Annotated in this window: 70 protein-coding genes and 1 tRNA gene (1 of these 71 cut by a window edge); 44 read left to right on the top strand and 27 right to left on the bottom strand. The window is 67.3% G+C overall.

Going from position 1 to position 53,254, the window contains the following annotated elements:
* From CSC64_RS06955 to CSC64_RS06930, 6 genes are all read right to left on the bottom strand, one after another.
* Positions 1-3,327, bottom strand: the 5' portion of a protein-coding gene (locus CSC64_RS06955) for an ABC transporter permease/M1 family aminopeptidase (RefSeq protein WP_162434604.1). The gene continues 279 nt to the left of window position 1, outside the view; 3,327 of the gene's 3,606 nt are visible here — the first part of the coding sequence; its start codon is at positions 3,325-3,327; its stop codon lies beyond the left edge, outside the window.
* Between the two features lie 3 nt (positions 3,328-3,330).
* Positions 3,331-4,227 carry an ABC transporter ATP-binding protein gene (locus CSC64_RS06950; RefSeq protein WP_162434603.1) on the bottom strand — a complete coding sequence of 299 codons (897 nt, stop codon included), beginning with the start codon at positions 4,225-4,227 and terminating at the stop codon, positions 3,331-3,333.
* 108 nt (positions 4,228-4,335) lie between these two features.
* A complete protein-coding gene (locus tag CSC64_RS06945; protein ID WP_162434602.1) occupies positions 4,336-5,397 on the bottom strand; it encodes a serine hydrolase domain-containing protein in 1,062 nt (353 codons plus the stop codon).
* A 55-nt stretch (positions 5,398-5,452) separates the two neighbouring features.
* Positions 5,453-7,330: a DUF885 domain-containing protein gene (locus tag CSC64_RS06940; RefSeq protein WP_162434601.1), complete on the bottom strand. Its 1,878-nt coding sequence runs from the start codon at positions 7,328-7,330 to the stop codon at positions 5,453-5,455.
* Between the two features lie 79 nt (positions 7,331-7,409).
* Positions 7,410-8,225, bottom strand: coding sequence for a queuosine precursor transporter (locus CSC64_RS06935; protein ID WP_162434600.1), 816 nt, complete (start codon positions 8,223-8,225; stop codon positions 7,410-7,412).
* A 24-nt stretch (positions 8,226-8,249) separates the two neighbouring features.
* On the bottom strand, positions 8,250-8,924 hold the full coding sequence (locus CSC64_RS06930; RefSeq protein WP_162434599.1) for a DUF502 domain-containing protein: 675 nt from the start codon (positions 8,922-8,924) through the stop codon (positions 8,250-8,252).
* Between the two features lie 68 nt (positions 8,925-8,992).
* Between CSC64_RS06930 and CSC64_RS06925 the strand changes: the two genes are divergently transcribed.
* Positions 8,993-10,369, top strand: coding sequence for a hypothetical protein (locus CSC64_RS06925; RefSeq protein ID WP_162434598.1), 1,377 nt, complete (start codon positions 8,993-8,995; stop codon positions 10,367-10,369).
* Here CSC64_RS06925 and CSC64_RS06920 read toward each other — a convergent pair.
* On the bottom strand, positions 10,345-10,824 hold the full coding sequence (locus tag CSC64_RS06920) for a DUF4442 domain-containing protein (RefSeq protein ID WP_162434597.1): 480 nt from the start codon (positions 10,822-10,824) through the stop codon (positions 10,345-10,347). The two genes, CSC64_RS06925 and CSC64_RS06920, sit on opposite strands and share 25 nt — an antisense overlap.
* 150 nt (positions 10,825-10,974) lie before the next feature.
* On the opposite strand from CSC64_RS06920, the gene accD reads away from it, so the two are divergent.
* The 6 genes from accD (at position 10,975) to CSC64_RS06890 (ending at position 15,706) form a co-directional block, all read left to right on the top strand.
* Positions 10,975-11,868 (top strand): acetyl-CoA carboxylase, carboxyltransferase subunit beta, encoded by an 894-nt coding sequence (gene accD, locus CSC64_RS06915; RefSeq protein WP_162434596.1) that lies wholly within the window; start codon positions 10,975-10,977, stop codon positions 11,866-11,868.
* Complete coding sequence (glmM, locus tag CSC64_RS06910; protein ID WP_162434595.1) at positions 11,865-13,220, top strand: phosphoglucosamine mutase; 1,356 nt, start codon at positions 11,865-11,867, stop codon at positions 13,218-13,220. Before accD ends, glmM begins: the two co-directional genes overlap by 4 nt.
* A gap of 82 nt (positions 13,221-13,302) precedes the next feature.
* Positions 13,303-14,256 (top strand): isopenicillin N synthase family dioxygenase, encoded by a 954-nt coding sequence (locus CSC64_RS06905; RefSeq protein WP_162434594.1) that lies wholly within the window; start codon positions 13,303-13,305, stop codon positions 14,254-14,256.
* A 48-nt stretch (positions 14,257-14,304) separates the two neighbouring features.
* The gene (gene tpiA, locus CSC64_RS06900; protein ID WP_162434593.1) at positions 14,305-15,063 is read left to right on the top strand and encodes a triose-phosphate isomerase; all 759 of its coding nucleotides are present in this window, start codon (positions 14,305-14,307) and stop codon (positions 15,061-15,063) included.
* Positions 15,064-15,094: 31 nt separating this feature from the next.
* Positions 15,095-15,577: a preprotein translocase subunit SecG gene (secG, locus tag CSC64_RS06895; RefSeq protein WP_238389795.1), complete on the top strand. Its 483-nt coding sequence runs from the start codon at positions 15,095-15,097 to the stop codon at positions 15,575-15,577.
* Positions 15,578-15,621: 44 nt separating this feature from the next.
* A tRNA-Leu gene (locus CSC64_RS06890) sits at positions 15,622-15,706 on the top strand.
* A 24-nt stretch (positions 15,707-15,730) separates the two neighbouring features.
* Here the strand turns inward: CSC64_RS06890 and CSC64_RS06885 are convergent.
* From CSC64_RS06885 to CSC64_RS06810, 16 genes are all read right to left on the bottom strand, one after another.
* The gene (locus tag CSC64_RS06885; RefSeq protein ID WP_162434592.1) at positions 15,731-15,928 is read right to left on the bottom strand and encodes a hypothetical protein; all 198 of its coding nucleotides are present in this window, start codon (positions 15,926-15,928) and stop codon (positions 15,731-15,733) included.
* Between the two features lie 276 nt (positions 15,929-16,204).
* Positions 16,205-16,645, bottom strand: coding sequence for a Lar family restriction alleviation protein (locus tag CSC64_RS06880; RefSeq protein ID WP_162434591.1), 441 nt, complete (start codon positions 16,643-16,645; stop codon positions 16,205-16,207).
* A 446-nt stretch (positions 16,646-17,091) separates the two neighbouring features.
* Positions 17,092-17,898, bottom strand: coding sequence for a DUF445 domain-containing protein (locus tag CSC64_RS06875; RefSeq protein WP_162434590.1), 807 nt, complete (start codon positions 17,896-17,898; stop codon positions 17,092-17,094).
* Between the two features lie 19 nt (positions 17,899-17,917).
* Positions 17,918-18,268 carry a hypothetical protein gene (locus CSC64_RS06870; RefSeq protein WP_162434589.1) on the bottom strand — a complete coding sequence of 117 codons (351 nt, stop codon included), beginning with the start codon at positions 18,266-18,268 and terminating at the stop codon, positions 17,918-17,920.
* A gap of 109 nt (positions 18,269-18,377) precedes the next feature.
* Positions 18,378-18,620: a hypothetical protein gene (locus CSC64_RS06865; protein WP_162434588.1), complete on the bottom strand. Its 243-nt coding sequence runs from the start codon at positions 18,618-18,620 to the stop codon at positions 18,378-18,380.
* A gap of 26 nt (positions 18,621-18,646) precedes the next feature.
* A complete protein-coding gene (locus CSC64_RS06860; RefSeq protein WP_162434587.1) occupies positions 18,647-18,790 on the bottom strand; it encodes a hypothetical protein in 144 nt (47 codons plus the stop codon).
* Positions 18,791-18,944: 154 nt separating this feature from the next.
* Positions 18,945-19,247 carry a hypothetical protein gene (locus tag CSC64_RS14065; RefSeq protein WP_162434586.1) on the bottom strand — a complete coding sequence of 101 codons (303 nt, stop codon included), beginning with the start codon at positions 19,245-19,247 and terminating at the stop codon, positions 18,945-18,947.
* Positions 19,244-19,933 carry an ERF family protein gene (locus CSC64_RS06850; RefSeq protein ID WP_162434585.1) on the bottom strand — a complete coding sequence of 230 codons (690 nt, stop codon included), beginning with the start codon at positions 19,931-19,933 and terminating at the stop codon, positions 19,244-19,246. Before CSC64_RS06850 ends, CSC64_RS14065 begins: the two co-directional genes overlap by 4 nt.
* Before the next feature lie 346 nt (positions 19,934-20,279).
* A complete protein-coding gene (locus CSC64_RS06845) occupies positions 20,280-20,423 on the bottom strand; it encodes a hypothetical protein (RefSeq protein WP_162434584.1) in 144 nt (47 codons plus the stop codon).
* Positions 20,413-20,556, bottom strand: coding sequence for a hypothetical protein (locus tag CSC64_RS06840; RefSeq protein ID WP_162434583.1), 144 nt, complete (start codon positions 20,554-20,556; stop codon positions 20,413-20,415). Before CSC64_RS06840 ends, CSC64_RS06845 begins: the two co-directional genes overlap by 11 nt.
* On the bottom strand, positions 20,553-20,780 hold the full coding sequence (locus tag CSC64_RS06835; protein ID WP_162434582.1) for a hypothetical protein: 228 nt from the start codon (positions 20,778-20,780) through the stop codon (positions 20,553-20,555). Before CSC64_RS06835 ends, CSC64_RS06840 begins: the two co-directional genes overlap by 4 nt.
* Positions 20,781-20,803: 23 nt before the next feature.
* Positions 20,804-21,613, bottom strand: coding sequence for a pentapeptide repeat-containing protein (locus CSC64_RS06830; RefSeq protein WP_162434581.1), 810 nt, complete (start codon positions 21,611-21,613; stop codon positions 20,804-20,806).
* Positions 21,610-21,954: a hypothetical protein gene (locus tag CSC64_RS06825; protein ID WP_162434580.1), complete on the bottom strand. Its 345-nt coding sequence runs from the start codon at positions 21,952-21,954 to the stop codon at positions 21,610-21,612. Before CSC64_RS06825 ends, CSC64_RS06830 begins: the two co-directional genes overlap by 4 nt.
* Before the next feature lie 3 nt (positions 21,955-21,957).
* Positions 21,958-22,827, bottom strand: a complete 870-nt coding sequence (locus CSC64_RS06820) for a DUF7666 domain-containing protein (RefSeq protein WP_162434579.1) — start codon at positions 22,825-22,827, stop codon at positions 21,958-21,960.
* Between the two features lie 158 nt (positions 22,828-22,985).
* The gene (locus CSC64_RS06815) at positions 22,986-23,312 is read right to left on the bottom strand and encodes a hypothetical protein (RefSeq protein WP_238389794.1); all 327 of its coding nucleotides are present in this window, start codon (positions 23,310-23,312) and stop codon (positions 22,986-22,988) included.
* Positions 23,313-23,597: 285 nt separating this feature from the next.
* A complete protein-coding gene (locus CSC64_RS06810) occupies positions 23,598-24,131 on the bottom strand; it encodes a helix-turn-helix domain-containing protein (RefSeq protein WP_162434577.1) in 534 nt (177 codons plus the stop codon).
* An 83-nt stretch (positions 24,132-24,214) separates the two neighbouring features.
* Between CSC64_RS06810 and CSC64_RS06805 the strand changes: the two genes are divergently transcribed.
* Positions 24,215-24,454, top strand: coding sequence for a helix-turn-helix domain-containing protein (locus CSC64_RS06805; protein ID WP_162434576.1), 240 nt, complete (start codon positions 24,215-24,217; stop codon positions 24,452-24,454).
* 107 nt (positions 24,455-24,561) lie between these two features.
* On the opposite strand, the gene CSC64_RS06800 is transcribed toward CSC64_RS06805, so the two are convergent.
* Both CSC64_RS06800 and CSC64_RS06795 read right to left on the bottom strand, forming a co-directional pair.
* Positions 24,562-24,828, bottom strand: a complete 267-nt coding sequence (locus CSC64_RS06800) for a hypothetical protein (RefSeq protein WP_162434575.1) — start codon at positions 24,826-24,828, stop codon at positions 24,562-24,564.
* A 204-nt stretch (positions 24,829-25,032) separates the two neighbouring features.
* Positions 25,033-25,254: a hypothetical protein gene (locus CSC64_RS06795; protein ID WP_162434574.1), complete on the bottom strand. Its 222-nt coding sequence runs from the start codon at positions 25,252-25,254 to the stop codon at positions 25,033-25,035.
* A gap of 223 nt (positions 25,255-25,477) precedes the next feature.
* Here CSC64_RS06795 and CSC64_RS06790 point away from each other — a divergent pair, with 223 nt between their 5' ends.
* The 33 genes from CSC64_RS06790 to CSC64_RS06635 all read left to right on the top strand — a co-directional run bounded on the left by CSC64_RS06790 (position 25,478) and on the right by CSC64_RS06635 (position 49,156).
* Entirely contained in the window at positions 25,478-25,858 is a 381-nt protein-coding gene (locus CSC64_RS06790) for a hypothetical protein (RefSeq protein WP_238389793.1), read from the top strand.
* A 70-nt stretch (positions 25,859-25,928) separates the two neighbouring features.
* Positions 25,929-26,480, top strand: coding sequence for a hypothetical protein (locus CSC64_RS06785; RefSeq protein WP_202922330.1), 552 nt, complete (start codon positions 25,929-25,931; stop codon positions 26,478-26,480).
* A complete protein-coding gene (locus tag CSC64_RS14015) occupies positions 26,477-26,605 on the top strand; it encodes a hypothetical protein (protein WP_274381657.1) in 129 nt (42 codons plus the stop codon). The genes CSC64_RS06785 and CSC64_RS14015 overlap by 4 nt, the downstream gene beginning before the upstream one ends.
* Positions 26,602-26,775 carry a hypothetical protein gene (locus tag CSC64_RS06780; protein WP_162434572.1) on the top strand — a complete coding sequence of 58 codons (174 nt, stop codon included), beginning with the start codon at positions 26,602-26,604 and terminating at the stop codon, positions 26,773-26,775. The genes CSC64_RS14015 and CSC64_RS06780 overlap by 4 nt, the downstream gene beginning before the upstream one ends.
* Positions 26,772-27,569, top strand: a complete 798-nt coding sequence (locus tag CSC64_RS06775; protein WP_162434571.1) for a YdaU family protein — start codon at positions 26,772-26,774, stop codon at positions 27,567-27,569. The genes CSC64_RS06780 and CSC64_RS06775 overlap by 4 nt, the downstream gene beginning before the upstream one ends.
* A complete protein-coding gene (locus tag CSC64_RS06770; RefSeq protein ID WP_162434570.1) occupies positions 27,566-28,891 on the top strand; it encodes a replicative DNA helicase in 1,326 nt (441 codons plus the stop codon). Before CSC64_RS06775 ends, CSC64_RS06770 begins: the two co-directional genes overlap by 4 nt.
* Positions 28,892-29,071: 180 nt before the next feature.
* Positions 29,072-29,503 (top strand): hypothetical protein, encoded by a 432-nt coding sequence (locus tag CSC64_RS06765; RefSeq protein WP_238389796.1) that lies wholly within the window; start codon positions 29,072-29,074, stop codon positions 29,501-29,503.
* Positions 29,503-29,769, top strand: a complete 267-nt coding sequence (locus CSC64_RS06760) for a hypothetical protein (RefSeq protein WP_162434568.1) — start codon at positions 29,503-29,505, stop codon at positions 29,767-29,769. The genes CSC64_RS06765 and CSC64_RS06760 overlap by 1 nt, the downstream gene beginning before the upstream one ends.
* Positions 29,766-30,029, top strand: a complete 264-nt coding sequence (locus CSC64_RS06755) for a hypothetical protein (RefSeq protein ID WP_162434567.1) — start codon at positions 29,766-29,768, stop codon at positions 30,027-30,029. The genes CSC64_RS06760 and CSC64_RS06755 overlap by 4 nt, the downstream gene beginning before the upstream one ends.
* Before the next feature lie 2 nt (positions 30,030-30,031).
* Positions 30,032-30,211, top strand: coding sequence for a hypothetical protein (locus CSC64_RS06750; protein ID WP_162434566.1), 180 nt, complete (start codon positions 30,032-30,034; stop codon positions 30,209-30,211).
* Positions 30,208-30,681 (top strand): RuvC family protein, encoded by a 474-nt coding sequence (locus tag CSC64_RS06745; RefSeq protein WP_202922329.1) that lies wholly within the window; start codon positions 30,208-30,210, stop codon positions 30,679-30,681. The genes CSC64_RS06750 and CSC64_RS06745 overlap by 4 nt, the downstream gene beginning before the upstream one ends.
* A gap of 315 nt (positions 30,682-30,996) precedes the next feature.
* Positions 30,997-31,554: a dATP/dGTP diphosphohydrolase domain-containing protein gene (locus tag CSC64_RS06740; protein ID WP_162434565.1), complete on the top strand. Its 558-nt coding sequence runs from the start codon at positions 30,997-30,999 to the stop codon at positions 31,552-31,554.
* Positions 31,554-32,027 (top strand): HNH endonuclease signature motif containing protein, encoded by a 474-nt coding sequence (locus CSC64_RS06735; protein ID WP_162434564.1) that lies wholly within the window; start codon positions 31,554-31,556, stop codon positions 32,025-32,027. The genes CSC64_RS06740 and CSC64_RS06735 overlap by 1 nt, the downstream gene beginning before the upstream one ends.
* Positions 32,024-32,761, top strand: a complete 738-nt coding sequence (locus CSC64_RS06730) for a ribonuclease H-like domain-containing protein (protein WP_162434563.1) — start codon at positions 32,024-32,026, stop codon at positions 32,759-32,761. The genes CSC64_RS06735 and CSC64_RS06730 overlap by 4 nt, the downstream gene beginning before the upstream one ends.
* Entirely contained in the window at positions 32,758-33,378 is a 621-nt protein-coding gene (locus CSC64_RS06725) for a hypothetical protein (RefSeq protein ID WP_162434562.1), read from the top strand. Before CSC64_RS06730 ends, CSC64_RS06725 begins: the two co-directional genes overlap by 4 nt.
* Positions 33,379-33,533: 155 nt before the next feature.
* Positions 33,534-33,806, top strand: coding sequence for a hypothetical protein (locus CSC64_RS06720; protein WP_162434561.1), 273 nt, complete (start codon positions 33,534-33,536; stop codon positions 33,804-33,806).
* A gap of 286 nt (positions 33,807-34,092) precedes the next feature.
* The gene (locus CSC64_RS06715) at positions 34,093-34,344 is read left to right on the top strand and encodes a holin (protein WP_162434560.1); all 252 of its coding nucleotides are present in this window, start codon (positions 34,093-34,095) and stop codon (positions 34,342-34,344) included.
* Positions 34,341-34,808 (top strand): lysozyme, encoded by a 468-nt coding sequence (locus CSC64_RS06710; protein WP_162434559.1) that lies wholly within the window; start codon positions 34,341-34,343, stop codon positions 34,806-34,808. Before CSC64_RS06715 ends, CSC64_RS06710 begins: the two co-directional genes overlap by 4 nt.
* Entirely contained in the window at positions 34,805-35,302 is a 498-nt protein-coding gene (locus CSC64_RS06705; protein ID WP_162434558.1) for an endopeptidase, read from the top strand. Before CSC64_RS06710 ends, CSC64_RS06705 begins: the two co-directional genes overlap by 4 nt.
* Positions 35,299-35,595 (top strand): hypothetical protein, encoded by a 297-nt coding sequence (locus tag CSC64_RS06700; protein WP_162434557.1) that lies wholly within the window; start codon positions 35,299-35,301, stop codon positions 35,593-35,595. The genes CSC64_RS06705 and CSC64_RS06700 overlap by 4 nt, the downstream gene beginning before the upstream one ends.
* 47 nt (positions 35,596-35,642) lie before the next feature.
* Positions 35,643-35,984, top strand: coding sequence for a hypothetical protein (locus CSC64_RS06695; protein ID WP_162434556.1), 342 nt, complete (start codon positions 35,643-35,645; stop codon positions 35,982-35,984).
* On the top strand, positions 35,950-37,215 hold the full coding sequence (locus CSC64_RS06690) for a PBSX family phage terminase large subunit (RefSeq protein ID WP_162434555.1): 1,266 nt from the start codon (positions 35,950-35,952) through the stop codon (positions 37,213-37,215). The genes CSC64_RS06695 and CSC64_RS06690 overlap by 35 nt, the downstream gene beginning before the upstream one ends.
* A 9-nt stretch (positions 37,216-37,224) precedes the next feature.
* The gene (locus CSC64_RS06685; protein WP_162434554.1) at positions 37,225-39,060 is read left to right on the top strand and encodes a portal protein; all 1,836 of its coding nucleotides are present in this window, start codon (positions 37,225-37,227) and stop codon (positions 39,058-39,060) included.
* Position 39,061: 1 nt separating this feature from the next.
* The gene (locus tag CSC64_RS06680) at positions 39,062-39,472 is read left to right on the top strand and encodes a hypothetical protein (protein WP_162434553.1); all 411 of its coding nucleotides are present in this window, start codon (positions 39,062-39,064) and stop codon (positions 39,470-39,472) included.
* Positions 39,473-39,583: 111 nt separating this feature from the next.
* On the top strand, positions 39,584-40,174 hold the full coding sequence (locus CSC64_RS06675; RefSeq protein ID WP_162434552.1) for a hypothetical protein: 591 nt from the start codon (positions 39,584-39,586) through the stop codon (positions 40,172-40,174).
* A gap of 110 nt (positions 40,175-40,284) precedes the next feature.
* The gene (locus CSC64_RS06670; protein WP_162434551.1) at positions 40,285-41,370 is read left to right on the top strand and encodes a phage capsid family protein; all 1,086 of its coding nucleotides are present in this window, start codon (positions 40,285-40,287) and stop codon (positions 41,368-41,370) included.
* 92 nt (positions 41,371-41,462) lie between these two features.
* The gene (locus tag CSC64_RS06665) at positions 41,463-41,816 is read left to right on the top strand and encodes a hypothetical protein (RefSeq protein ID WP_162434550.1); all 354 of its coding nucleotides are present in this window, start codon (positions 41,463-41,465) and stop codon (positions 41,814-41,816) included.
* Positions 41,816-44,275: a packaged DNA stabilization protein gene (locus CSC64_RS06660; RefSeq protein WP_162434549.1), complete on the top strand. Its 2,460-nt coding sequence runs from the start codon at positions 41,816-41,818 to the stop codon at positions 44,273-44,275. Before CSC64_RS06665 ends, CSC64_RS06660 begins: the two co-directional genes overlap by 1 nt.
* Positions 44,272-44,493 (top strand): hypothetical protein, encoded by a 222-nt coding sequence (locus CSC64_RS06655; protein ID WP_162434548.1) that lies wholly within the window; start codon positions 44,272-44,274, stop codon positions 44,491-44,493. Before CSC64_RS06660 ends, CSC64_RS06655 begins: the two co-directional genes overlap by 4 nt.
* A complete protein-coding gene (locus tag CSC64_RS06650) occupies positions 44,486-44,929 on the top strand; it encodes a hypothetical protein (protein ID WP_162434547.1) in 444 nt (147 codons plus the stop codon). Before CSC64_RS06655 ends, CSC64_RS06650 begins: the two co-directional genes overlap by 8 nt.
* Entirely contained in the window at positions 44,911-45,552 is a 642-nt protein-coding gene (locus CSC64_RS06645) for a hypothetical protein (protein ID WP_162434546.1), read from the top strand. Before CSC64_RS06650 ends, CSC64_RS06645 begins: the two co-directional genes overlap by 19 nt.
* The gene (locus CSC64_RS06640; protein WP_162434545.1) at positions 45,552-47,057 is read left to right on the top strand and encodes a hypothetical protein; all 1,506 of its coding nucleotides are present in this window, start codon (positions 45,552-45,554) and stop codon (positions 47,055-47,057) included. The genes CSC64_RS06645 and CSC64_RS06640 overlap by 1 nt, the downstream gene beginning before the upstream one ends.
* Positions 47,057-49,156: a hypothetical protein gene (locus CSC64_RS06635; RefSeq protein WP_162434544.1), complete on the top strand. Its 2,100-nt coding sequence runs from the start codon at positions 47,057-47,059 to the stop codon at positions 49,154-49,156. The genes CSC64_RS06640 and CSC64_RS06635 overlap by 1 nt, the downstream gene beginning before the upstream one ends.
* Here the strand turns inward: CSC64_RS06635 and CSC64_RS06630 are convergent.
* Positions 49,153-49,395: a DUF4175 domain-containing protein gene (locus tag CSC64_RS06630; RefSeq protein WP_162434543.1), complete on the bottom strand. Its 243-nt coding sequence runs from the start codon at positions 49,393-49,395 to the stop codon at positions 49,153-49,155. The two genes, CSC64_RS06635 and CSC64_RS06630, sit on opposite strands and share 4 nt — an antisense overlap.
* 385 nt (positions 49,396-49,780) lie before the next feature.
* Here CSC64_RS06630 and CSC64_RS06625 point away from each other — a divergent pair, with 385 nt between their 5' ends.
* From CSC64_RS06625 to CSC64_RS06615, 3 genes are read left to right on the top strand one after another with little or no spacing between them, the layout of a single operon-like run.
* Positions 49,781-50,614, top strand: a complete 834-nt coding sequence (locus CSC64_RS06625; protein WP_162434542.1) for a hypothetical protein — start codon at positions 49,781-49,783, stop codon at positions 50,612-50,614.
* Positions 50,611-51,045, top strand: a complete 435-nt coding sequence (locus tag CSC64_RS06620) for a hypothetical protein (RefSeq protein WP_162434541.1) — start codon at positions 50,611-50,613, stop codon at positions 51,043-51,045. The genes CSC64_RS06625 and CSC64_RS06620 overlap by 4 nt, the downstream gene beginning before the upstream one ends.
* Positions 51,045-52,526: a hypothetical protein gene (locus CSC64_RS06615; protein ID WP_162434540.1), complete on the top strand. Its 1,482-nt coding sequence runs from the start codon at positions 51,045-51,047 to the stop codon at positions 52,524-52,526. The genes CSC64_RS06620 and CSC64_RS06615 overlap by 1 nt, the downstream gene beginning before the upstream one ends.
* A gap of 182 nt (positions 52,527-52,708) precedes the next feature.
* Here CSC64_RS06615 and CSC64_RS06610 read toward each other — a convergent pair.
* The coding region (locus CSC64_RS06610) for a site-specific integrase (RefSeq protein WP_162434539.1) at positions 52,709-53,254 on the bottom strand (546 nt) is incomplete at its 5' end.

The raw sequence follows: 53,254 nt of genomic DNA, 5'->3' as shown, positions 1-53,254 counted from the left end.
GAGGGTGACAACGTACTTGCCGTCGTCGCGCTTGCGCACGTCGGCCGTGGTCACGCGGTGGTTCCAGAACACGATCCGCTCGAACAGGTCGCGGATGAACGGGTGGTGCTCAGGCCCGGTGCGGGCATACAGCAGGTCGAGGAAGTCGCGGGTGGTCGGGTAGGGCGGGCCCTTGAAGCCCCACTGCTGCACGAATTCGGCCAGCACCGCGTTCAGCTTCTCCTCGCCGATGGCATCGCGCAGGGCGTAGAACACCACCGAGCCCTTGTTGTAGTGGATGTACTGCTGGTTCTCGTTGAGCGCCAGCGGTTGCTCCTCGACCCGCTCGGTGGCCCGGCTCATCAGGTAGCGGTCCAGCTCGTACTTGAGGAAGCGGCGCATCTGCCGCGGCCCGTACTCCTGCTCCATCACCATCAGCGCCGAGTACTGGGCCAGCGACTCGGACAGCATGGTCGCACCCTGCACGTTGGCGCCGATCAGCTGGTGCGCCCACCACTGGTGCGCGGCCTCGTGCGCGGTCACGTAGAACACGTAGTCGATGTCCTCCTCGTCGCGCAGGTCGGCGATGAAGCCGATCGACTCCGAGTAGGGGATGGTGCCGGCGAAGGCCTGGGCGAAGGTCTGGTAGCCCGGGAATTCCAGGATCCGGAACTGGCGGAACTGGTAGGGCGAGAAGTTGCGGCTGAAGTAGTCGAGCGATTTCCTGGTCGAGTCGATCATCCGCGGCACGTTCCAGCCGTGCGTGGGGTGGTGGTAGACCTCGATCGCCACGTCGTTCCAGCGGTCGCGCGCGACCTGCCAGTCGGCCGACAGCCAGGAGAAGAACGGCAGCAGCTTCGCTTCTGACCTGTAGTGGTAGTAGCGGCGCCCGTCCTGTTCCCACTCGCGCTGCAGGTAGCCCGGCGCCAGCGCGATCTGGCCGTCGCTGGTGGAGACAGTGGTCTCGAAGTCGACCCAGTCGCCGGCGCTGGTCAGGTAGTTCGAACCGCGCGCGGCCACGTCGTCGATCGGGTTCATCCGCGGCAGCTGCGGCAGGTCCTGCTTGCGCCGGTCGTTGCGGTCCTGCAGCTGGCGGCGCTCGTCGTAGCCGAACTGCGGCAGCGCGGCGTAGTTGTTGAAGAACGTGCCGTTGTAGACCACCGAGGTGCCGCCGCCGTTGAGCGGAAAGCCGTGCGGCTCGCTGGACAGCTCGAACTCGAAGTCCATCGCCGCGCCTGGCGCCAGCGGGGTGGTCAGCCGGTAGATGGTGTAGCCGTGGACCTCGTCGGTCTTGACCACGCTGTGCGGGCCGAATTCGAGGCGCCGCACCTCCACGTTCGGGTTGATCGCCACGTGCAGCTCCGGGATCGGCGCGCCGGTGCGATTCTCCAGGCGGTAACTGCCGCGGATGTCGACGCTGCGACGTTCCGGGTAGATGTCCACGTCGGCGCGGATCGAGGCGATGCGCGGCTGCGGCAGGTCCTTGTACTGGCGGTAGTCCTTCTCGTACTGCGCCGCCCGCTCCTTGGCCAGGTCGCCGGGCACGTACTCGTTGAGCACGTTGGTGTTGTGGAAGATCCAGCCGCCGAGCCCGGCGAACACCAGCAGCGAGGCCGCCAGCGTCGCCAGTGCCGGGCCGCGCAGCCGCGCGCGCGCCTGGCGCAGGCGGTCGCGCAGGGCCAGCGAGGTGCCGCGCGGCCAGAACAGCAGCGCCACCACCAGCAGTGCCGCGGCGAACGCGGCCCAGTAGGCGCGCAGCAACAGGTGCGGACCGATGAAGTGGCCGTAGTGGTTCATGTCCGAATATGGGGTCGGCGTCGCCGAACCGTATCGGTACAGCAGATGGTCCAGGTCGAGCATGCCCATCGCCGCGCGCGAGACCAGGTACACGATCATCAGCAGGTAGCCGATGAACTTGTTGCCGCTCACCGCCTGCAGGAACACCGCCAGCGCGGCCATCAGCACGAACGGCAGCACCGACAGGGCGATGCCCTTGAGATAGAGCAGCGGCTCGATGGCGGTGTGGCCATGGCCCAGCTGCCAGCCAGCGGTGAACAGCGCGCCCGCCAGCAACAGCGCGACCGCCAGCCCGGCCAGCGCGGTCATCTTGGCCGCCAGCGGGATCCAGTCGGGCAGGGCGTAGGCGTCGGTCGCCTCGGCCACGCGCAGGCTGCGTTCGCGCCAGACCAGTTCGCCGGCGTAGAAGGTCACGACGATGACCAGGAACAGGGACATGCCGCCGTCGATGGCCGAGAGCATGCGCCGGGTCACCGGGTACAGCTCGGTGCCGTACATGCTCGAGCCGAACTTGAGCACGCTGAACACCATCAGCAGCCCAAGTACCAGCATCACCAGGAACGGCGCGCTGGCCAGCGCGCCACGCAGGTCGAACGCGGCCAGCTGGCGGTACTGGGTCCAGCGCGCCGCCGCGCCCTGGCGCAGGGTCGCCACCGGCAGGGCGAGGGTGGTGGCGCTGGCGGCCACGCCGGGCAGCGGCGGGGCTTCGGCCTCGGCGGCACCGGCCTTGCGCCGGCGGCGCAGGACCAGGCCTTCGCGGTCGGCGCGGAACAGGCGGAAGGCGGCCAGCAGCAGCGCCACGGCCACGCCCAGCCACAGCACGCGGTTGCCCAGCAGCAGCCCGGTCAGCGCCGGCAGATCCTGGTTGTACTGCGCGCTGGACCAGTAGCGGATGTGCTCGCCTACCGCGGCGGTGCCGGACGGGTCGAGCAGGGCGCCGACCCAGCGCGAGTCCAGGTCCTGGGTCAGGAAACCGGACACCGTCCACAGCACGAAGAAGGCGATCACGCCGATGTAGCTGTAGAGCATCGAGCGGGTCAGCGTGGCCAGCAGGAACAGCAGCGCCGACAGGAACAGCAGGTTCGGCAGGACCAGCACGGCGAACGCCCAGGCGTAGGCCGGCCAAGGCGTCGGCCCGAGCCGGGCCTGGTCCAGCCACGGCATCAGGCTGCCCAGCCACAGGCCGAAGGCGGTGGCGAGCATGATCGCCAGGCTGGCCAGGAAGCCGCCGCCGAAGCGGCCGAGCAGGTAATCGCGCTTGCGCATCGGCGTGGCGAAGAACAGCTCGGCCGTGCGCTGCTCGAAGTCGCGCAATGCGATGCCGGCCACGAAGATCGTGGTCAGCAGCACCGACATCACGCTGAAGCTGCCGAGCAGGGCGATCACCACCGCCGGCGCATTGCGCATGATGTTGCCGACACCGCCGCCGAAGCTGACGTTGTCCGAGGCCATGCTGCCGAAGCCCAGCAGGGCGAACACCAGCATGACGATCCAGAACACGCCGTTGCGCAGCAGCAGGCGGCGCTCGAAGGAGAGGAGATGGCGCAGCATGGGTCAGGCCGCCTGCGCGGTGCTGGCGGCCAGCGCGACCTTGCGCAGCTCGCCGAAGTACACGTCCTCCAGGTTGGCCGGCACCGCGGCGAAACCCTCGCCCGGGTCCGCGTCGGCCAGCACGTGCACCACCGGCTGCCCGGCGACCAGGCGCGAGGACAGCACCGCGTGCCGCTCGATCACCTCGCCCAGCTCGGCCTTGTCCACCCGCTTGCGCCAGATCCGCCCGTCCAGCGAGCGGATCGCCTCGCGCGGCTCGCCGGCCAGGCGCACCTGCCCAGTAGCAATAATCGCCATCCGCGGGCACAGGTCGGTCACGTCCTCGACAATGTGGGTGGACAGGATCACCACCGTGTTCTCGCCGATCTCGGCCAGCAGGTTGAGGAAGCGGTTGCGCTCCTCCGGATCGAGGCCGGCGGTGGGCTCGTCGACGATGATCAGCGAGGGCTGCCCGATCAGCGCCTGGGCGATGCCGAAACGCTGGCGCATGCCGCCGGAGAAGGTGCCCAGCTTGCGCTTGCGCACGTTCCACAGGTTGACCTGGCGCAGCAGCGCCTCCACCAGCTCCTTGCGCTCCTTGCGCAGGGTCACGCCCTTGAGCACGGCGAAGTGGTCGAGCATGGCCTCGGCCGAGACCTTCGGGTATACGCCGAATTCCTGCGGCAGGTAGCCCAGCCGCCGCCGCGCCTCGGTCTTGTCCTTGAGCACGTCCAGCCCGTCGAGCGAGACGCTGCCGCTGTCGGCCTCCTGCAGGGTGGCGATGGTCCGCATCAGGGTGGACTTGCCGGCGCCGTTGGGGCCGAGCAGGCCGAACATCCCGCGCGGGATGTCCAGGGTCACGTCCTTCAGGGCCTGCACGCCGTTGGCATAGGTCTTGGACAGCGAGCGGATCTCGAGCATGCGCCATATCCTCCTTTGACTGGTTCCGATCCTGCGGGCGCGACGGCCGTCTGACCATCGGCTGGAAGTCATGCCGAGGGCAGGCGAACGCCCGCCCCCCTTGGGTCCTCAGGGCGCCGGTGCCTGGAACAGGCGCGCGATCTCCAGCGCCAGCCGGTACGGCTCCGGCGCATCGCGATTGCTGAGCACCACCACGGTCAGCCGCTCGCCCGGCCAGCGCACGATCACGTTGCGGAAACCGATGCTCTCGCCGCTGTGCCAGGTGCGGTCGTCCTGCAGGCGCCAGCCGAAGCCGTAATGGGCCACGTCGGTTTCGCTGGTGGTCGTGGCCGGGGCGAACATCAGCGCACGCGACTTGTCCGACAGCAGGCGCGCGTCGTACAGCGCGGCGTCCCACCTGGCCAGGTCGTCGATCGAGGAGTAGATGCCGCCGTCGCCCAGCACCGCGCTGGTCTGGCTCTGGTCGGTGCGCGTCCAGTGGCCATCGACCAGGCTATGTCCGTACGCGCGGTGGGCCACCTCGTCGACACCGTCCTGGTGGGCGACGGTGTCGCGCATGCCCAGCGGTACGAAGATCCGCTCGTGCAGGAACGTGGCGAAGTCGCTCCCGGAGGCCTCGCCCACCACCAGCGCCAGCAGCGCGTAGCCGCTGTTGCTGTAGCGGTAGGCGCTACCCGGCGCGAAGTACGTGCGGTCCTGTCCTTCGAGGATGCGCAGCACGTCGGCATCGTACAGTTGCCCTTCGAAACCGCCCGGGATGTGGTCCTCGTAGTCGACCAGCCCGGAGGTATGCGAAAGCAACTGGCGCAGGGTCACCGCGTCGGCGGCGGCCGGCAGCGAGGGCAGCCAGCGCCTCACCGGGTCGTCCAGCGACAGCCTGTCGTCCTCGGCCAGCAGCAGGATTGCCGCGGCGGTGAACTGCTTGGTCACCGACGCCAGCCGGTAGTTGGTGGCGGGCGTGGCCGCGGTGCCGGCCTCCAGGTCAGCCAGGCCGTAGCCGCGGCTGAGCAGCGGGCTGCCGTCGCGCAGCACAAGCACCGAGGCGCCTGGCACCTGGCCGTCGTAGTCGCGCATCAGCGCGCCGATCGCCGCCGCCGGGTCGGCGTCGGCGGCGGCGGTCACAGGAGTGGTGATGGCGGACAGTGCCGCCAGGGCGAGCAGGGGCAACATGGCAATCGGACTGTTCACGCGATCCTCCCCGGATCTGCGGTGGGACCTGCCGAGGTTAACCCGATGCGGCCTGCGGTGCCGTTTCCTGCCGGCTCGCGATCCACGCGTCGATCTTGGCTTCCAGTACGTCCAGCGGCACCGAGCCGTCCTTCAGCACTTCGGCGTGGAACTCGCGCACGTCGAAGCGTGGGCCCAGCGCCGCCTCGGCCTTGCGCCGCAGCTCCATGATCTTCAGCTCGCCGATCTTGTAGGCCAGCGCCTGGCCGGGGATGGCCATGTAGCGCTCGGCCTCCGCCACCGCGTCGGTGCGGCTGGTGGCCGAGTTCTCCAGCATGTAGTCGATCACCTTTTCGCGCGTCCAGCCCTTGCTGTGCAGCCCGGTATCGACCACCAGCCGGATCGCGCGCCACAGTTCGTTCTGCAGGTAGCCGAAGTACGAATAGGGATCCTCGTACAGGCCGAGCTCACGGCCCAGCGATTCGGCGTACAGGCCCCAGCCCTCGGTGAACGCGGTCTCGCCGCCGAAGCGGCGGAACTTCGGCAGCCCGGACAGCTCCTGTTGCAGCGCCAGCTGGAAGTGGTGGCCGGGGATGGCCTCGTGCAGGAACAGGTCCTCCGCATCCCAGGTCTTGCGCGTCGGCAGGTCGTACGTGTTGACGTAGAACACGCCCGGGCGGCTGCCGTCCTCGCTCGGCCGCATGTACGAGCCGCCCGCCGCCGATTGCGCGCGGTAGGGCTCCACCGGCCGGATCTCGAAGCCGGCCTTCGGCAGCAGCGAGAACTGCTCCGGGACCCGGGCCATCACCTTCGGCTCCAGGCCGCGGTAGAAGGCCAGCAGCGCCTCCTCGTTCCTGAATTCGAAGCGCTTGTCCTGCTGCATGTAGCGGAAGAATTTCTGCATGTTGCCGCGGAACTTCACCTGTTTCATCACCTGCCGGATCTGGGCGTGGATCCGCGCGACCTCGTCCAGGCCGATCTGGTGGATCTGTTCCGGGGTCAGGCCGGTGGTGGTGCTCTGGCGCGCGTTGTACGCGTACCACTCCGCGCCACCGGGCAGCGCAGCCATGCCGGCGCTGGTGCGCGTGGCCGGCAGGTACTTCGTGGCAATGAACTCGCGCAGCATGGAGTAGGCGGGCAGCAGCTGTCCTTCGATCGCTTCGCGATAGGCAGCGGTGAGCCGCTCGCGCTCGGCCGCGGGGAAGTCCGCCGGCATGTTGCGGACCGGGTTCCAGAACAGGGTCTCTTCCGCGGTCGGCTTGATCAGCGCGTCCAGTTGTGGCAGCACCTTCTCCATCAGCGGCCGCGGCTGGACCACGCCGGCGGCCATACCCTGTTCCATGTTGGCCACGGCCTGGCGGAACAGCGCCGGCACCTGCGCGGCGCGCTTGAGCCAGTTGTCGTAGTCGCGCACGCTCTTGAACGGCTGCGCGCTGGCGCCCGAACCGAGCATCGCCACCAGCGTGGCCGGGCTGTTGAACTGGTTGATCGGCTGCATCCAGCCCGGATGGCGCTCGCCCTCCAGCGCGTCGCGCGCGTTGCTCACGAAGATCCGGTAGCTGAGCAGGTCCTGGCCTTCCAGGCCCTCTTCGCCGACCGCTTCCACCTTGGCCAGCCATTCCGTAGTGAAGTCGTGCTTGCGCTTGCGGAAGTCCGCTGCCAGGTGGTTCGGCAGCTGGTCGTTCCAGCGCGGGTCGCCCTGGAAAGTGGCCTGCAGCGGGTTGAGCTGCAGCGAGGCTTCCCAGTACTCGTCATATAGCCGCTGCAGCTTCTGCGCCTTGCTCTCGACCTTGGCCGCGGGCTTCGCCGCCGGCTTGGCCTTGGCCGCCGCCGCGGGCCGCTGCGCCTTCTTCTTCGCCGCCTCGGCATGGATCGGCGGCAGCAGCAAGGCCAGGGCGACGGGCAGGGCGAGCCAGCGGAAGCGGTGCAGGGACATGGACGACTCCGGAAAACGCGAAGCCCCGGAGAGTGCCGCATCCTGCCGGCGCAGGCCAGCGCAACCGGTCACACCGCGGTCAGGCGGCGGCGTGTTCGCGCAGCTGGCGGGCGCGGGCGGCGCCGAGGTAGGTGGTGATGCCGCGACGCATCAGGTACAGCAACGGGATCAGCGCGATCGCCGCCAGCATCTTCCATGCGTAGTTGAGCGTGCTCACCGCCAGGAACAGCGAGGTCGGCCACTTCTGCGGCCCCAGCACGAACGCGATCCAGATCACCACGAAGCTGTCCACCAGCTGCGACACCGCCGTCGAACCGGTCGCACGCAACCACACCCAGCGCTCCCCCGTGGCGCGGCGGATGCGGTGGAATACCACCACGTCGATCATCTGCCCGAGCAGGAACGCCACCATCGAGCCGGCGATGGTCCACAGCCCCTGCCCGAACACCACCGCGAACGCCGCCTGGTAGTCAGGCACGCCCTGCGCCTGCGCCGCATCGCGCCACCACGACGCGGGCGCCAGCTCGATCGCCGCGAAAGCGAACAGGAAGCCGTACGCGATCAACCCCACCGCCAGCCACGAGATGAAGCGCACCCCGCGCCGGCCGAAGAACTCGTTGATGGTGTCGGTCATGATGAACACCACCGGCCACAGCAGCGTGCCCGCGGTGAAGTTCAGCGAACCGCTCTGGCCGAACAGGTTCCACTCCAGCGGCGCCACGCCCAAGCTGTCCTCCAGGGCGAAGATCTTGACCCCGATGAACTCGGCCAGCGCGGCGTTGACGCAGAAGAACGCGGCCAGCGCGATGTACAGCCGGACCGCGCGGTCGTCGAGCAGGCGCGCGGCCGGCGAGGCCGGGGTGGTGTCCGCAGCGGGCGTCGGCGCCGGGTCCATGGCCGGTGCGGCGGGCCGGCCCGCCTAGCGCTCGCCCGCGCGGGTGAAGGGCATGGTCTCGGGGGCGACGGCGCCTCCCGAGATGATGAACCCCATCGCCTGGTCGACAGTCCAGTCGGTCGGCGTCAGCAGCTCCACCGGCACCACTTCCAGGTAACCGGAGGTCGGGTTGGGCGTGGTCGGCACGTACACCGCCGCCAGCTCGCGACCGCTGCCTTCCTCCTTGAGCACGCGGGTGACCAGGCCGATGGCCTTCATGTCGCGGTGCGGGAAGTCGATCAGGACCACGCGCTGGGTGCTGCCCGGCTTGGTCTGCAGGATGTCCAGCAGCTTGCGCACGCTGGTGTAGACCAGGTTGGCCAGCGGCACCCGCGCCATCAGGCCCTCGAACCAGCCCAGCAGGCGCTGGCCGATGACCCGCCGCGCCAGCCAGCCCACGCCCAGGATCACCAGCAGGGTGGCCAGCATGGCGATGGTGTTCTGCAGCCAGATCGCCTTGCCCCAGCCGGCGTAGTTCGGGAACGAGTCGGCGATCGCCTCCGACAGCGGCACCACCCAGGGCGCGCTGATGCTGGAGAGCAGCACGAACACGAACTTGATCACGACCCAGGTCAGCCAGATCGGCAGCAGGGTCAGCAGGCCGGTGAGGAAAAGGCGTTGCAGCGAAGCGCGCTGCGGCGCGTGGTGGTCGGGGGACATGCGCGGATTGTAGCGTCGGACGCGGCTATGCTGGCAGCGGTGATGGGGCGTGGACGCCAGGGGGAAGCATGGTGCGTGTGCTGAAGTGGCTGGCGCTGGCAGTGGCGGCAGCGGTGCTGTTCGTGGTCGTGGTGTGGCTTGCGTCGCGGGCGACGGGGCCTTCGGCCGCCGAGAGTGATGCACTGGCGCTGATCGACGCAGCGCCTGCGAACCAGGGCCGGGGCGGCTTCGCCGCGCTCTACACCGTCGCCCACGACGTGCCGGAAGCCGAGCAGGCCGGGGTGCTGGCCGAGGACGTGCGGCATTTCGCCACCGCGCCGCTGGTGCCGGATGGATCGTCGCCGCCATGGCGCAGCGCGCTGGAGGACTGGCCCCGGCTGGGGATGTCGCTCGAGGGCGATCCGGCCTGGTGCGTGTCGCGCGAACCCGGATGCCTGGAGCGCGTGCGCGCGTCGCCGCAAGCCTATGCCGGCCTGCTGGAGCGCAACGCCGCGCTGCTGGACCGCACCGCTGCGCTGGCGGCCTGGGATCATTTCCACAGCCCGTTCCCGGCCCGGTTCGACACGCCGTTGCCGGCCTATCAGTCGTTGTCCCGGCTGGCCACGCGTGACGCCTGGCGCTTCGTGGCCGGGGACATCGATGTCGCCCTGGCCGGTGCCTGTACGGGGGTGCTGCAGGGGCGCCGGATGATCGAGGCCGGCGACAGCCTGATCGGTAGCATGATCGGTGCCGCCCTGGTGCAGGGCAATGCGACCCTGCTGGGGGATATGCTGGCCGAGCTGCCGCGCGAGCACGCGCTGCCGGCGCAGTGCGATGCCGCCTTCGCCTTGCCGCTCGCACTGGGGGACGGTGCCTGCCGGACCATGCTGGCGGAAGGCCGCCTCGCCACCGGCGGACTGCGGGGCCAGGTTGCCGCGAGCTTCGCCGCCGAGGTGGCCGGCTCGGACCTGCCGGGGTGGAGCACCCGGTTGCTCTTCGATCCGGAGCACACCGCCGCGCGCGGCGCGCCCAAGTTCGCCTGGTATTGCGGCGCGCAGGCCCGCGAACTGATCGCGCAGGACAGCCCGTTGCGCGACCCGGCGCCGCCGCCCTCGCGCTGGTCGCTGGCCTGCGCCTCCAACGCCGTGGGCTGCATCCTCGTCGACATCGCCGCGCCAGCCTATGCCGACTACGGCCTGCGCCTGCAGGACGCCGATGCCCGCCTGCGCACGACCGCGGCGCTGCTGTGGCTGCGCGGGCGCGACGGCGCGATCGACGAAGCCGCGTTGGCGCAGCTGCCGGCACCGATGCGGAGTCCGTCGCGACCGTTGCGGCTGGACATCGCCGCCGGCACCCTCGCTACCGCGCTGCACGAGCGGCCGCGTGAGGGCCAGGACGGGCACGACGGCAGCTGGTCGCTGCCGCTGCCGGCGAGCCGGCTTCAGCCGGCCGGTGCCGCGCCCTGAGCCGGCCGCCGCTCCGGCTTGCGCCGCACGTAGACCTGCTTGCGCACCCGGGCGACCACCTCGCCGTCCGCGTCGAGCACCTCGTTCTCGAACCAGTGCAGGTACTTGGCGCCATCGGCGGTGGCGGCGCGGATCTCTTCCAGGAGGGCGTCGCCGACCGTGAACGTGGTGGCCACGGTGCCGCGCCCGGGCTTGACGAAGTCGATCGCGCCGGACTGGTCCCAGACGTAGTAGTCGCGGCCCAGCCGGTGCATCAGCAGCAGCATCCAGAACGGGTCGGCCATCGCGAACAGGCTGCCGCCGAAGTGGGTCTTCACGTAGTTGCGGTTCCACGGCCGCATCCGCAGCTCGACCCGGGCGTGGCGCCAGTCGGGGCTGATCGAGGCGACATGGATGCCGCTGAACAGGAACGGCGGCCACAGGTTCATGCCGTGGCGCAGCGTGGCGGGTTTCATGGGACGGGGGGAGCGTGGGGCAGGGCAGGCGAGCCTACCATGCGTTAAGGTATGGACCGATGCGCCGCAGCGCCGGCGCCCGGGGCTCTGGGCTAGACTGTCGCCCTTTTCCGGCCGGCCACGGCCCCAGAACGGAACCGACCCCTTCGAATGAGCTGGCTCAGCAAACTGATGCCCTCCGGCATCCGCACCGACAATGCCGCCAACCGCAAGCGCAGCGTCCCCGAGGGCCTGTGGGAGAAGTGCGACCGCTGCGGCGCGGTGCTGTACCGCCCGGAGCTGGAGGAGAACCTGGAGGTCTGCCCGAAGTGCGACTTCCACATGGCCATCCGTGCCCGCGCGCGGCTGGCCTCGCTGTTCGACCCCGGCAGCACCAGCGAGATCGCCGCCACCCTGGCGCCGACCGACGTGCTGCGGTTCAAGGATTCCAAGCGCTACACCGAGCGGATCAAGTCGACCCAGAAGGCCACCGGCGAGTTCGACGCGCTGGTGGCGATGCAGGGCCTGCTCAAGGGCCGGCCGCTGGTCGCCAGCTCGTTCGACTTCGCCTACATGGGCGGCTCGATGGGTTCGGTGGTGGGCGAGAAGTTCACCCTGGCCGCCGAGCGCGCGCTGGAGATCGGTTCGCCGTTCGTGAACTTCTCCGCCAGCGGCGGCGCGCGCATGCAGGAGAGCCTGTTCTCGCTGATGCAGATGGCCAAGACCTCGGCGGCGCTGGGCCGGCTGCGCGCGGCTGGGCTGCCGTACATCTCGGTGCTGACCCACCCGACCACCGGCGGCGTGTCGGCCTCGTTCGCGATGCTGGGCGACCTCAACATCGCCGAGCCGGAGGCGCTGATCGGCTTCGCAGGCCCCCGGGTGATCGAGCAGACCGTGCGCGAGAAGCTGCCGGAGGGTTTCCAGCGCTCGGAGTTCCTGCTCGAGCACGGCGCCATCGACCAGATCTGCGACCGCCGCGAGCTGCGCGACCGCCTCGCCGGCCTGCTGGCGATGATGACCCGCCAGCCGCAGCCCGAGGACAGCGACACGCTGGACGCGGCATGAGCGGCACGCGACGTTATTTCGGCACCGACGGCATCCGCGGCCGGGTCGGCGAAGGGGCGATCTCGGCCGATTTCGTCCTGCGCCTGGGCAACGCCCTGGGCCGCGTGCTGGCTGCACGGCCCGGCCGGCGCAGCGTGGTGATCGGCAAGGACACGCGCATTTCCGGCTACATGTTCGAGGCCGCGCTGGAGGCCGGGCTGGTTGCCGCCGGCGTGGACGTGCAGCTGCTCGGGCCGATGCCGACCCCCGCGGTGGCGTTCCTCACCCGCACCCTGGGCGCCGACGCCGGCATCGTCATCAGCGCCTCGCACAACCCGCACTACGACAACGGCATCAAGTTCTTCTCCGCCGCCGGCGAGAAGCTCGACGACGCCACCGAACTGGCGATCGAGGCCGCGCTGGACGGCGCCTTCGCCACGGTCGGGTCGGAGCGGCTGGGCAAGGCGGTGCGCACCCGCGACGCGGTCGGTCGCTACATCGAGTTCTGCAAGGCGTCGGTGCCGCGCGGCTTCGACCTGCGCGGGCTGAAGGTCGTGCTCGACTGCGCGCACGGCGCCACCTACCACATCGCCCCGCTGCTGTTCCGCGAGCTGGGCGCCGAGGTCGTTGCCATCGGCGCGGCCCCGGACGGTCTGAACATCAACGCCGGGGTCGGTTCGATGCACATCGACAACCTCGCCAGCCAGGTCCGCGCCAATGGCGCCGACCTGGGCATCGCCTTCGACGGCGACGGCGACCGCGTGCTGATGGCCGACGACCAGGGCAACCCGGTCGACGGCGATGGCCTGCTCTACGTGCTGGCGAAGGCGTGGCAGGCCAGCGGCCGCCTGCGCGGGCCGGTGGTCGGCACGCTGATGACCAACTACGGCCTGGAGAAGGCGCTGGCCGAGGCCGGCATCCCGTTCCAGCGGGCGAAGGTCGGCGACCGCTACGTCCACCATGCCCTGGTCGAGGGTGGCGGCGTGCTCGGCGGCGAGGCCTCCGGCCACCTGCTGTGCCTGGACCGCGCCACCACCGGCGACGCCATCGTCAGCGCGTTGCAGGTGCTGGACGTGCTGCGCCGCTCGGGGCAGGGCCTGCGCCAGGCGCTGGCGGGGCTGTCGATGCTGCCGCAGAAGACGATCAACGTCCGCCTCGATGGAGCGTCGGCCAGGGCCATCGTCGACTCCGAGGGCGTGCGCGCCGCGCTGCAGGCCGCCCAGGCAGCGGTGCAGGGCAGGGGGCGCGCCTTCCTGCGTCCATCCGGCACCGAGCCGGTGGTCCGGGTCACGGTCGAGGCCGACGAGGCCGGGCTGATGCAGGACATCCTGGAAGGCCTGGCCGGCGCCGTGCGCCAGGCCGCCGCGGCCTGACCACGATCAAGAACCCCCGGCGCGCGGCGTGGTCCAATCCATGCCGTCCGCCCAACCCGACACGCGTTTCCGGAGCGATCCCATGGCCTCCCAGATCCCGACCCTCGACATCACCCGCTTCACCGCGCCGTCCACCGCCGCCGACCGCGACGCCTTCGTCGCCGAGCTCGGCGCCGCCTACCGCGAGTGGGGTTTCGCCGGCATCCGCAACCACGGCATCCCGCAGGCCGACATCGACGCGGCCTACGACGTGTTCAAGCGCTTCTACGCGCTGCCCGAGGAAACCAAGAAGAAGTACCACGTGCCCGGCGGCGGCGGCGCCCGCGGCTATACCCCGTTCGGGGTGGAGACCGCCAAGGGCGCCAAGCACTTCGACCTGAAGGAGTTCTGGCACATCGGTCGCGAGATCGCCGACGACTCGAAGTACCGCGAGGTGATGCCGCCGAACCTGTGGCCGGAGGAAGTCGAGGGCTTCCACGAGCACGGCTACGGCCTGTACCAGGCGCTGGATCGGCTCGGTTCGCAGGTGCTGGCCGCGCTGGCCCTGCACATCGGCCTGCCGGAGGACTACTTCGCCGACAAGACCGATTCGGGCAACTCGATCCTGCGCCCGATCCACTACCCGCCGATCACCGCCGACGACATCCCCAACGTGCGCGCCGGCGCGCACGAGGACATCAACCTGATCACCCTGCTGGTCGGCGCCAGCGCCGCCGGCCTGGAAGTGCTGTCGAAGAAGGGCGAGTGGGTGCCGTTCACCTCCGACGCCGACACCATCGTGGTCAACATCGGCGACATGCTGCAGCGCCTGACCAACCACGTGTACCCGTCGACCACCCACCGGGTCACCAACCCGCCGGGCGAGCAGGCGCGGCAGCCGCGCTATTCGGTGCCGTTCTTCCTGCACCCGAACCCGGATTTCCTGATCGACGTGCTGCCGTCCACGGTCACCGCCGACAACCCGAGCCGCTATCCCGAGCCGATCACCGCGCAGGGCTACCTCGAGGAGCGGCTGCGCGAGATCAAGCTGAAGTAGGGCGCGCGCGGTATCCTTTCGCGCATCACCGGACATTGGGAGCGGGGCATGCGTCGCAGGATCGTCGCGGGCAACTGGAAGCTGCATGGCACGCGTGCCTTCGCCACCGCGCTGGTGGGCGAACTGGCCGCGGCCACGCCGGTGCCGGGGGTCGAACTGGTGGTGCTGCCGCCGCTGCCCTACCTGGGCGACCTGATCGAGGACTTCGAGGGCAGCGCCCTGGCGTTCGGCGCCCAGGACGTCAGCAGCAACGAGCAGGGCGCCTACACCGGCGAGGTCTCCGCCGCGATGCTGGTCGACGTCGGCGCCCGCTACGGGCTGTGCGGGCACTCGGAGCGACGCCAGTACCACAACGAGAGCAGCGAGCTGGTCGCGCGCAAGTTCCGGGCCGCGCTCAACGCCGGCCTGCGCCCGGTCCTGTGCCTGGGCGAGCGCCTGGAGCAGCGCGACGCCGGCCAGGCCGGGGAGGTCATCGCCGGCCAGCTGCAGCCGGTCCTGGACCTGGTCGGGGTCGAGGGCTTCGCCAGCGCCGTGGTCGCCTACGAGCCGGTCTGGGCCATTGGTACCGGCCGCACGGCCAGCCCGGAGCAGGCCCAAGCCGTGCACGCCTTCATCCGTCGCCAGATCGCCGGCCACGATGCTAGAATTGCCGATTCCCTGCCAATCCTGTACGGCGGCAGCGTGAAGCCCGACAACGCCGCCTCGCTGTTCTCGCAGCCGGACGTGGACGGCGGGCTGATCGGTGGCGCCTCGCTGGTGGCCGCGGATTTCCTGGCCATTGCCCGCGCGGCCCCCGTGGCCCGCTAGGCGACGAGAGCAAGATCCGAGAAGACAACAGATGCTGATGCTGATCCTCAACGTGGTGTACGTGCTGGTGGCGATCTCGATGATCGCGCTGATCCTGCTGCAGCGCGGCGCCGGTGCGGCCGCCGGTTCGGGCTTCGGGGCCGGCGCCTCGGGCACCGTGTTCGGCGCGCGTGGCGCGTCCAACTTCCTGTCCAAGAGCACCAAGTGGCTGGCCGTGGTGTTCTTCGGCATCAGCCTGTTCATGGCCTGGTACGCCAGCCACAGTGCCCGTCCGGCCGCCCAGGCCGCGCCCAGCCTGATGGCCGAGCCGACGGTTCCGGTCCCGGCAGCGGGTGGCGCCCTGGCCCCGGGCGAGATGCCGGCGCTGCCGGCCGCCGCCCCGGCCGCGTCCGAAGTGCCCGCCGCCGCCGCTCCGGCACCCGCGCCGGCCGCCGCGACCGACGGCGGCACGGTGCCGCAGCCGCAACTGCAGCCGCAGCCGCAGCCGGAAGAGGCTGCGCCGCCCGCGCGGTAAGGCGTACAATGCGCGGCCGCGTGCGGCCGAGCATGCGATCCATTGCCCAGGTGGCGGAATTGGTAGACGCACTACCTTGAGGTGGTAGCGACGAGAGTCGTAGGGGTTCGAGTCCCCTCTTGGGCACCAACATAGCCAAGCAGGACAAGGGTTTCAGCCCTGCTTGGCGTAATTCTGGCGCGATCCGCGCCGAGCCGGGCGGTTCTCGTTCCGGTATGCGACCACTTCGCCGGCCCGCCATGTGGCCGGCTTCACGGACAGCCGCGCCGGGAAGTCCGGCCGGCAGGCCACCGTGCGCAACCAGTGGTCGGCGGTCATCCCCCACAGCTTCCCGCAGTCCTCGGCGGTCATCGCAAGCTCCGTCCAGGGGATCGATTCAGCCGCGCCCATCTTCCCCTCCATCGACCAGCAGCCGCACGCGGTCCTGCGCAACCCGCAGCGCACGGGAAGCGGCCACGAGCCCGCTTCCAGCGGCCCCATCGGTAAGCACGTCCAGCTCGCGCCCGAGGCAATCTGCGCACGTCCCCGCGCCTCGGCTACCGTTCCCGCACCTCGGGCACGCGCCCATCGTCGTGACCTCCGGGCGGAACACTTGATAGCGGATCGAGGCCATCAATTCAGCGGCGGTCATGGCTCATCCCCCTTGGGCGATGGCGCGGCGGGCAGGGGCATCCAGTGGGTTGGTCCGACGATCAGGGCGCGGTCACCGCCGCCAAGTTCGCCCAAGCTCCACGCCACTTCGCCCGTGAGCGGGTTCAGTGCCCACTGGCCGACGTACTGCTTGCCAGCCTTGTGCAGCTGGACTTGGACATCCCGCGGCGCCGTCTCGATAGGCTGCCACTCCGGCAGCCCGCCCGCTGGGGGTGTCAGGGCGGCGCGGCGGTTCCAGCGCTCGACAGCCTCGTCGTAGGTTGCGCCGCATGGTTCATGCGCGAAGCACGATGGATTTCCGCATCGGACCTCCCAGTGGCCGCCAGTCTGGAAGCATCCTTCATCGTTGCCGACATCCGCGTTACCGCAGAACGGACACGGAAGCAACTCGCGGGCCTTGCGTTCAATGGGGGTCATGGCTTCGTCCTCGACTTCTCGAAAGCTGAATTGCGCTCAGGTGAGCGGCTATGGATCGGGCAGTAGTGGAACGTCCTATGAAGGCACCCCGTGAACCAGTCCCAGCTCGACTGCGCCGCTTCCTGCATAGATGCCTGCCTGCTGCACAGTTCGCACTGAATGTAGGGCGCGCCATTGGCGTCCGTTCGATTGACCTTCACGACCCCTCCCCCTCAGCCCGGCCCGGCGGCGACAGGGCGGCTCTCTGGCAGTCCATCGTGTGATCTGGAGGCAGCTCGTCGTTGCCACCGCAGCATGGGAAATGGGCGGTGTCGGCCATCTTCTGGTGCTGCGTGCAGAGGTCGCCGTGCTTCCGTAGCCTTCCGCACTGCGCCCGGCTCCCGTCGCGCAGGGTCACGTCCCAGCGGCAGCGCATGTCGGTCGGCGCATCGATGAATCGGCGGCTGCTACCCACGATCCACCTCCCGCACCTCGGTCGCTGGCGGGTGGGTGATCGACTGCCAGCGATTCCGGCATGCGTCCCACCCGTCAATCCAGTCCTGCGAGGCATCTCCGCGATTCTCCGAAAGCCATTCATGCGCAGACGGGAGCCACGCCACAGCCTCTCCCGCAGGCGCCGCAGCAGCTTTGCCAAGTTCCGCGCCGCAACTATTGCAACAAACGCGCTCGCAGCCACAGGGGCACGGGTGTACGTCAAGGCAGGCAGGCGCGGCCGGTGGGTGGTGTCCATCGGCAACGCCACAGCCTTCGTTGGGGGTCGGCGGAAGCACGGGCTCGCCCATGTGCGTCGGCCCGTTCTCGGCGTTGAACTCGTCGGTCATGCGCTGGATCGCAGCTTCAGCTTCCAGTGCGCGCCGCTTCCATTCCTCCACGGTGTCGCGCATCTGGGCATATGCCTGCGCGTCCCATTCCACCCCAGCAGCGTCGCGGTTGTCGGCCGACAGGTTCACCGTCCCTGCGTCCTCGACGCTGCGGTTATTCGCTTCGCGTAGCAGCCGCTCCTGGAGACGAATAGCAGCCTTGAGCCAACGACGGATGTTCCCGTCTGCTGCGTCCTTGAGCATATCTGCGATCAGCTCACGGTCGTACTCCACCCCGTTGAGCATGGCGGGCGCGGTCATCTTTTCCAGCCACGATGCGGCATCCGTGCAGACGCTGGCGTCGAACCCAACGGCACTCATCTGGCGCAGCTTGTACGCGAGAAAGCGCATCGACTCGTACTGCCATCCGCTGCTGTTCTTGTTATCGGGCATGTCCTACTCCTGACTTGCGTTACAGGTGCGGAAGGGCGGCGAGTATGGCAGCGCGCATCACCTCGGTACATTCGGAGTATTCATCGATCAGTTGCCACACACGGATACCGTTGTTATGGCTATCGGAGAACGGCTTGGCGTCCAGAGCCGCCTCCACCGCACGATCAAGCGAGGGGGTCACCTCCCCCGAGGTCGCAGGTTGGGTGAGGGCTTCAGCGAGGACCAGTTGGCGGACGTAGCAGAAATGCGGCTTCCAGAACTCGGCCGCCTTGTCCATTTCCGCCTGCGTCCCGTGATCCGTTCGGATGACCGCGCCAGTTTTCTCGCCGATGATGGCCCACACCATCACCTTCTCCACATCACTTGCCATTGGTCGTCTCCAGGTTGACCCCATCCAGCAGCGCAAACGTGACATTGGTCGGGTGGCTGATCTTCTCGTTCATCATCTCGTCTCGCTGGTTGATGGGGCTATCGTCGGGTTACGCTGCTTCGCGTCTTGCCCGCTTCGCCACGGGCCGCGCATACAAGTGCGCTTCCATGTCGTCGCGGATCAGCCGCCACAGGTCGAGCCGGGAGTCGCTGGCGTACACGCCCACGATGTCGCCCTCCATCGCCCATTGCGGCGTCTCAACCGTGACGCGGCCATCCGGCGCAATGCACACGGCTTTCGGACTGCGAGCAGCCGTGACGCGCAGTGCGGCCTCGTCGGCAATGGCGCTCACCGGGCGGGTAAACACATTCCCGACGCTCACTTGCGGGCCTCGCGCTGCATCGTGTCGCGCAGTTCGCGCAGGTGGTGCAGGCGCAGCGCATTGATCGGATCGGCCGGCAGCTTCGCCAGTTCATCCGCCGCCCAGCGCAGGGCATCGTAGTAGTCGCTCGATTCGGCCATCTTCAGTTCCTCGTGGTGGAAACACTGCGCCCTATAGGACGGGGCGCCTCGACACCGGATCACTCGTGGGAGCTGCGCCCGTAGGCTCACAAGCTCCGGCTGCTATCGCGCAGGTGCGCGCGTGGTTGGGCACTCACGGCTTGCCTGGCGTGTCTCAAAACGGGATGTCGTCGTCGGCGAAGTCGTCGCCGGCCGGCGCGGGCTGCGGCTGCGCTGCACGCTGCGGGCGCTCCTGGCGCTGACCGCCGCCGTTCGGCTTCCAGTCGTCCACCGATGCGTAGGGCTTGCCGTCGCGGGAGCGTTTCAGGTCGAAGTTGACCCATTCCCCGTCCTGCTGGGCCAGCCATGCGGACAGGTCGGCAATCTTGATCGACCCCTTCGCCATCACGAAGTCGGGCGCGTTGTCGTGCGGCGGCTTGAAGAAAAGGCCGGGGATGAACTTGGCGTCGGTACTCATGCTGCTTCCTTATTGCTGCTGCGCTCATGGGCGCGCTTCAGGGCGGAGCGGACGGCGCTGCCAAGCTGCGTCCACAGCGCAGCCTTCTCGTCTCCGGTCAATTGCTGCGCGGCCAAGTAGGCGTGCGCGCTGTCGGCCTCGCTATCGGTCGGCTTGGGGCCGGCGAAGTGGTCGGTTACGTTGGCGGCGATGCCCGCCAGGAACTCGCGCTCTTCGTCATCCAGCGCGTTCCACACGCCATCCGTGGGCGACACCTTGCCGGTGGCCGACACGCCGGGGGCGATGCTGCGCACCTTCGCCTCGGGAGCCGCCTTGCCCGTGGTCGCGTCCAACGCGTCATGCTCGACAATCTCAAACGCGGCGACCCACAGGTAACGGCGCTGGTACGTCTCCACCGCGCCGATGTTCTGGACCTCGTGGCATCCTTTCAGCGCGGCGGACCCCATCGGCGACGTGATGACAACCTGCGAGCCGTCCTCGGTGTCCGTGATGGTCAGGGTTGCGGTGTCGGCGGTGAACGACACCAGCCCGCACAGCCCAAGGTCGGCGAAGATCGCCTGCGCGGTTGGCAGGAAGTCGCCCAGCTCGAAATACTTGTACCCGGCAAACTTGTTCTCACCGGTCTTTTTCAGGTCACGCTGACCCAGCTCCAGCCGGGCCTTCATGATTTTGGTGTGTACGCTCACGGCTTGCTCCCGTAGCTGAAAGTGAAATCCGGATCGCTTTCCCGATCCTGCGCGTCGGCCATTTCAGCCAGCACGTATTCCTCGTAGGTTTCGGTTTCCATGAATGCTCCTAGAAAAAGTCCGGCTTCGTGGCTTACCCGGCCGGCGCGGGCTGGGCAGGGCGGGGGAGGCGCCCTGCGTTGTGGGTGGAGAGGGCCGGTGCTGATCTCCGGCATGTCGGGGCTATCCCAGTCAGGTCAATGCGTCAGTCAGGACCCTTCATTTCGACCGGTGCTTTCGGTGACGCTGCCTACTTCTCCCGCTCTTGGCGGTCAGCGCATCAGCCTGCGCATTCCTCTCCGTAGAACTAGATCGCCATTCCCAGCACGACGCCTGCGCACACCAGCAGCACGGCAACGTAGGGCCAGGAACTCGCGCGCCGGATCGGATCACCCGTCGCGCATTCGATATGGGCGCGCATCAGTCGCGCAGATGTCGCATCACTCAGCATCGTCACTCTCCATCGCTGCGATACCTTCGGATGCCTCGACCTCGGCCAGCGGGTCGGGCGGATTGATCGGCGGCAGGCGGAACATGGCGTCGAAGTCACGTTCCAGCCGCGCCAAGTAGCTGTCGGGGCTCACCACGACCATCCATTCGCCAGCAGGGCGAGGAAGAAAACCCCAACGAAGCTGGACACAACCAGGGCGGTGCAGCCCAGCGCCACCAGTCCGTCGCGGATGAACTCGGCCCACGTCTCGCCTGGCTGCGGGTACTCAGGAAGCGGCGCCCGCGACCCGTCTGCCGTGGCCGGCGTGCCGGTCCACTGGCCCTCGCCGTACAGGTCGGCGTTGTTGTGTTCGATCACGGCAAGTCCTCCGATGGCGGCCATTAGTAGTTTTCGGCCTCCAGCCGGGTAATGAAGAAATGGATTCCGTTGGCGCACTCCGTCTGCCAGTCGTCGCTCCACGAATCCGGGCGGACCGTCTCGCCGACGCGGTATTCCGTCTTGCCGTCGTGCGAGCTGATGCCGACCTCGGCCCCGATCACCTCCAGGACTTCGACGTACTCGGCCCGGCACTTGCGGCCGAAGGCGTGCGAGCGCTTGGCGCCCTCGGGGATGCGCAGCTTCACGGTCACGCCGCCGTTGCACTTTTTCCAGCCGATCAGCGAGCCTTCCGGCAGGATGCGGGTCTGCGCGATGGCGTAGTCGGCGCCCTTGGCGCCGCTCAGGTTGGCGCCGCTCAGGTCGGCGCCGCTCAGGTTGGCGCCGCTCAGGTCGGCGCCGCTCAGGTTGGCGCAGCTCAGGTCGGCGCCGCTCAGGTCGGCGCCGCTCAGGTCGGCGCCGCTCAGGTTGGCGCCGCTCAGGTCGGCGCCGCTCAGGTCGGCGCCGCTCAGGTAGGCGCAGCTCAGGTTGGCGCAGCTCAGGTTGGCGCCGCTCAGGTAGGCGCAGCTCAGGTTGGCGCCGCTCAGGTAGGCGCAGCTCAGGTTGGCGCCGCTCAGGTCGGCGCCGCTCAGGTAGGCGCAGCTCAGGTTGGCGCAGCTCAGGTCGGCGCGGGCCTCAACCGCCGCCAGCACAGCCCGCCCCAGCTTTTCGCCCACGGTTAGCCCGGTGACTTCCGGGTCGCACTCCCACTTGAACAGGACGGCATCCGTGTAGCGGCTGCGGATTTCGATGATTTCCGGCTTCTTGGCGGTCATGCCGCAGCCCTCCCATTCAGCGCTTCCAGCTCGGCGTCCACGGCCTTGTGCAGGCTTTCGGTGCGGGCCAGCAGGGCGGCAAAGTCGGCCCGGTAGCTGGCGAAGTGGTTGCCGACGATGCGCGGCAGCTCGACGTTCTGCGCGATCCACCGCAGCGCCGGAAGCGCCTCGATCAGGTGCGCCGCCAGTTCCTCCGCCTCGCCGTCAAGCGATGCCACATTGCGGATGGCGTCGTCCATGCAGAACGCCGGCTCGCTGTAGTCCGGGCTGTTCGGGTGGCTGCTGTCGCCCGGCAGGTCGCCCGGACCGGGGAAGCGGCTGTAGTCGGGGTAGGTGGCCATGGCTCAGGCCTCCACCGGCACGCCGCCGCGTAGCGTGTACCACGTATCGGCCTTGATCCCGTCCCGGCCCGCGATACCCGCCCACGTTGCGATGATTTCGTAGTCGTCGTTGCGCTCGACAAGGAACAGGGCATTGCCATCCTTGCCCATGACCTTGCCGGCATAGCCGGATGACATGGCCGCGCCCCAGTTGCCCGTCGCGCTGGCCGCGCCCCGGTAGCCCGTCGCGCTGGCCGCGCCCCAGTTGCCCGTCGCGCTGGCCGCGCCCCGGTCGCCCGTCGCGCTGGCCGCGCCCTGGTCGCCCGTCGCGCTGGCCGCGCCCCGGTAGCCCGTCGCGCTGGCCGCGCCCTGGTAGCCCGTCGCGCTGGCCGCGCCCCAGTTGCCCGTCGCGCTGGCCGCGCCCCGGTCGCCCGTCGCGCTGGCCGCGCCCTGGTCGCCCGTCGCGCTGGCCGCGCCCCGGTAGCCCGTCGCGCTGGCGCTCTCGCGCTCAGCCGTGGCCACCGACGTATTGCTCGGCGTGGCACGCTTGAAGGTGTACTCGACAGCCGCCTTGACCAGCCCCGGGATGCCGATTTCCGCGACGACCTTGATGCGCCGGCTGGCGACCTTGGAGTCGCCGCTGTGGCGGCTCAGGTCGCCGGATTGCTCGACCAGTGCGTAGCGGCTCGTGCCCGGCGGGTAGTAGCTCAGCACGTCCAGCGGGTATTCGCAGGCGTGGAAGCCGGCCTTGCACGCGGCCACTTCACCGGCCAGCTCGTACTCCCCGCCGACCTCGAACTGGAAATCACGACACTTCCAGTCCAGGCCGAAGCCCTTGTAGGTCTGGATGACTTCGCCGGTGGCTTCGGCGGTCTTGGTCTTGCGAGCGGCCATCTCATTCTCCCTGCCCGCCGTGGTGGGGGCATGGGAGTAGATTAGCGGCCCTTATTTCTTAAAGCAACAGGGGCGCTAATATTTCTTCGAGGATTGTTTCAATCGAACCCTGCTGGGCCGATAGTCAAGGGCTATTAGGGGCGCGAATAAGCGACGGATCAGTCACTTACGCTGTAGACCATGCAACCGACGAATGGCTGCTCGGTGATGTTCTCTTTCCCTTCGCTGGTCCGACAGCTATAGAGAACGCGCTTGCCAGCGGGCGCGGGCTCTGGGCTGCCCATGTAGACCGGAGCTTGCGCAGCCTGCGTTTGCGCCTGGAGCAGTTCCATCCTGGCGCGATGCTCCTGTTCCTCTCTTGCCCGTCGCGCGCCGGCCTCGCCTTGCGCCCGCACGTACTCATACCCCGCGAGGGGGCTCACCTGCGGCACCGTCTGTAGCTGGATTTGCTGGCGCTGCTGAACGCCGGTATTGGGTGCACACATGCCCCCAAGGGTCCGCGCTGCCGATCCGCACTGTCCCACAGTGTGGTACTGGCATAGGACGGGCCCCGCGTTGCTATGCAGGCAATAGGGCGCTTGCCCTTGGGCGGCGGCTGCGCCTGAGGCAAGGATGGCTCCAGCGATCACAAGTACGCGCATGTTTCCTCCGTCTCAGCTTCTGCGCCAACCGGCTTGGATGATGGCCCCACAGGGAGGGCACCATGGCAAACCACGATACCGAAGACCCCTTTGTTGCCTTCTGCCAACAGATTCAGGAGCTTAGGGCTGCTAAGCGGCGGCGCGCCCCGCTGCCTTTTTCGCGGGCGCCTTCTGCCCCAAGGCTTGCTGCAGTGCCGGCACAAGGCCCCGGTCCTGGAACTTCGCAGGCACCTTCGCAAGCTGCGCGGCCAGTTCCTCAGCTTCGGCTGGTCGGTGCCGAGCCATCACAGTAAGGACGGCGCCCAGCGCGAACTGGAGGGCGTCGATGTCGTTCTCCAGCCTCGCGATCAGCAAGCCGGTATCCTGTCCGGGCGCGTCGGGTAAGGCGTCCAGGTCGGGGCGGATCTCCGATGGCGACACCCCGAAGAACCTGGCGAACTTCAGCACCGCCCCGTAGCCGAACTTCAGGTACCCGTTTAGGTATTGGCTGATCGCACTCTGCGTGTAGCCGGTAGCTTCCGCCAGCACCGCCTGGGTCGGCGGCTTTCCGCTCGCCGATAGGTTCTGCCTTCGGTACTCGTTCCATAGCCGCGTGAGGGTTTCGGCCGTCTCCTTATCAAGCGGAGTCGGCTTCGCGGACCTGTCTGACTTCTTGTCGGCCATATCAGGAACGCTAATTCTGGCGATAGGCAAATTCAATTAGCGCCCCTGTTGAATGTGTGGATTAGGGGCGCTAATATGCGCCCATGGACCTTCGCACCTATCGCACGAACAAGGGCCTGTCCCAGGTCGAGCTTGCCGCCCAACTTTCCCGCTACGGCAGGCCCGTCTCCCAGAGTCGCGTGTCGCAGTGGGAGAACGGCCAGCTCGGTTACACGCCGGAGTGGGCAACTCAGATCGAGCGAGGCACCAGCGGCGAAGTCTGCCGCGTCGGCCTGATCTTCGGCCCAGCCCCGGGCCAACCCAAGGAGAACGCCAATGCGTAACCCCTTCGCGTGGCTGCAGCGCAGCCGCCGTCCTGACCGTGCGTCCGGTCTTGGCTTCGACTGGGTGTGCCGGGAAATCCTGGCGCTCAGCCAGGCAATTGAATCGCTTAAGGCCGAGGTTGCCGCCCTGCGTTGTCGGCAAGTAACCGAAGCAGTGCTGAGAACTCGGCCAGCTTCTTCTGATACGTGTCCTTGTAGAACGGAACGTCCAGCTGAAGATCGAACCCAGCATCCGCCATCGTCGGAAGCAATGCCTCCCAGTGGGCGGCAAGGATCTTCGGGTCCGGGTGGTTCGTGATGATGACCTTCAACAGGGTCTCCGCCACGTCCATTCGTGCCATTAGGGCCGCAGCGGCCCTTTCCGTGCTGCTCATCAGTGTCTCCAGTTGCGCCCCGGAGGCAGCTTACGCGAGTTGCCGCCACAACGGCCCAGCCGGGGAGGGCGGCAATGGCTGACCACTGGAATCCCCGGGTCTGGGTGCGCGACAGCATCCGTGCCGTCGCGGCTTGGCTTATGCGGCCGACTGCCGCAGAGGATGCGGAGTGGCGGCGGGTAATGGGCGAGGCGCAGGAGCTGCTTAACCTCGAAACGCCGCCGTGTGACTCATCGAGTTCATGTGCTTCAGGGCCAGCGCGGTCTGCTCGGAGGCTCCATTGAACAGCCTTCGGTTGACCGACGCGATCCACTCCGTTCCCTGTGGGGTCCTTGGGACGAATCCGAGTAATGCCTGCGTGTACGCCCGCAGCACATTCACTTCGGCTTCCAGCTGCGCGACTCGGCTTTCCAGGTCTTGCGACATAGCTGCCCCCTTTGGGCGCGGTGTGATCGGCCAATCCTACCCGGTCCACGGCTCACCGCACCCTCCGCACCACGACCCTGCCGCCGACCCGTCGCGCGGCCACAACGCCCCCGGCAATCCAGATCAGGACGGTCACGTTCTGCGGGGCGGTTCGCACTAGATCAAGCATGGCTCGGTCCTTCGGGGTCGGGCCTTTTTTGTACCCAAAACGAGACGCGAATCCATGCGAGCCGGCGCGAACCAACGCGAACTTCCCCTAGACGCTCCACTCGGCGTCGTCATGGCCGTGCGGTCAGAGGCCGATGCGGTGCGGAAGTGCCTGCGGATCGCCCGCGTACTGCATGGGCGCGACCAGCTCACGGTCGCCCTCCTGTGCGGATGGAAGGGCGATAGCTGCCTGTCCGAAATCGCCAGCGAGACGAACAAGCGCGCCATGCCGCCGGCCCGCCTGCATCGGTTTGCACTTGCGACCGGCTGCAACCTGGTGGCGCAGTACCGCGAGCGGGTCGAGAGCGAGGCGCGCAATCGCGGCCTGCTGATCCAGCGCGACGAGGCGGACCGTGCGGCCGATGCCTGCTTGGCTGCGTGGGGGGTCGCCGCATGAAGCGCGTCCTGATTGGCTGCGAATCGTCCGGCGCGGTGCGCGACGCATTCATAGGGGGGGGCACGAGGCTATGAGCTGTGACCTGCTCCCGACCGATGCGCCCGGCCCGCACTACCAAGGCGACGTGTTCGACGTGATCGACTTCCCGTGGGACTTCGCCGGCTTCCACTTCCCCTGCACCGATGCTTCGGTGTCCGGGGCCAAGCACTTCGCCGCCAAGAAGCTGGACGGCCGGTTCTATGCCAGCGCGTCTCTGTGGATGAACGGATGGCGTCGGTCGCGGCACATCCCGGGCGGCTACTTCGAGCATCCCGTTTCGGTCATGTCGTCGCTGTTCCGCAAGCCTGACCAGGTGATCCAGCCGTGGATGTTCGGCCACTACGAGACGAAGGCGACCTGCCTGTGGCTGTGGGGCGTGCCGAGGCTGGTGCCGACGTACCGGACGGCCGACGAGTGCCGCGAGGCGCTTGGCCTTCCTGTCGGCGCCGAGCCCGAGGCCCGAATCCACCGGATGCCGCCTGGGCCGAACCGCTGGAAAGAGCGCAGCCGGACCCTCCCCAACATCGCCGCCGCCATTGCCGCGCAGTGGGGCGGCGTTGACGCCGCCCAGGAGGCCGCATGACCACTCCCCAGCCCGCCAAGCCCAAGACCCACCCGTGGCGAGTGTTCGCCCCCGGCCAGCTGTCCAGCGACTACGCGCGCAGCCAGCAGGTCATCCCTTCCCATGCAAGGACGGTGCGCCGATGACCGACCACGCCGCCAAGTGCGCCGAGTGCCTGGCGCTGCTGTCCGACCTGTATGCGCCGCCTGTGACGCCACGGGACGTTGCCGAACACCGCGAGATGGTCGCCCGAGAAATGGCCCGTGCCGAGGCTCGCAGGGCGCCGGGGCCGCAGATGGAGTTGCCTGCGCCGTGAACTACTTCGAACTGTACCCCGGCGACTACCTGAAAGACACCGGCCGTCTGACGCTGGTGGACCACGGCGCCTACCTGCGCCTGCTGCTGGAGTACTACGCCACCGAGGAACCGCTGCCGGCCGACCTGGGCGACCTGTACGTCATCGCCGCTGCTGTCACCGCAGCGGACAAGACTGCGGTCAAGAAGGTGGCTGACCGCTTCTTTCCGGTCGATCCCGAGGACGGCCTGCGCCACAACGGAAGGGTTGACGAGGAGATTGAAAAGGCCCGTGGCCGGATGGCGGCGGCAAGGGAGAACGGGAAGCGCGGTGGTCGCCCGAAGAAAAACCCACTGGGTTCCGAAGAAAAACCCAGTGGGTTTTCGCTGGGTTCCATTCCGGTTATTGAAAACGAAACCCAGAAAAAAGCTCTCCAGACCCCAGACCCCATACAAGAGAACGTAGCTATCGCTACGTTGTCGCCGGGCAAGCCGGACGACGACGGAATCCCGCCATGCCCGCACGGCGAAATCCTCGCGCTGTACCACGAGCTGATGCCCGCCAACCCCCGGATGAAGGTTTGGGATGGAGCAAGGGCGGCAGCGCTGCGGACCCGGTGGCGGGAGGACCGCAAGCGGCAATCGCTGGACTACTGGCGCCGGTTCTTCGCCCACTGCGCGGCGTCTCCGTTCCTGACCGGGAAGCGTGAGGGGCAGAACGGCCGCCCGTTCCTGCCGGGGCTTGATTGGCTGGTGACGGCGGGGAACTTCGCCAAGGTCATCGAGGGCCGGTACAACGACAGGAGCGCCGCATGAGCCTCGCAGCCGAGAACGTGATTGGCGGAATCCTGCTGGGCGGCAAGGATGCTTACTGGCAGGTTGCCGACATGCTGCGGCCGGAGGACTTCCCGACGCTGCGGCTGGCGAACCTGTACCGCCTGTGCGGCGACGTGGCCCGGTCCGCTGCCGACCTTGACGCCATCGTGATTGGCGACGAGGCCGAGCGCCAGGGCGTGACGGACTGCGCCGAGGTCGTGAGCCTTGCGGCCAACACCGCCGGGTCGTCCAACGTTCGCGGCTGGGCTGAGAAGGTGCAGGGGGCGGCGCTGGACCGCCGGTTCCGCGAAGTCTGCCGACAGGGTGCGCAGACCGGCGACATGCCGACCACGCAAGCCGCCATGACTGCGCTGCTGTCCTCGCAGCCTGCGACCGCCGTCCCGGCCCGTGCGGCGCTACAGCGCATGTGGGATTCGGTCATGGTGCGGTACGAGGCGGGCGATGCGCTGATGGGCCTGCGCACCGGGTTCCCGCTGATTGACGAGATGACCGGCGGGCTGCAACCGGGCCGGGTGTATGGCATCGGCGCGCGAGCCAAGATGGGCAAGACCGTGTTGGCGATGAACATTTGCGCCAACGTCGCTTGCCCGCCGTTGCGTGACGGGCAGCCCGAGTGGCCGGCGAAAAGCGTGGCGGTGTGGTCGCTGGAGATGAGCGACGAGGAATTGATGCAGCGGATGGTGTGCGCCCGGTCGGGCGTTCCGTCAACGCTGTTGCAGCGCCCGCGCTTGATGGACTCCGCGCCCGAGGCAACCGGGCAGTTGACCGTGGCGATCAAAGACCTTCGCAACGCACCGCTGCTGATTTCCGACCGCACGGACGTGACCATCGAGCAGATCGAAGCACAGGCTCGCCAGCTTCACGCCTGCGGCCAGCTTGACCTGCTGTGCATCGACTACCTGGGCCTGCTGCGGCTTCCCAAGGCCGACCGTCACGACCTTGCGATTGCCCACGCCACGCGCCGGGTGAAGATCATCGCCAAGGAACTGCGAATCCCCGTGATTCTCGTGTTCCAGTTGAACCGTGGCAGCGAGCAGGGCGGAACGGTGCGCGCTCCGCGCCCGTCCGACGCGCGTGATTCCGGTGCGATTGAACAGGACTTGGATGCCATGTTCCTGCTGCACCGGCCCAGCTACTACGACAAGGCCGCGCCCAAGGGGTTGCGCCTTGACCTGGCGATTCAGCGCAACGGCCCGACCGGGCTGATCCGCCTAGAGGACGAATTGCACGCCTGCCGATTCACGGGCGGCACAAGCGAGTGGGCGGACGCGAAGAAAGATGCGGATTGGGGGGATTTGTGAAATGGACCAAAACCCCCGACCCCGACCTGATCGTATCGCCGCCGTACTTCATCCGGCGATGCGCAGGCCCGAACGGCACGCGGTACTTGCTGGGGCGGGATCGGAACAGGGTAGAGGATTGCTTGGGCGGATTCGATACGCCGGATGCGGCGAAACAGGAAGCGGAGAAGCACAGTGGAAATGATCGTCAACAGTGATACGGCGCTGCAATCGGCTATCGGCGAGCTGCGCGAGCAGTACCGCGCGCACCGATTCCTGCGGCTGAACGTGCGGACCGGCAAGGCCCGCTCGCTGGACCAGAACGCAATCAGCCACGCCTGGTATCAGCAACTTGCCCGCGAATGCCGGGAGGACGACGAGCTGGGGTGGAAGGCGTACTGCAAGCTACACCACGGCGTCCCGATCCTTCGGGCGGAGGACGCGGAGTTCCGTGCGTTCTATGACGGCGCGTTGAAGGGGCTGAGCTACGAACAGAAGCTGTCGGCGATGAAGTACCTGCCGGTGACTTCGCTGATGACCAAGCCGCAGCTATCTAAATACTTGGAAGCCGTACAGGCCGACTTCCTGTCGCGCGGCGTGGCGTTGGAGTTCCCGGCACAGGAGGCCGCCTGATGCGCTCCAAAAACTCCAAGGCCCACACGCGGGGCGAGTCGGCGCACATGGCTGCGGTCAAGTCGGCGGCCTGCGTCGTGTGCAATGCCCCGCCGCCAAGCGCGGCCCACCACATACAGCAGGGCGACCACTTCACCACGGTGGCGCTGTGCTGGCACTGCCACCAAGGCCCGAACGGCTGGCATGGCGACAAAACCCTATGGCGCATCCGGAAGATGGATGAACTGGACGCGCTGAACGAAACCCTGCGGAGGATTTACGGATGAGCGTTGACGTATACCGCCCCTGGACGCCGGCCGACAAGGCGCGATTGGCTCAGGAGTACCCGACGGCCGACATTGCCGCGCTTGCCGTGGCGATGGGGCGCACTGACCTGTCGCTTAAGAAGATGGCAAGCCGGATGGACATTCGCCGGGTCGAGCCGCTGTGCCCGAGGGACCGGGAGGAATCGGCGCTGTCTCGCATGTTCCGGGAGTGGGCGCCTGCGTTCGCAACGCCCGGCGCACAACTGGCGTGGAGGGTGTGACGATGGAGTACGGGATGGTGGAGCGCAACGAGCATGGGGCTGTCGTGGTCCGGCCGCTTGGCGTGCATAGCCTGCTGCCGGGGACGATGGTGGAGATTCGGCCGATAGACGAAGCGCCGACCGCGCAGGCGGAGCATGTGCCGCATCCGCTGCCGGAAGTGCGCGGGATGGCGCTTGCTTGACGGCCGTCCGCTTCGCCATCGGAATCGACCCCGGCCTGTCCGGCGCCATCGCCCTGCTGCGCAACGGCGAGTATGCCGAGGTGTGGGACATGCCCACGATGGGGCGCGGCACGGGGAGTAAGCAGCAGATCAACTCTGCCGAGGTCGCCCGAATCCTGCGCGAGTGCCCGCCGTGCCCGGCCTTCATTGAGCTGGTCGGCGCGATGCCGGGGCAGGGCGTGTCGTCCATGTTCAACTTCGGCAAGGCGGCTGGGGCCGTCATGGGCGCATTGGCGGCACTGAAATTCCCGGTGACTGAGGTCACGCCGCAGCGGTGGAAGCGGGCGTTTGACCTGATCGGCAAGGAAAAGGACATGGCGCGCACGGTGGCGCAGCAGTTGATGCCGCTGGCCCCGCTGAGCCGGAAGAAAGACTGTGGTCGGGCGGATGCGCTGCTGATCGGGCTGTGCGGGTATCGGCAAGGGGGCTGACATGGCGCAGGTTGAGCTAACGATGGTCCTGCTGTGCGAGGCGGCGGCTGCGGAGCTTGGGGCAGGCTGGGAGTTTGAGCTTGCGCTAGGGGAGCTTGTCGGCAAGGCTCGGCGCGAGCATGAGCGGCGGATGAGGGATGCACAGGCGGCGGAGCTGTTGCCGCTGGGCCGGGTAGTCGCTGCGGAACGGCTGGGGGTCGCAACGCGGACGGTGTACCACATGGCGCACCGGCACCGCGACAGGATTTGCAAGGTCGGCTAGGACAGTTGCACACATAGCCGGTTCAATCGCACAAACCCCAATGGGACGTGCGAATGCTGACCGACGATCCAGCCGAACGTAAACACATCCCGCTCGCGCGCGGGTGCCTTGACTACTTCCCGAGCGCCCTTGTGGCAATCGCCGCGCTGTCGGCCAAGGGGAACGACCAGCACAACCCCGGCGACGTGCTGCATTGGGACCGCGCCAAGTCCGGCGATGAAGCCGACGCGCTGCTGCGGCACTTCCTGCAACGCGGGACGGCAGACGCCGATGGGGTGCTGCACTCCACCAAACTTGCATGGCGGGCCCTGGCGCTGCTGCAAAAGGAACTGGAAGCGGCCGGAGCCCCCATTGCCCCCGGTGCCCGCAACGTGCCGACGCTTTCCGCCGACCTGCCCGACTCGCCAATCGTTGCCGCATTGATCGAGCTACACGACGAAGATGCAGCAACGGCGGGGCTGAAGGCGGGCGAAGCGTTCGCCAATCGTTCCGAATCCGTATTGCTCCCGCCGCACGTTGTCATCGGCGACAAGCGCGTTCTGCTGGACGCCGAGCACGACCACGCGGCCTATGTGGCTGCGACCGCGGCGATGGCGGGGGAGGGGAGCTGATGCGCGACATCCGCGAGATCCCCGGATTCGATGGCTACCGCGTTTCGCGTAGTGGACGCATATGGAGTCGCACCGGGAGGGAGCTGGCGCAATACCGAAACCGGAGCGGCTATCTCGGCGTCAAGGCGGATGAGAAATTCCTTCCAGTGCACCGCGCCGTTGCGCTGGCGTGGGTTGGCGACCCATGCGGCATGACCGATGTGAACCACATCGACGGAAACAAGGACAACAACGACCCGGCGAACTTGGAGTGGTGCACGCGCAGCCAGAACATTCGTCACGCGCTGGATACCGGCCTCCATGCCTGCCCGGAGACTCCGGTAATCGGGGTCAATTGGGAGACTGGTGCCGGAGTGTGGGCCAGATCGCAGGCTGCGGTTAAGGCATTGGGGTTTCAGCAGTCGCTGGTCAACAAGGTACTAAAGGGCGAGCGGCCCCATCACCGTGGCTACGTGTGGAGATACGCCGCATGAAGATTCTGATTCTGGACCTGGAAACGCGCCCAGCCCTCGTCTACACATGGGGCATGTTCAACCAGTCGTTCGGCCCGTCGCAGGTTGTGGATTGGGGTGGCGTGCTGTGTTTCGCGGCCAAGTGGCACAAGTCCGATGACGTGCTGTTCTACGCCGAGTGGAAGGGGCGGGAGCGCATGGTCAGGGCTGCGCACCGGCTGCTGAGCGAGGCGGACGCGGTTGTGGGGTGGAACTCGCAGCGCTTCGACACGCGATGGCTCCATTCGGAGTTTCAGCGGGCGGGCATGAAGCGCCCATCGCCCTACGCCAACGTGGACTTGATGCGCTCGCAGAAGCGGGACGCCTTCATGCTGTCGAACAAGCTGGAATCACGCCGGCTGTGGCTGGGGGAGAAGGGGAAGCTGGACACGGGCGGCTTCGGGCTGTGGAAGGCGGTCATGGACGGCAACCGCGAAGCGCGGCGGAAGATGCAGGAATACAACGAGCTGGACGTGCTCATCACGGAGGAAGAGTTCGACCGGATGCGTGCCGGCGGCTGGGTGCGCGGCCTGCCGAACTTCGCCATCGACGGCGGCCACGTCTGCCCATCGTGCGGCAGCGGGAAGTTGCAGGCACGCGGCTACCAGCACAGCAAGACGCGGCGTTACCAGCGGTTCCAGTGCAAGGAATGCGGCAGCTGGTCGCGGGCCGTGGCGTGCGAACCGGGCTCGGCAAAGGTTGTGGGGGCGGCATGAGCAGCGACTACACCCTGCGCGGGCTGGATTTTGAGTCGTACCTGTGCGGCGAGATCACCGACAAGATCATCGACGCCGACCGGTCCGTGCGGCTGGAGTGGTCAAACGGCTTCCCCAACTGGGCCATGTACCGCACGGTTCTGGCCGGGGACAGCCACATGCGCCGGCCGGTGCGCGACTGGTGCGTGGCCTACGCGGTCGCCGCTGCCGAGTCGGGCATCGTGCGTGCGGGCCTGCCTGCCGAGGAGATGGGCGCGCTGGCGGGCTGGGACGCCTACTACCGGCTGCACAACGCCCGATGGGTGATCGCCGGGCAGGACGTGGCCGACGTGGCGGGCGTGGACCCTAAGACGTACCGGAAGCTGCGGAACTACGTCTACGCTGCGTGCCGGGCCAGCTTGGACGAGTACTGGGTCCGGCTACAGGTGGAAGTGCGGCGGGTGTGGATGCGGGATCGGCACATCGAGGCGGCGCGCCCCGTCTCGTCCATGGGCGTGGGGCGTGGCTTTGGCGGCGAGGTGGACCCGTCCGGGAATGGCTGCTACGTGGCTATGCCCCTGCCAGTGAAGGGCGGGCGCGGCGTTACTTCTCCGGACCTGAAGAGAATCGGCGCCTGAAATCCCCATGCCGGAAAACCGGGGCTATATGGGCGTAGGAGGAGAGAATCCTCAAAGCTTCGCCCGCACAGCCTCTAGCCGGACGCCCGCTTCTAAGCGACCTACGCGCCGCCGGGCAATGCCAGACCCGGCGGGCGCCCATAACGGAGCCCGACATGACCGACGAGCCGGAGGTTGAGTTCGCCCCCGAGGGCGTGGTTATCGTCGGCCCCGGTGAAACTCACGTACTGGACGCCGACTACCTTGATCCTGCGGGCGAGGTGGAAGGCGTGCTGGCGGTACAGGCGGACGCGGAAGGCGGCTTGTGGGCCCTGTACGGGCTCAGGGACGCGGCGGACGGGTATCACCAGGTCTGGTTCCAGCCGGGGCGCACGCTGCCCGTGGCGCCGTCTGCGAAGGGCCGCGGACCGCTGCGGCCGGTGAGCTGATACGAAATAAAGCTGATCTTCCCCGGCGGAAGGCCAAGGTTATTTGCGCCGGGGCCGTTCCCGAGCGGGACTGTTTTGCTTGCGCGGTGCCGACTCCATCGGAATCGCCCCGAGCGGGACCAGCAACCGGACGGCGCTCTAGGCGGCCGTCGCCGGAGCCGTAACCGGCCACCTATCGCGGACTGTATCGCCGATTAGACACCCGGCCCGGAAGGTGCCGCACACGAAACATTTTCCCGATTCGGGTAACGCCGTACCCGTTCCGGGTATGAGACAGGGGCAGCCAGTGAAAGACCATCTCCCGGATGCGGTCATTGCCGCCGCCGCCGCCAAGGGCTCGTTTCTGGCATCGGTAACGGCATTCTTCGCCGGGGTGACGGCAAACACGATAGCGGCTATCGGCGGCCTGATCGTGGCGGTGTTGGGCCTTGTCGTGTCATGGCACTACAAGCGCCGGGAGGACCGCAGGCGGGAGGAAGCGCATCGGCTGGTGGTCCAGCGGGCGTTGCTGAGCCCCTACGAGGACGACGCGGGATGAAGGGCCGGATCGCTGTTGCCGCCGGGGCTGCAATCGTTGCCCTTGCGGCAACCATCGTGCGCCCGTGGGAGGGCTACGAGCCGACCCCCTACTTGGACATCGTAGGCGTCCGGACGGTCTGCTACGGGCAGACGGGCTCGCACATCGAGAACCGCACGTACTCCAAGGCGGAGTGCGAGGCGATGCTGCAATCGGAGCTGGGCAAGTACCTGTCCGAGCTGGACGCCTGCATCCACAAGCCCCTGCGCCGCCACGAGTGGGCGGCCTTGCTGAGCCTCGCGTACAACGCGGGGGTTCCCGCAATTTGCGGATCAACGCTGGTCCGCAAGGTCAACGCAGGCGCTGGGCCGGCTGAGTTCTGCCCGGAGCTGCGCAAGTGGGTGTACGCCGGTGGGCGCAAGGTGAAGGGCCTTGAACGCCGCCGGGAGGCCGAATACCGCGTCTGCATGGGGTACGAACCGTGATCCTCTCCGAGCTACGCGCGAACCTCTGGAGGTACGCCTGTATCGCAGCCGCCGTGCTGGCGGTCGCGGCGGTGCTGGGCGCGCTGTACTTTCGCGGGAGCGCCTATAGCGCCCGTGCTGATCGTGACGCAGCCGTCCATGAAAGAGATCAGGCGCGCTCGGACCGGGATGCGCTGGTGGAGCTGATCGCCATTGAGCGCTCCAAGGCGGCCGAGTACGCCCGGATCGCAACCGAATACGAACAGGACAAGGCCCGAGCCGATGAAGTGGCGACCGCTACTGCTGATTCTCTGCGTGCTGGCAATCTCCGGCTGCGCCACGAAATCGGCGCGCTCTACACTGCCCAACTGTCCGGTGCCGCCGCCCATTCCGCCGAGCTTGCTGGTGCCGCTGAACGCGGAGCAGAGCTTGCGGGAGCTGCTATTGCAGTCGGAGCCGCCTGCGACGCCCGGGATCGGGCCTGGCGGGCGGTAGCTGAGGAAGACAGGAAGTGATCGCACGCCACCAGTTCCGCGCCTACGCCGGGGCCGACACCACGCTTACCTGCTGGATCAGGGACGAGGCTGGCCGGCACGACCTGAGCGGGGCTGACGTGACCGTGGTGGTCAAGCGCCCGAACGGGTACGTGGTCGCCACCCTGGAGGCCACAGGGAGCGACCAGGGAGAGGTGACGTTCGAGGTGACCGCCGACACGGTGAGCCAGCAGCTCGCTCCGGGCGTGTTCAATGTCGAGATTCTGGCCGATGGCGCCGTAGTGGGGCTGGGGCATCTGGAGGTGCTGGGGTGAGCGGGGGCAGGCCGACCGACTATTTGCCGGAGTACTGCGAGCGGGTCATGGAACTCGGCAAGCAGGGTAAGAGCGTCACGCAGATGGCCTGCGAACTGGACGTGGTGAAGCAGACCCTGCACAACTGGGCGGCTGCACACCCGGCGTTCTTGGACGCCTTCACACGCGCGAAGCAGTACAGCCAGGACTGGTGGGAGAACGCGGCTCAGACCGGGCTGACGACCAGCGGGTTCAATGCCTCGCTTTGGTCTAGGTCGATGGCCGCCCGTTTCCCTGAGGACTACACCGAGCGCCGGCAGACCGAGCTGACCGGTAAGGATGGCGGCCCGGTGCAGTCGGTGACGAGGGTTGAGCGTGTCATCCACGACCCTGCAAATCCCAACGGCTAGGGTATTTGCGCCGCTTCTGCATCCGGCTCGCTACAAGGGCGCTCACGGGGGGCGTGGATCGGGCAAGTCCCACTTCTTCGCCGGGCTGGCGGTTGAACAGTGCCTGTTGCAGCCTGGATGCCGGGTCGCCTGCGTCCGCGAGGTGCAGAAGTCGCTGAAGAACTCGGTCAAGCTGCTGATCGAGGACAAGATCAGGGAGTTCGGCCTGGCCCAGCTGTTCGAGATCATGGAGGCGGAGATCCGCACGCCCGGAGATGGGGTCATCATCTTCCAGGGTATGCAGAACCACACGGCCGACTCGATCAAGTCGCTGGAAGGGTTCGACGTGGCATGGGTGGAAGAGGCGCAGAGCCTGAGCCGCCGTTCGCTGGACCTGCTGAGGCCGACGATCCGCAAGCCGGGATCGGAATTGTGGTTCAGCTGGAATCCGAACGAGCCCGACGATCCGGTGGACGCGCTGCTGCGAGGCGACCAGCCGCCCGCTGGCGCGGTGGTGGTAGAGGCCAACTGGTCCGACAACCCATGGCTCCCCGCCGAGCTTCGGCAGGACCTGGAGGACGACAGGCGGCGTGATCCGGACAAGTTCGCTCATGTGTGGGGGGGCGCCTACGCCAGGAACTCAGAGGCCCGCGTCTTCCGCAACTGGACGGTCGAGGCGTTCGACACGCCGGCCGACGCAATCCACCGCTATGGCGCCGACTGGGGCTTTGCGGTGGATCCGTCCGTACTGGTCCGCTGCCGGGTGGAGGGGCGGACGCTGTACGTGGACCAGGAGGCGTGGCAGGTCGGGTGCGAGATCGACCACCTGCCGGCCCTGTTCGACCAGGTCGAGGGCAGTCGCAGGTGGCCCATCCGGGCCGACAGTGCGCGCCCAGAGACGGTGAGCTACATGCGCAGGAACGGATTCCCGCGCATCACGTCGGCCATCAAGGGGCAGGGAAGCCTCGAAGATGGCATCGAGTTTCTGCGGTCATTCGACATCGTGGTTCACCCGCGATGCGTCCACGTGGCCGAGGAGTTGACGCGGTACAGCTACAAGACCGACCCGCAGACGGGCGAAATCCTGCCGCTGCTGGCCGACAAGGACAATCACACGATTGACGCGCTGCGGTACGCGCTGGAGGAACTGAGGCGGTCGGGCTACAAGCCGTCTGCCAACGCCCCCAGGGAACGCAAGCGCAGCGACTACGGCTTCAACGTGGAGCCGGTGCGCAACTGGAAAACGGCATAAGGACAGGCGATGGAGCAGGGCAAGGAAGCCCCGGACGTCGATAAGCTGGTCAAGCAGTTCGAGGAATCGCAGGACCAGGGGCGGGAGAACCGCGAACTGTCCGAGCGGGACCGCGACTACTACGACGGCTATCAGCTCACGGACGAGGAAATCGCCACGCTGCAAAGCCGTGGGCAGCCGCCCGTGGTGTTCAACCGCATCGCCCCGAAGGTGGACGCGGTGCTGGGCTTCGAGCGCAGGATGCGCACGGACCCCAAGGCGTACCCCCGGACCCCGAAGCACGAGGACGAGGCCAACAGCGTCACCGACGCGATCCGGTACGTGCTGGACGACCAGCGCTGGGACCAGAAGCGGTCGGACGTGGCCGAGAACGGATTTGTCGAGGGTGCTGGCGCGATTACGGTGACCGTGGCGCAGGGGCGCTCCGGGATCGACGTGATCCTGACCCATGTGCCGTGGGACCGGTTCTACTTCGATCCCTACAGCCGCACCCGCGACTTCAGCGATGCGGCTTACATGGGCGTGGTCGTCTGGATGGACGAGGACGACGTAGAGGCCAAGTGGGGTGAGGAGGGCGTCAAGCTTGCCACGGCCTGCCTGGACAGCAGCGACTGGTCGGGCGACACCTACGACGACCGGCCGCGATACACCGCATGGGCCGACGCCAAGCGTCGTCGGGTGCGGGTGTGCCAGCACTACTGGCGCAAGGCCGGCGTCTGGCATACGGCGATCTTCTGCCGGGCTGGCTATCTGGAAGAACCGGCCGTCTCGCCGTACCTGGACGAGGACGACCAGCCCAGCTGCCCCCTGATCGCGGTGTCCTGCTACATCGACCGGGAGAACAACCGGTACGGCGGCGTGCGGCGGATGATTTCCCCGCAGGACGAGATCAACAAGCGTAGGTCCAAGGCGCTGCACTACCTCAACAGCCGGCAAGTCATCGCCGAGCATGGGGCGGTGGAGAACATCGGCAAGGCCAAGGAGGAGCTGGCCCGCCCGGATGGCTGGGTGGAGGTCAACCCGGAATCCAAGATCGAAATTCAGCCGAACGTGCAGATGGCGGCCGGGGAGATGCAGCTCCTGGCCGAGGCCAAGGCCGAGATTGACGCTTCCGGCGTGAATCCGGCGCTTGAGGGCGACGTGAATGCGCCGTCTGGCCGGGCCGTGGAGGCGCTGCAACAGGCGGGCCTGGCCGAGCTGACCAAGTTCTTCGACGCCCAGCGCGACTGGGGCTGGCGCGTCTACCGGGCCGTGTGGAACCGCATCCGGCAGTACTGGGACGAGGAGCGTTGGATCCGCGTCACCGACGACGAGAACAACCTGCGCTGGGTGGCGCTGAACAAGCCGGTCACGGTCGAGGATGAGGTTCGCAAGCTGGTGGAGGCCGGGCAGCCGGTGCCCCCGCAGCTTGAGCAAGCGTTCATGGCCAACCCGCAGGCCGTTGTGCGCATGTCCAACCCGGTCGCCGACTTGGACGTCGATATCGTCATGCAGGACGCGCCGGACAGCGTGAACATCCAGTCAGAGCAGTTCCAGATGCTCACGGAGATGTGGTCCAAGGCCCCGGACCGCATCCCGCTGGAGATGGTCATCGAGGCCAGCACGCTGCGGAACAAGGAACAGCTACTGGAGCACCTGAAGTCCCAGCAGCAGCCAAATCCGCTGATGGAGCGGAAGGCGACCGCCGATGTGGCCAAGACCGAGTCGGAAGCCGCGAAGAACTTCGCCGCCGCCGAGAAGGACGCGGCCGATGCAAACGCAACAACCCAGCAGTCCAACGTGCAGGCCGTCCAGGCCCATCTAGCCGCCGAGTTCGGCACCCCCGTTCCCCTGATTGGAGTTTGAGATGACGACCCTTTACCCGACCGCTGTTGATCCGATTGATCCGCTGCCGTCCACGCCAGACCGCTCTGACGACGCCGTGCTTGCCTTGCAGAAGCGCGCCGGCACCGTGGCCGTGGTCACTGGCGACGCGGCCCTGCCGGTTGCCGATGGCATCTCCGGCGAGTTCATCCTGACCAAGGGCAGCGCCGCGGCGATCACCCTTGCGGCTCCGACCGCCACCGGCCAGCGCATCACGGTCACGTCTGCCAGCGCCTACGCCCACGTCGTAACGGCCACCGGCCTGATCCACGACGGCACGACCGGCGCGCACAACACGGTCACTTTCGCGGCCTTCGCGGGCGCCTCGGTGACCCTCGTTGGCTACAGCGGCAAGTGGCACACGCAGGCCGCGGTGGCCGCGACCATCGCGTAACGGCTCAACACATTCGATTCACCAAAGGCTCGCTTCGGCGGGCCTTTTTTGTACCCGTCGCCGGGGATCGGGCGAGCGTGACGACCACGGAAGGGTCGAAGGAGCAATGCAATGGAAGGCGACCTGAAAGCCATCTTGGATGGAACGGATACCGATGAAGTCGTGGAGACCCCGGCCCCGGAAGTGGTCGAGGAAACCGAACAGACGGAATCGGAAAAGGGCGAAGTAGTACAGCAGGAAGCCCCTGCGCAGGCCGTGACGCCACCGGCCGAATCCGATGAGGTCCGAGGGCTGAAAGCTGCCTTGAAGGAGGAGCGCCGCAAGCGGCAGGAACTTGCCCGCGAGCGTGCAGAAGCCAAGCAGTTCGATCCGCAGGTTCTCTACCAGGACCCTTCGGAGATCGTGAATTTCGTCAGCGTCCAGCAGCGCAACACGGCCATCAACATGAGCCGCGAGTTCGCCAAGGAGCAGTACGAGGATTACGAGGAAATGGAGGAGCTTTTCGCCGAGGAGGCAGAGCGCAATCCCGCCCTCGTGACCGAGATGCTGCAACACGCCGCGCCGGCCCTGTTCGCCTACAAGACCGCCAAGCACCTCAAGACGGTCAAGGAAGCGCAGGACGGCTCACTTGAGGCGCGTTTGCGGGCGCAGATCACGGCCGAACTGGAAGCCAAGTACGCCGGCAGCCCAAGCCGCCGGTGACGATCCCCACCGACCTTTCAAACGTGCGAAGCGCCAAGTCCACGGAGGACTTCGCGCCCGAATCGCTCGATTCAATCCTGCAACGCAAATAACCCAAGGAAGGGTAAACAATGACTCTCTCGACCGTTCAGACGGCCAACGTCGTCAAGCAGTGGGACGCGGACTTCTACCGCGAGTACATCCGCGACAACCGGTTCGCCCGCTACCAGGGCACCGATGTCAACTCGATCATCCAGCTCAAGGAGGACCTGACCAAGAAGCCGGGCGATGCCCTGACGTTGAGCCTGGTTGCGGCGCTGTCCGGCGCAGGTGTCACCGGCAACGCCCTGCTGGAAGGTGCCGAGGAGGCCATGCTGAACTATGGCCACCAGATCACCATCCAGGCATACCGCAATGCGGTGGCTCTGACCGAATGGGAAGAGCAGAAGACCGCGATGGGCCTGCGCAAGGCTGCCAAGCCGATCCTGAAGGAGTGGGCGATGCAGCTGAACAAGACCCACATCCTCAACGCGCTGGGCTCGGTGCGCGCCACCGCCGGCACCATCGTCAACTACGGCTCGGCCACCGAGGCGCAAAAGGACCAGTGGCTCCAGGCCAATCTGGACCGCGTGCTTTTCGGCGCGACCCTGAACAACACGGACGGCTCGGGCGGCGATGGCGGCGGCGCAGACCACAGCGATTCTCTGTTGGCCATCGCAAACACCGAGAAGCTGACGGCCGCGCAGGTGTCCCTGTACAAGCGCATGGCCAAGCGGGCCGACCCGATCATTCGCCCTGTGCGCGTGAACGGTGACGAGGAGTGGTACGTCCTGTTCGTGGATTCGCTGGCCTACCGTGACCTGAAGGCCGACCTGAAGTCCACGCTGGCCGATGCGCGCGAGCGCGGCAAGGGCAACCCGCTGTTCACCGATGGCGACATCACCTATGACGGCGTGATCATCCGGGAGATTCCGGAGATTGCTTCGCTCGGTGGGGTGGGCGACTCCGGGGCGACCATTTCGCCGGTCTACCTGTGCGGTGCGCAGGCCCTGGGCCATGTGATCGGCAAGCGCTGGGCTTCGGTGACCGAGGAGCGCGACTACAAGTTCGTCAACGGCGTGGCTGTGGCGGGCTTCTTCGGCATCGAGAAGCTGTTCTTCAACGCCAAGCAGCACGGCGTTCTGACCGGCTACGTGGCCGCGGCTGCCGACGCCTGATCGGAGCGGTAAGGACGGGAGGGGCGGCTTCGGTCGCCCCTCTTTTGCATGGATGCAAGGGCCAAGGATGGCCCACCTATTGAGGGGCGGCGATGGCGACCTTTGAACGGGAGCGGCTGGTACGGCGCACCCTGATGGCGCTCGGTGCGTTGGGCGCCAACGATGCCCCGGATGCGGATGACTCAGCTTTGGTGCAGGAGGTCTATGCACAGAAGGCCGACGAGCTCTACGAGGAAGGGCTGCTGCCGTTCGACGTGGAGGGCGACATTCCCGGACGGTACTTTCTGCCGCTGGTGTGGATTCTGGCCCGTGAGCTGCTGGCCGACTTCGGCAAGTTCGGAAGGGCGAAGGTGGTAGAGGTTCGCGCGGCCGAGGCCGACAAGCGCCTGTGGCAGCTTCGGCAGGCTGCCTACGTCCACACCCCGACGCGGGCGACGTACTACTGATGCCCAAGCAGACTCCCCTCGTCACCGGATTCTACCGGGACGGCAATCGGCACTGGTCGCGGCAGGACTGCCTGAACATGTTGCCGATTGCGGCAGAGAAGCCGGGCACGCTCACGCCGATGCAGCTGCGCCAGGTGGCCGGGTGCCGGCCGTTCGTGCAGATCGGTTCCCGCAGTGGCGACGTGTTCACGGCTGCTGGCATCAATCGCGGCCTGCGCAACGTCGAGGGCAAGCTGTTCGCCGTCGCCGGCAACAAGCTGTGGCAGATCACCAATGCCGGGGTCTCGGTGCCGATTGGCACGATTCCGGGGGTGGGCCGGGTGTCGATGGCCCACAACGCCAAGGGGCAGGGCAACGAGCTGCTGACCGTCAACGGTTCGGCCGGCTACGTCTACAACACGCAGACGCTCGCCTTCGGGAAGGTCACGGACACCGGCTACCCCGGCGCGTTCGTGGCTGACTTCGTGGATCAGTACCTGGCGCAGGTCGAGCCTGGCGGGCGCTACTGGTTCCATTCCGACATTGCCGACGCGCACGCCTACAACACGCTGGACCAGTACCAGGCCGAGGGCGACCCCGACCGGATCGTCTCGCTGCTGGTGTCGCATCGCGAGGTGCTGGCGTTCGGCCGCGACACCATCGAGCCCTACGTCAACGCGCCCTCCGGTGATGGCACAGCTCCGTTTGAGCGTGCCAGCAATACGGTCATCGAGGTCGGGTGCGCGGCCCGGTTCACCCCGCGCCGGATGGACAGCTCGGCGTTCTGGCTGGACGACCAGCGCTTGATTCGCAGGCTCGACGGCTACACCCCAGCCATCCTGTCAACGGATCCAGTAGCCGAGGCGTTCGCCGAGTGCACCGAGGCCGAAATTTCGCAGGCCTACGCCTTCACCTGGGAGCCGAAGGGTCACAAGGTCTACTACGTCACGGTGCCGGGCCGGTTCACCTTCGGATACGACGCAAAGACGCGGGAGTGGCACCGCCGCAACACCTACGGCCTGCCGCATTGGGCCATCATCGATATTGCCTACTGGAACGGCCAGTGGATCGCCGCCGACAGCCGAAATTCCAACCTCTACAGGCTTGATGACGCTTACGCTCTGGACGGCTGCGAGCCGATAGAGCGCGTGGTGGTGGCGCCCGTCCTATGGGCCGAGCAGGGCGACATCACGGTCAACAGCGTGGAGCTGATGCTCGATGCCGCCGGGCAGTCGGTGGGGTGCGTCGAGTTCCCGGATCAGCCGGCGGGCCCCGCCATGTCCGGCAGCGCCCCCGATGGATCGGTCAGCATTGTCTATAGCTACGGATACACCGTCACGTCAGGCAGTGCGCCCATCACCACGGTCCAGATCGTAAGCGGAGAGCTGCTGTCCGGCCTCTCCTGGAACTCCAGCACCGCGACGATTTCGGGAACCCCCACGGCAGCCGGAACGATGGATCTCCAGTTCAAGGCTACCGACGCCAACGGACTATGGGCGATCCACGAGGACAGCATCCGCGTTCGCGCCGTATGGGAGTGGGCGGATGACTTCGGCAACAACCTGCATGACGTCGCCTCGGACGGAGAGGCCAGGTTCCTCGCTGTCGGGTCTGGCCTGCTGGGAGTGGGCGAGATTTGGGCCACAGACCAGGTAGCGAACACCTGGACGGATATGTCCGCACTCAACACGCCGAACTGGCCATTGCGTTCGCTGGATTTCGGGAATGGGCAATGGGTCATAAGCGGGGACTCCGGCAATGTTCTAGTCATCGATCAAGCATTGACGGAATCGGCTCAGAACGCGACGTCGAACGGCAGCGCCTACCTTGTCACTCGCTGGACCGGACAGCGATGGCTGCGCATGGGATTCGGCGGAAATGCGGAGTACGCGGCCAATCCTCTCGGGACGTGGACTTCCATCAGTGTTGGCGTGTCGGAGACGGTCCGCCATGCGCTGGTCAATCGGGAGACGGAGCGAGTCCTGGCGTTCACTGAGAACGGGACCATCCGGCGCTCTGTAGATGGCGGCTTGACTTGGGGTGGTGCGACGATCAATGGCACTGACCCCTCCCCGGGAAACCCCTTCACTGGCGTATCGGAGCTGGCTGGGATTATTCGCGCATACAAGACGATCAACTCCAGCTCCTTCGCGGTCTATACGTCCATCGACGATGGCGCGACCTTCGATGCGGCAATCCAGTCCGCGGTTTCTGGTGCCTACAACGGCGGCCAGACCGCGATTGTGGATGGCGAATGGGGCGGCGGCGGCTCGGCGGCTACAGCGCCCAACTACCCGCGCATCTACTTCTCTGCCGACGGACTCTCCCCATTCACCGTGTTTGATTTCATCCCAGGGCCTCCAACGGTGGCCGACTCCCAGATAGTGAAGGTGCTGGACGGCGGATTCGGCACCGGGGTTGCCATTGGCCAGTACAGCGGCGGCGCGAATTTCGCCTATCGCTACAGGTACTCGACATGAGCGACCGCAAGGTGATGCTGGACGTCCAAAGGAACGGCCACCTGGCGCAGATCACCACGCGCGAGGCTGCGTTGCCCGACGTTGGCGAGTACGCCAAGCGCATCCGATTCAACCGGTTCGGCAGCGGCAAGCGCTTCGACCTGACCATCCGCATCACCTCCCCCGTGGTGGTCAACATCATGGGCGCGGTGGCGGAAACCGAGGTGGACGATGGCTGATTCGCTGCCTGACGTGTTCAGGGGCGCGCCGACGTACGCGCAGATCAGGGAACTGGAGCGGGCTATTGCGCAGCTGCCGCAGGCCGAGTTCAAGGAAACGCATCACTTCGCAGAGGGCATCTACGGCCGCGAGCTGTTCATCCCAGCCGGCACGGTGCTGACTGGGAAGATTCACCGCCATTCGACGCTCAACCTCCTGATGCAGGGACGCATCAAGGTGACGAGCGAGGACGGAATGGTCCGGGAGCTGGAAGCTCCGGCGATTTTCACCTCGCCACCGGGCTGCAAGAAGGTCGGCTACGCGCTGACCGACACGATCTGGGTCAACGTCCACGCCACGCGGCTGACGGACATCGCCGCCATCGAGTCGAAATTCATCGTGCCGGAAGCCCCGGCCCTCACGGATGAGGAAACGCTATGTCTTGGGCAGCAGTAGGCGGCGCCGTTGTCGGCGGTGCGATCAACCTCTACGGCCAGAAGAAGGCCGACGCAGCCCAGCAGAAGGGCATCGACCAGGCAACGGCGGAGCAGCGCCGTCAGTTCGACCTGTCCCGGCAGGACCAGCAGCCGTGGCTGCATGCCGGGCAGAACGCACTGACCCAGCTCCAGGCGCTCAACTCCGGCGACTTCTCCAGCTTCAACAACTCGCCGGACTACCAGTTCGCGCGGGATCAGGGCTTGCAGGGACTGGACCGTAGCGCGGCGGCGCGCGGGGGGCTGTGGTCGGGTGGCGCCGATGCCGACCGGATGCAGTACGCCTCCGGCTTAGCCACGCAGAACTACGGCAACTACTACAACCGGCTGTCGTCGCTTGCCGGCCTGGGCCAGACCACGGCCTCGGGCCTCGGTACGCTGGGGCAGGGGTACGCCAACAACATGGGCAATCTTGCCATCGATGGCGCCAACGCCCGAGCCTCGGGCTACCAGAACCAGGCCAACACGCTCGGCCAGCTCGCCTACGGTGCCGGCGGGGCGTTCAGTGACTGGTACCAGGGCAACAAGGCCAACAACCCGGGCGGCACGCCGTGGTATCTGGGCAACAACCCGGGGAGGGGCTGATGGCTGACATCAATCGACTGGCAGCGGTGGCGGGCATCGGCCCGCTGGACGGCATGGAGTACATCCGCCAGCGTGGCGAGGCTGGCCGCCAGCGTGGGCAGACCAACTACCTGAGCCGGCTTGCAGGGCAGGCGTTCACCGCCGCCCCCGCTGAGCGACAGGCGATCATCGGACAGGCAGCGCAGCACTATCCGCAGCAGGCGATGGAGATGGAGCAGGCTTTCGGCAAGCGCGATGACAGCCGCATTGCCTCGGTCGCGCAGAAGGCTCGCTACATCGTCGGCCTGGCGAAGAACGGGCAGTCGCAGGTGGCGGCAAGCCTGTACCCGCAGCTCGCACAGGAGGCCCGAACGCTCGGCCTGGGCGAGGTTCCGGACCAGTGGGACGACTCGTTCGTCCCGGGGCTGGAGCAGCTGGCGCAGTACGGCGTGAAGCCGGGGGACGACACTACGCCGTCCGACATCCGCAGCCTGCAAATCCTCCAAGGCAACCCGGAACTCCTGAGGCTGGACCGCGAGCGTCGGCAGGCGGCGGGCATGGTGCCCAAGCCGTTCGAGACTTCGCAGGGCATCGGCTGGGGCACTCCGGGCGGCGGCATCGAGTTGGCGCCGATCACGGGTGTGGCGGGGTCGCAGGCGCCGCCCATCCAGAACGTAGCCGGCACGCCGGCCCAGAGCGATTTTGCGGCGCAGGCCGGGGAGGCGTTCTATCAGCAGATGATCCAAGCGGGCTTGTCCGACGAACAAGCCACGGTCGCCACTGGCGCTTACTTGACGAACTTGGAGCGGAGCGCCCCGTCCTTTACGCAGCCTCAGGCGTCTGCGCCTCCCCGCAGCCCGATGGTCATGGATCCGGTGAACGGGGGGATCGCGCAGCCCTACGAGGCGCCGACCAAGCCGCCGGCAGGCTATGAGTTCGCCGAGGATGGGCGCACCCTCCGGCCCATCCTCGGCGGCCCGCAAGACACTACCAACGCAGCGACCGCATTCAAGGACGAACAGTCGATCCGGAAGGAAGTGACGGACGCTGTCAAGCAGGATCAGTCCGTGCTGAGCATGTACCAGAAGGTGCAGGAGGCGGCGAACAGCAACACCGCGGCCGGCGACCTGTCACTGATCTTCGCGTTTATGAAGATGCTTGACCCCGGATCGGTGGTGCGTGAGCAGGAGTTCAACAACGCCCAGAACGCGGCAGGCATTCCGGACCGCATCCTGAACTACCGGAACCAGATCCTCAGCGGTGTTCGGCTCAACCCCGCGCAGCGCGCCGACTTCATGAATCAGGCGCAGCAGATCGCAGGACAGTCGCAAAGCCGTATCACCAACACTGCGCGCCGCTATCAGGGAATTTCTGAGCAGTACGGTTTCAACCCAGAGCGGGCGACTGGAATGCCGGACTTCCGTGGGGTGCAGGGCGGCGCGCAGCCTCGTGAAGGCGGCAACACCGTTCAGCCAGTGCAGAACATCCGTCTGCGCTACAACCCAGCCACCGGAGCTATCGAGTAATGGCAATCGAAGTCGAAGGACCGGACGGCGCGGTTGTTGAGTTTCCGGATGGAACCGACCAGGCGACGATCCAGAAGGCGATGCAGGGGCACTACGGCGGCCCGCCGTCGCCGCGGGCTCGCAACTGGTCCACGCCCAGCTATGCCCCGATCCCGCAGACCACGGCCAAGCCGTCGCTGTTCCGCATGGACTCGGACTTCGCCGAGAAGGGCGGGGTCGGCCCATTGGCGATGCTCAGCGGCGCCGCGCGCGACACTTTCGCAGGGCGGGAGAACGCGGCCGAGTACCTGGCCGGCAAGGCTGGCGGCAAGGCCGACGTGGACAACACGGGCGCACCCATCGTCACGCTGCCCAGCGGCGAGTCCTACCGGCTCAACGATCCGGGGCTTGACCTGAATGACGTGGCGAGCGTTGGCAGCAATATCGGCGCTTTCCTGATCCCCGCTGGCGCCGCTACCAAGCTGGGGCAGGCGCGCAACCTTGGCACGCTGAGCCGCGGCGCGCTTCAGGCGGGCACCGCAGCCGCGACGGACGCGGCGCTACAGGCCGGCGTGACCGGTGGCGACGTGGACCTTGGGCGTACCGCCGCGGCGGCTGCTGGCGGTGCTGGCGGAGAGGTGCTGGGGACCGGGGTCGGCGCCGCTGGCAGTAAGCTTGCAGCTCTTTCCCGTCGGACCAGCGGAGCGAACACCCGCAACGCTCTGGAGCTGCTGGCGGATGCAGGCGTGGGGTCTCCGCCGCCTCCACTGCTGGCCCGGCTTGCCGGCGGCATGGAGGAAGTCAGGGCAGGCGCCGATCCGAACGCGATCCTCGGCCGGGAGCTGTACGGCTTCCAGTACACGCTCGGCCAGCGCATGAAAGACCCGGTGCAGCGCTTCGACCAGTTGAGCCGGGAGGAGGTGCTAAGGCAGGCGCCGGGGGCGGGCGGCGTGTTCGATGCGGCCAATCGGGCGAATCGGGAGCGGCTTGGCGAGGCAGTCGATACCTTGGGCCAGAAGCTCGGCGGCCGTCCCGGCGCCACTCCTGCCGAGCTTGCGCAGGGCGCGGCGGGCAAGGTCCGGCAGCAGGCCGATGCGCTCGATACGCAGATCGGGGAAGCCTATGAGAAGGCCGGGCAGGGTGCCCGTACCGCCGTGGGGACGGACGCCGTGGCGGCGCTCCCTGGCCGCCTGCGGGCCGCTGTTGCCGACTTCGGTGTCGATCCGCAATTGCACCCCGCCGCTTCCCGCACGCTCGCACAGGTCCGCGAGGCGGCCGGCCAGGTGGCGCAGGGCGACATCAAGGGCGTCACCCTCAAGGCCATCGAGACCCAGCGCCGGATCATCAACAACAACGTGGCCGCCGCCGCCAACCCGTCCGACCGTGCCGCCACGCTGGCGATCAAGCGCGAGTTCGACGGCTGGCTGGACGATGCCGTGGAAACGGCTCTGGTATCCGGCGATCCGGCCGCGTTGCAAGCCCTGAAGGATGCCCGGCAGCTGCGTTTCGAGTACGGCCGCCGGTTCGAGGGCAAGGCGGAGGCCGACAAGTTCATCGCCGGCCTACTGGACGGTTCCCGCACGCCGGAGGAACTGGTGAACATTGCGCTCGGCGCCGGGCAGGTTAGCAAGGCCGGCGGCGCGCGGTTCATTGAGCGCCTGCGCGTGGCGGCCGACAACGATCCGGAGGTTATCGGGGCACTGCGGGCCGCGCACTTCCAGCGCCTGGCTCTGGGCCGCAATGGCGAGCCCCTGGGCATGGGCAAGATCGTGTCCAACATCAAGGCGACCGAGTACGGCAATGCCAGCGTCGTGAAGGCGCTCTACACCCCCGCCGAGTGGGCAGAAATCAAGTCGCTGGCCAACTCCCTGGAGCCGCTGATCGCCAAGGGCGACTTTGCACGCACGTCCGGGTCTGGCGAGCGCGTGGCGCGGATGCTGATGAGCAAAATGGGCGGCGGCGTCCCGGTCCTCGGCGATATGGTCGTCAAGCCGATACAGGCGGGGGTCAACTACTCCCGCGCCACCAATACGCTCAACAAGCCGCTGCGGTTGCCGGGGAGGGTGCCGCGCGGCTTCGTGCCCGCGTCGGCCGCGACCATGCAAGAGGTGACGCGCTAGAGCTTGTCGATGTGCCCGTCACGCAGCCACCGGCGACGGGCAGCATTCCAGCCGAATGCGAAAGCCAGGCCCGCAACGATGATCAGGGCGACCCACCAGAAACCTAGCCACTTAACCGGCAGGAAGAAAAGAGCCGCCAGCGGTATCGCCCAAATCGCCTGCCCAGTCGGATTCTCAAGCAGCCAGATCACGACCCTTCGCCAGCGGGGCAGGTGAGCGAGGGATTCGTAGTCAGCCACGACGCTTGTTCTTCCGTATTGCCCAAACGGCCACGACCAGGATTGCAAGAGGAATCCCGAAGAAAACGGCGGCGATGGCCCAGTGCCAGATGCTGAAGCTTCCCATCCCCGCCTTTTACCACACTGGGGCTTGCAATACAGTACCGAAATGGTACTCTTTAGTCCGGCGGCGCTTGCGACACCGCCGGGTTGTACTAGTGGATGAGCAGCCACGCCAGAAGCGCAAGCAACTGGCCGACGCCCCGCAAGTCCACCTTGATCTCCTTGATAACGATCTTCATCACAATCCTTTGTGAGTAAGCCGGGATGGACCCCGGCCCAATCACGATACACCCCAAGCCCCGGCCAACCCCCGGGGCTTTTTCTTTGCCCGGAGAGACACGGAATGTCCGTCCACCAGCTGTTGAACCCCTTCGTCGCCCTGGACAACCTGCTGGGCACGGCAACCGCCCCGGGCGGGAAGCTGTACTTCTACGAGCGCGGGACCACGACCCCGAAGGACACCTGGCAGGACTTCGGCAAGGGCACGTCCAACGCCAATCCAGTGATCCTGGACTCCGCCGGCCGGGTGCCGGCCCAGGTCTGGGGCGATGGTGACTACTCGGTCAAGCTGGACGCGGCGGACGACTCGGCCATCGTGGCGTCGGTGGAGTTCCGCGACCCGGCCCCGGCTGGCAGTGCGATCCCGGACCAGTCGGGGCACTCGGGCGAGTTCCTGGGCACGAATGGCACGGACACCGCATGGCTGCCAGTCCTCCAGCTGCCGGACCCCACCGGATCGGCCGGCTACATGCCCGTGGTGAACGGGGCGGGGGACGGCTATGCGCTGATCCCGCAACCGACCGCCCCGGAGTCGGCAAACATCGCGGTTACCAGCTCGCGCATCGTCCTGACCGACGCGGACGGCAACAAGTGGCAGATCATCCGGGGCACCGTTACCACGTCCTCCGGCGTGGGCACGATGCAGGCGCAGGGAACGGTCACGTACCCAAACGCATTCAGCGAAACCGTCTGGCCCGTGGTCACCCCGACCGGCGGCCCATTCGCTCCCGGCAATAGCTACGGCCCGTACTACGGCGACCTGTCTGTCACCGCCGCCAACGCCAACGGCTTCACCTTCATCGTCAACACCGCCCACGCCGACCCCGGCCCCGCGTCGCAGGAGCAGATCAGCGGGAACATCACGGCCAGCTTCATCGCTATGGGTCCGATTGCATGACCGACTCCCCGCTGCTGCCCGGCGCGCACGCATGGCGTGACGGCTCCGGCAAGCCCATGCCGGTGGAGTTCTACAAGTTCCTGCGCGACCTCGTGGCGTACTTGCGGGCCTCGGGGGCGAACACCGCCGACATTGCCGCGCTAGAGGACCGCATCTCGGTGGTTGAGGCCGGTGGCAGCAATGCAACCTTGCAAGGATTGGAGTCTGTGCGTGTCGCAGGCTCTCTCTCCGGCGGCCTCGTGCAATTCCGGCTGGATGGCGACGCGGCCACGCCCGGCGCATCCCTCTACTACGGCACTAATGCCTTGGGCGTGCGCGGCTTCCACGCCATGCCCGACCCGACGCCGGAAATCCCCTTCTCCTACATCACGTCTGATGGTGAGCCGTACTGCACCGAGGACTACGCCGACCTGTACGCAGGAGTTCTCTGATGGCGCTACGCCGATTTTCCGATAACCCCGCCGCATCCACGCCGCTGACCGGCACGGAGATCATCCCGGGCCTGCAATCGGGTGCGGATGTGCAAATGACCGCGCAGGACATTGCTGACCTTGCCGGCACCGGTGGCGCCGAGGACTTCACCGACTTGGCAGACGTGCCCTCCAGCTACACGGGAGAGGCGGGCAAGCTGGTGGCGGTCAACGGCACGGAAGATGGTCTGGAGTTCGTCTCCGGAAGTGGCGGCGCCGTTGATTCGGTCAACGGGCAGACCGGCACCGTGGTGTTGGAACTGGGCGACCTGGACGACGTTGACGCCGCCACCCCGACCGACGGCTACGTGCTGACGTGGAACAACACCGATGGAGAATGGAAAGCCGCTGCGGCCACGGGCGGCATGTCGAACCCCATGACTACGGCGGGCGACATCATCTATGGAGGCGCGTCGGGAACGCCGGTACGCCTTGCAGCAGGCACGGACGGCCACGTGCTTACCCTTGTGTCTGGTGATCCGGCCTGGGCAGCGCCCGGCGGCGGGGCCCTGACCAACTGGACGGAAGCTGCAAACAGTTCCGCCCCGAATGCAACCGTGCCGGTCGTGTCCTTTTCGGCCAACAATGCCGCGTCCAGTGTTGATGTCGTCATTGCCAGCAAGGGGTCGGGAGGGCTCGCCAGGGAGGTGGCCGATAGCACGGCGACCGGAGGGAATAAGCGCGGCACTGATTCGGTTGACCTGCAATCGGTACGGGCTACGGCTGCCCAGGTGGCGAGCGGTGCCAGGGCCTGCATTCCGGGCGGATTCAACAACACGGCCAGCGCTCAGGCGGCTTTTGCGATGGGCCAGACCTGCAACGCCAGCGGACAACAGGCCGTTGCGATGGGAGAATCCAACACGGCTTCCGGCATGAACAGCGTAGCCTTGGGCGGAAGTGGTGGGGCGGCTTCAGCCACGGACGCCGTGGCACTGGCTGGTGGTACAGCCAATGCAGTGGGAGCCTTCGCCATGGGCAGGGGCGCGAACACAAATTCAGTCACCGGGGCTTTTGCCGAGTGCTACAACAGCCAGCCTCCGCGCTCGCGCTATAGTCTGTACGGGCAGACGACCAACGCCACCCCATTGACGCTCACGACGACCGGAAGCGGGACCGGAGCGGCCACCAATCAGGTCTATTTCGGCGGCCTCAACAACCGCAGCGGCATCTATCGTGGCTTGATCGTCGCCCGGCAGTCTGGGAACGGTGGCGCTAAAATGTCGTGGCAGTTCGTAGCTCACTTGGACCGGGACAACAACACGGTCTCCCTGGTGGGAGCGGTAACCCCCACGGTCGTGGCGTCGTCCGCTGGACCTCCGGCATGGGCCGTAGCGGTCACGGCAGACAACACCCTGAAAACGCTGAAGGTCGAAGTCACGGGTGCCGCCGCCACCACGATCAACTGGGCGTGCTTTGTGGATGGGCAGGAGTGCACGGGCTGATTGCGCGGCCTGCGCGGTGGTGCAGTAGGACTTTTCCTACGCTCCGCCGCGCCATCCGCCGATAGGCAACCGTCAAGCAATCCCTGACAGTTGCCCCACCAGCACCGCGCGCGCCGACCCTCGGAGTCCAGGCAGCACCCCGCGCGGGCCCCGCGATCCTCCCCTGTTCCCGGGGCTGCTGGTCAGCCCAGCCGGTCCGCCAGCTCGTCGGGGTCGGCGTTGTAGTAGACCAGCAGGCTGCGCAGGTCGCGGTGGCCAATCATCCGTGCCAGCTCCATCACGTCCAGCTTCTTGGACAGCCGCCAGATCGCCTCTGCCCGGCTGTCGTGGAAGTGCAGGTTCGCTATTCCCGAATCCCGAACGGCCCGCCGCCACAGCACGTCCCGCGTGCCGGCGTCCAGACCGAAGCATGGCCCGTCCCCTCGCGGCAGGACGGCCAGTATCTCCCGCGCCCGCGCCGACAGCGGCACTCGCCGCACGTCCCCGTTCTTGGTCGCCGGCAGGGTGACCGACTTCTCGGCCACGTCCGGCCACGTCATCCCCAGCATCTCCCCGGCCCGCATGGCCGTCTCCAGGGCGAACAGGAAGGCCAGGCCGGTGCGTTGGCTTGCCGTGTCCGATTCCAGGTCGAGCAGGCCCAGCGCCAGCGTTACCCGGTCGATCTCGTCGGCCGTCACCCGGCGGCGGCGGGCGGGCGGGTTGCGGCCGGACATGGCCCTGGGGCCGCC

Source organism: Pseudoxanthomonas koreensis (assembly GCF_010093225.1).
Classification (GTDB): domain Bacteria; phylum Pseudomonadota; class Gammaproteobacteria; order Xanthomonadales; family Xanthomonadaceae; genus Pseudoxanthomonas; species Pseudoxanthomonas koreensis.
This window is presented reverse-complemented; position numbering and strand designations above follow the sequence as displayed.

Coding starts and splice junctions, on each gene's coding strand:
- CSC64_RS06950 (WP_162434603.1), bottom strand. CDS start 4,227: ATGCTCGAGATCCGCTCGCTGTCCAAGACCTATGCCAACGGCGTGCAG.
- CSC64_RS06945 (WP_162434602.1), bottom strand. CDS start 5,397: ATGTTGCCCCTGCTCGCCCTGGCGGCACTGTCCGCCATCACCACTCCT.
- CSC64_RS06940 (WP_162434601.1), bottom strand. CDS start 7,330: ATGTCCCTGCACCGCTTCCGCTGGCTCGCCCTGCCCGTCGCCCTGGCC.
- CSC64_RS06935 (WP_162434600.1), bottom strand. CDS start 8,225: ATGGACCCGGCGCCGACGCCCGCTGCGGACACCACCCCGGCCTCGCCG.
- CSC64_RS06930 (WP_162434599.1), bottom strand. CDS start 8,924: ATGTCCCCCGACCACCACGCGCCGCAGCGCGCTTCGCTGCAACGCCTT.
- CSC64_RS06925 (WP_162434598.1), top strand. CDS start 8,993: ATGGTGCGTGTGCTGAAGTGGCTGGCGCTGGCAGTGGCGGCAGCGGTG.
- CSC64_RS06920 (WP_162434597.1), bottom strand. CDS start 10,824: ATGAAACCCGCCACGCTGCGCCACGGCATGAACCTGTGGCCGCCGTTC.
- accD (WP_162434596.1), top strand. CDS start 10,975: ATGAGCTGGCTCAGCAAACTGATGCCCTCCGGCATCCGCACCGACAAT.
- glmM (WP_162434595.1), top strand. CDS start 11,865: ATGAGCGGCACGCGACGTTATTTCGGCACCGACGGCATCCGCGGCCGG.
- CSC64_RS06905 (WP_162434594.1), top strand. CDS start 13,303: ATGGCCTCCCAGATCCCGACCCTCGACATCACCCGCTTCACCGCGCCG.
- tpiA (WP_162434593.1), top strand. CDS start 14,305: ATGCGTCGCAGGATCGTCGCGGGCAACTGGAAGCTGCATGGCACGCGT.
- secG (WP_238389795.1), top strand. CDS start 15,095: ATGCTGATGCTGATCCTCAACGTGGTGTACGTGCTGGTGGCGATCTCG.
- CSC64_RS06885 (WP_162434592.1), bottom strand. CDS start 15,928: ATGACCGCCGAGGACTGCGGGAAGCTGTGGGGGATGACCGCCGACCAC.
- CSC64_RS06880 (WP_162434591.1), bottom strand. CDS start 16,645: ATGACCCCCATTGAACGCAAGGCCCGCGAGTTGCTTCCGTGTCCGTTC.
- CSC64_RS06875 (WP_162434590.1), bottom strand. CDS start 17,898: ATGCCCGATAACAAGAACAGCAGCGGATGGCAGTACGAGTCGATGCGC.
- CSC64_RS06870 (WP_162434589.1), bottom strand. CDS start 18,268: ATGGCAAGTGATGTGGAGAAGGTGATGGTGTGGGCCATCATCGGCGAG.
- CSC64_RS06860 (WP_162434587.1), bottom strand. CDS start 18,790: ATGGCCGAATCGAGCGACTACTACGATGCCCTGCGCTGGGCGGCGGAT.
- CSC64_RS14065 (WP_162434586.1), bottom strand. CDS start 19,247: ATGAGTACCGACGCCAAGTTCATCCCCGGCCTTTTCTTCAAGCCGCCG.
- CSC64_RS06845 (WP_162434584.1), bottom strand. CDS start 20,423: ATGCTGAGTGATGCGACATCTGCGCGACTGATGCGCGCCCATATCGAA.
- CSC64_RS06830 (WP_162434581.1), bottom strand. CDS start 21,613: ATGACCGCCAAGAAGCCGGAAATCATCGAAATCCGCAGCCGCTACACG.
- CSC64_RS06825 (WP_162434580.1), bottom strand. CDS start 21,954: ATGGCCACCTACCCCGACTACAGCCGCTTCCCCGGTCCGGGCGACCTG.
- CSC64_RS06820 (WP_162434579.1), bottom strand. CDS start 22,827: ATGGCCGCTCGCAAGACCAAGACCGCCGAAGCCACCGGCGAAGTCATC.
- CSC64_RS06815 (WP_238389794.1), bottom strand. CDS start 23,312: ATGTGTGCACCCAATACCGGCGTTCAGCAGCGCCAGCAAATCCAGCTA.
- CSC64_RS06810 (WP_162434577.1), bottom strand. CDS start 24,131: ATGGCCGACAAGAAGTCAGACAGGTCCGCGAAGCCGACTCCGCTTGAT.
- CSC64_RS06805 (WP_162434576.1), top strand. CDS start 24,215: ATGGACCTTCGCACCTATCGCACGAACAAGGGCCTGTCCCAGGTCGAG.
- CSC64_RS06800 (WP_162434575.1), bottom strand. CDS start 24,828: ATGAGCAGCACGGAAAGGGCCGCTGCGGCCCTAATGGCACGAATGGAC.
- CSC64_RS06795 (WP_162434574.1), bottom strand. CDS start 25,254: ATGTCGCAAGACCTGGAAAGCCGAGTCGCGCAGCTGGAAGCCGAAGTG.
- CSC64_RS06790 (WP_238389793.1), top strand. CDS start 25,478: ATGCGAGCCGGCGCGAACCAACGCGAACTTCCCCTAGACGCTCCACTC.
- CSC64_RS06785 (WP_202922330.1), top strand. CDS start 25,929: ATGAGCTGTGACCTGCTCCCGACCGATGCGCCCGGCCCGCACTACCAA.
- CSC64_RS14015 (WP_274381657.1), top strand. CDS start 26,477: ATGACCACTCCCCAGCCCGCCAAGCCCAAGACCCACCCGTGGCGAGTG.
- CSC64_RS06780 (WP_162434572.1), top strand. CDS start 26,602: ATGACCGACCACGCCGCCAAGTGCGCCGAGTGCCTGGCGCTGCTGTCC.
- CSC64_RS06770 (WP_162434570.1), top strand. CDS start 27,566: ATGAGCCTCGCAGCCGAGAACGTGATTGGCGGAATCCTGCTGGGCGGC.
- CSC64_RS06765 (WP_238389796.1), top strand. CDS start 29,072: ATGATCGTCAACAGTGATACGGCGCTGCAATCGGCTATCGGCGAGCTG.
- CSC64_RS06760 (WP_162434568.1), top strand. CDS start 29,503: ATGCGCTCCAAAAACTCCAAGGCCCACACGCGGGGCGAGTCGGCGCAC.
- CSC64_RS06755 (WP_162434567.1), top strand. CDS start 29,766: ATGAGCGTTGACGTATACCGCCCCTGGACGCCGGCCGACAAGGCGCGA.
- CSC64_RS06750 (WP_162434566.1), top strand. CDS start 30,032: ATGGAGTACGGGATGGTGGAGCGCAACGAGCATGGGGCTGTCGTGGTC.
- CSC64_RS06740 (WP_162434565.1), top strand. CDS start 30,997: ATGCTGACCGACGATCCAGCCGAACGTAAACACATCCCGCTCGCGCGC.
- CSC64_RS06735 (WP_162434564.1), top strand. CDS start 31,554: ATGCGCGACATCCGCGAGATCCCCGGATTCGATGGCTACCGCGTTTCG.
- CSC64_RS06730 (WP_162434563.1), top strand. CDS start 32,024: ATGAAGATTCTGATTCTGGACCTGGAAACGCGCCCAGCCCTCGTCTAC.
- CSC64_RS06725 (WP_162434562.1), top strand. CDS start 32,758: ATGAGCAGCGACTACACCCTGCGCGGGCTGGATTTTGAGTCGTACCTG.
- CSC64_RS06720 (WP_162434561.1), top strand. CDS start 33,534: ATGACCGACGAGCCGGAGGTTGAGTTCGCCCCCGAGGGCGTGGTTATC.
- CSC64_RS06710 (WP_162434559.1), top strand. CDS start 34,341: ATGAAGGGCCGGATCGCTGTTGCCGCCGGGGCTGCAATCGTTGCCCTT.
- CSC64_RS06695 (WP_162434556.1), top strand. CDS start 35,643: ATGGAACTCGGCAAGCAGGGTAAGAGCGTCACGCAGATGGCCTGCGAA.
- CSC64_RS06685 (WP_162434554.1), top strand. CDS start 37,225: ATGGAGCAGGGCAAGGAAGCCCCGGACGTCGATAAGCTGGTCAAGCAG.
- CSC64_RS06680 (WP_162434553.1), top strand. CDS start 39,062: ATGACGACCCTTTACCCGACCGCTGTTGATCCGATTGATCCGCTGCCG.
- CSC64_RS06675 (WP_162434552.1), top strand. CDS start 39,584: ATGGAAGGCGACCTGAAAGCCATCTTGGATGGAACGGATACCGATGAA.
- CSC64_RS06670 (WP_162434551.1), top strand. CDS start 40,285: ATGACTCTCTCGACCGTTCAGACGGCCAACGTCGTCAAGCAGTGGGAC.
- CSC64_RS06665 (WP_162434550.1), top strand. CDS start 41,463: ATGGCGACCTTTGAACGGGAGCGGCTGGTACGGCGCACCCTGATGGCG.
- CSC64_RS06660 (WP_162434549.1), top strand. CDS start 41,816: ATGCCCAAGCAGACTCCCCTCGTCACCGGATTCTACCGGGACGGCAAT.
- CSC64_RS06655 (WP_162434548.1), top strand. CDS start 44,272: ATGAGCGACCGCAAGGTGATGCTGGACGTCCAAAGGAACGGCCACCTG.
- CSC64_RS06650 (WP_162434547.1), top strand. CDS start 44,486: ATGGCTGATTCGCTGCCTGACGTGTTCAGGGGCGCGCCGACGTACGCG.
- CSC64_RS06645 (WP_162434546.1), top strand. CDS start 44,911: ATGTCTTGGGCAGCAGTAGGCGGCGCCGTTGTCGGCGGTGCGATCAAC.
- CSC64_RS06640 (WP_162434545.1), top strand. CDS start 45,552: ATGGCTGACATCAATCGACTGGCAGCGGTGGCGGGCATCGGCCCGCTG.
- CSC64_RS06635 (WP_162434544.1), top strand. CDS start 47,057: ATGGCAATCGAAGTCGAAGGACCGGACGGCGCGGTTGTTGAGTTTCCG.
- CSC64_RS06625 (WP_162434542.1), top strand. CDS start 49,781: ATGTCCGTCCACCAGCTGTTGAACCCCTTCGTCGCCCTGGACAACCTG.
- CSC64_RS06620 (WP_162434541.1), top strand. CDS start 50,611: ATGACCGACTCCCCGCTGCTGCCCGGCGCGCACGCATGGCGTGACGGC.
- CSC64_RS06615 (WP_162434540.1), top strand. CDS start 51,045: ATGGCGCTACGCCGATTTTCCGATAACCCCGCCGCATCCACGCCGCTG.